66 protein-coding genes and 1 pseudogene (1 of these 67 running past the window's edge) are annotated in these 53,438 nt (G+C 64.1%); 37 read left to right on the top strand and 30 right to left on the bottom strand.

The window, feature by feature from the left end; translation table 11 throughout:
* The 8 genes from AU465_RS20885 to AU465_RS20850 all read left to right on the top strand — a co-directional run.
* Positions 1–589 carry the 3' portion of an IclR family transcriptional regulator gene (locus AU465_RS20885; RefSeq protein ID WP_246506294.1) on the top strand. 269 nt of this gene lie to the left of the window's left edge, so 589 of the gene's 858 nt are visible here — the last part of the coding sequence; the start codon falls outside the window, past its left edge; the stop codon is at positions 587–589.
* A gap of 71 nt (positions 590–660) precedes the next feature.
* Positions 661–1,131 (top strand): nucleoside deaminase, encoded by a 471-nt coding sequence (locus tag AU465_RS20880; protein ID WP_192252262.1) that lies wholly within the window; start codon positions 661–663, stop codon positions 1,129–1,131.
* Positions 1,132–1,306: 175 nt separating this feature from the next.
* Positions 1,307–1,630, top strand: a complete 324-nt coding sequence (locus AU465_RS20875; protein WP_192252259.1) for an ArsR/SmtB family transcription factor — start codon at positions 1,307–1,309, stop codon at positions 1,628–1,630.
* The gene (locus tag AU465_RS20870; RefSeq protein ID WP_192252256.1) at positions 1,627–2,037 is read left to right on the top strand and encodes an SRPBCC family protein; all 411 of its coding nucleotides are present in this window, start codon (positions 1,627–1,629) and stop codon (positions 2,035–2,037) included. The genes AU465_RS20875 and AU465_RS20870 overlap by 4 nt, the downstream gene beginning before the upstream one ends.
* Before the next feature lie 78 nt (positions 2,038–2,115).
* The gene (locus tag AU465_RS20865; RefSeq protein WP_192252253.1) at positions 2,116–2,508 is read left to right on the top strand and encodes a VOC family protein; all 393 of its coding nucleotides are present in this window, start codon (positions 2,116–2,118) and stop codon (positions 2,506–2,508) included.
* Between the two features lie 37 nt (positions 2,509–2,545).
* A complete protein-coding gene (locus tag AU465_RS20860; RefSeq protein ID WP_192252250.1) occupies positions 2,546–2,773 on the top strand; it encodes a hypothetical protein in 228 nt (75 codons plus the stop codon).
* Complete coding sequence (locus AU465_RS20855) at positions 2,773–2,982, top strand: hypothetical protein (RefSeq protein WP_192252247.1); 210 nt, start codon at positions 2,773–2,775, stop codon at positions 2,980–2,982. Before AU465_RS20860 ends, AU465_RS20855 begins: the two co-directional genes overlap by 1 nt.
* A gap of 74 nt (positions 2,983–3,056) precedes the next feature.
* Positions 3,057–3,455 (top strand): DUF1801 domain-containing protein, encoded by a 399-nt coding sequence (locus tag AU465_RS20850; protein WP_192252244.1) that lies wholly within the window; start codon positions 3,057–3,059, stop codon positions 3,453–3,455.
* Here AU465_RS20850 and AU465_RS20845 read toward each other — a convergent pair whose 3' ends face one another.
* Both AU465_RS20845 and AU465_RS20840 read right to left on the bottom strand, forming a co-directional pair.
* The gene (locus AU465_RS20845; protein ID WP_192252241.1) at positions 3,456–4,010 is read right to left on the bottom strand and encodes a GNAT family N-acetyltransferase; all 555 of its coding nucleotides are present in this window, start codon (positions 4,008–4,010) and stop codon (positions 3,456–3,458) included. It lies immediately after the preceding gene.
* A 127-nt stretch (positions 4,011–4,137) separates the two neighbouring features.
* Entirely contained in the window at positions 4,138–4,338 is a 201-nt protein-coding gene (locus tag AU465_RS20840) for a YdeI/OmpD-associated family protein (protein ID WP_281396798.1), read from the bottom strand.
* Between the two features lie 172 nt (positions 4,339–4,510).
* On the opposite strand from AU465_RS20840, the gene AU465_RS20835 reads away from it, so the two are divergent.
* Positions 4,511–4,966 (top strand): DUF2214 family protein, encoded by a 456-nt coding sequence (locus tag AU465_RS20835; RefSeq protein ID WP_192252235.1) that lies wholly within the window; start codon positions 4,511–4,513, stop codon positions 4,964–4,966.
* Positions 4,967–5,011: 45 nt separating this feature from the next.
* Here AU465_RS20835 and nth read toward each other — a convergent pair whose 3' ends face one another.
* A complete protein-coding gene (nth, locus tag AU465_RS20830) occupies positions 5,012–5,818 on the bottom strand; it encodes an endonuclease III (RefSeq protein WP_192252232.1) in 807 nt (268 codons plus the stop codon).
* A gap of 22 nt (positions 5,819–5,840) precedes the next feature.
* Here nth and AU465_RS20825 point away from each other — a divergent pair, with 22 nt between their 5' ends.
* Positions 5,841–6,335, top strand: a complete 495-nt coding sequence (locus AU465_RS20825) for a DUF2244 domain-containing protein (RefSeq protein WP_192252230.1) — start codon at positions 5,841–5,843, stop codon at positions 6,333–6,335.
* A gap of 11 nt (positions 6,336–6,346) precedes the next feature.
* Here AU465_RS20825 and AU465_RS20820 read toward each other — a convergent pair whose 3' ends face one another.
* Entirely contained in the window at positions 6,347–7,162 is an 816-nt protein-coding gene (locus tag AU465_RS20820; protein WP_192252226.1) for a class I SAM-dependent methyltransferase, read from the bottom strand.
* 114 nt (positions 7,163–7,276) lie between these two features.
* On the opposite strand from AU465_RS20820, the gene AU465_RS20815 reads away from it, so the two are divergent.
* From AU465_RS20815 to AU465_RS20775, 9 genes are all read left to right on the top strand, one after another.
* Entirely contained in the window at positions 7,277–8,182 is a 906-nt protein-coding gene (locus AU465_RS20815) for a methylated-DNA--[protein]-cysteine S-methyltransferase (protein WP_192252223.1), read from the top strand.
* 233 nt (positions 8,183–8,415) lie between these two features.
* Complete coding sequence (locus AU465_RS20810) at positions 8,416–8,886, top strand: hypothetical protein (protein WP_192252220.1); 471 nt, start codon at positions 8,416–8,418, stop codon at positions 8,884–8,886.
* A gap of 11 nt (positions 8,887–8,897) precedes the next feature.
* Positions 8,898–9,302 carry a PDZ domain-containing protein gene (locus AU465_RS20805; RefSeq protein ID WP_192252217.1) on the top strand — a complete coding sequence of 135 codons (405 nt, stop codon included), beginning with the start codon at positions 8,898–8,900 and terminating at the stop codon, positions 9,300–9,302.
* On the top strand, positions 9,269–9,778 hold the full coding sequence (locus tag AU465_RS20800) for a hypothetical protein (protein ID WP_192252214.1): 510 nt from the start codon (positions 9,269–9,271) through the stop codon (positions 9,776–9,778). The genes AU465_RS20805 and AU465_RS20800 overlap by 34 nt, the downstream gene beginning before the upstream one ends.
* Positions 9,768–10,250: a hypothetical protein gene (locus AU465_RS20795; protein ID WP_192252211.1), complete on the top strand. Its 483-nt coding sequence runs from the start codon at positions 9,768–9,770 to the stop codon at positions 10,248–10,250. The genes AU465_RS20800 and AU465_RS20795 overlap by 11 nt, the downstream gene beginning before the upstream one ends.
* A 151-nt stretch (positions 10,251–10,401) precedes the next feature.
* The gene (locus AU465_RS20790; RefSeq protein ID WP_192252208.1) at positions 10,402–11,304 is read left to right on the top strand and encodes a ribokinase; all 903 of its coding nucleotides are present in this window, start codon (positions 10,402–10,404) and stop codon (positions 11,302–11,304) included.
* A 5-nt stretch (positions 11,305–11,309) separates the two neighbouring features.
* On the top strand, positions 11,310–12,761 hold the full coding sequence (locus AU465_RS20785) for an amidase (RefSeq protein WP_192252205.1): 1,452 nt from the start codon (positions 11,310–11,312) through the stop codon (positions 12,759–12,761).
* A gap of 93 nt (positions 12,762–12,854) precedes the next feature.
* Positions 12,855–13,469, top strand: coding sequence for a LysE family translocator (locus AU465_RS20780; RefSeq protein ID WP_192252202.1), 615 nt, complete (start codon positions 12,855–12,857; stop codon positions 13,467–13,469).
* A 75-nt stretch (positions 13,470–13,544) separates the two neighbouring features.
* Positions 13,545–13,916 carry a hypothetical protein gene (locus AU465_RS20775; protein WP_192252199.1) on the top strand — a complete coding sequence of 124 codons (372 nt, stop codon included), beginning with the start codon at positions 13,545–13,547 and terminating at the stop codon, positions 13,914–13,916.
* A 28-nt stretch (positions 13,917–13,944) separates the two neighbouring features.
* On the opposite strand, the gene AU465_RS20770 is transcribed toward AU465_RS20775, so the two are convergent.
* On the bottom strand, positions 13,945–14,889 hold the full coding sequence (locus AU465_RS20770) for a nucleoside hydrolase (protein ID WP_192252196.1): 945 nt from the start codon (positions 14,887–14,889) through the stop codon (positions 13,945–13,947).
* 142 nt (positions 14,890–15,031) lie between these two features.
* Here AU465_RS20770 and AU465_RS20765 point away from each other — a divergent pair, with 142 nt between their 5' ends.
* Both AU465_RS20765 and AU465_RS20760 read left to right on the top strand, forming a co-directional pair.
* The gene (locus tag AU465_RS20765) at positions 15,032–15,457 is read left to right on the top strand and encodes an Hsp20 family protein (RefSeq protein ID WP_124995409.1); all 426 of its coding nucleotides are present in this window, start codon (positions 15,032–15,034) and stop codon (positions 15,455–15,457) included.
* Positions 15,458–15,521: 64 nt separating this feature from the next.
* On the top strand, positions 15,522–15,779 hold the full coding sequence (locus AU465_RS20760; protein WP_124995408.1) for a BQ00720 family protein: 258 nt from the start codon (positions 15,522–15,524) through the stop codon (positions 15,777–15,779).
* A 152-nt stretch (positions 15,780–15,931) separates the two neighbouring features.
* On the opposite strand, the gene ptsN is transcribed toward AU465_RS20760, so the two are convergent.
* From ptsN to lptC, 6 genes are all read right to left on the bottom strand, one after another.
* A complete protein-coding gene (gene ptsN / locus AU465_RS20755) occupies positions 15,932–16,396 on the bottom strand; it encodes a PTS IIA-like nitrogen regulatory protein PtsN (protein ID WP_042641064.1) in 465 nt (154 codons plus the stop codon).
* Positions 16,397–16,456: 60 nt separating this feature from the next.
* On the bottom strand, positions 16,457–17,044 hold the full coding sequence (gene hpf, locus AU465_RS20750; RefSeq protein ID WP_192252192.1) for a ribosome hibernation-promoting factor, HPF/YfiA family: 588 nt from the start codon (positions 17,042–17,044) through the stop codon (positions 16,457–16,459).
* A gap of 315 nt (positions 17,045–17,359) precedes the next feature.
* On the bottom strand, positions 17,360–18,889 hold the full coding sequence (gene rpoN, locus AU465_RS20745; RefSeq protein WP_192252315.1) for an RNA polymerase factor sigma-54: 1,530 nt from the start codon (positions 18,887–18,889) through the stop codon (positions 17,360–17,362).
* A gap of 189 nt (positions 18,890–19,078) precedes the next feature.
* The gene (gene lptB, locus AU465_RS20740; protein ID WP_192252190.1) at positions 19,079–19,897 is read right to left on the bottom strand and encodes an LPS export ABC transporter ATP-binding protein; all 819 of its coding nucleotides are present in this window, start codon (positions 19,895–19,897) and stop codon (positions 19,079–19,081) included.
* Positions 19,897–20,517, bottom strand: coding sequence for an LptA/OstA family protein (locus tag AU465_RS20735; RefSeq protein ID WP_192252186.1), 621 nt, complete (start codon positions 20,515–20,517; stop codon positions 19,897–19,899). Before AU465_RS20735 ends, lptB begins: the two co-directional genes overlap by 1 nt.
* Positions 20,504–21,217: an LPS export ABC transporter periplasmic protein LptC gene (gene lptC / locus AU465_RS20730; RefSeq protein ID WP_192252183.1), complete on the bottom strand. Its 714-nt coding sequence runs from the start codon at positions 21,215–21,217 to the stop codon at positions 20,504–20,506. Before lptC ends, AU465_RS20735 begins: the two co-directional genes overlap by 14 nt.
* A gap of 292 nt (positions 21,218–21,509) precedes the next feature.
* Here lptC and sppA point away from each other — a divergent pair, with 292 nt between their 5' ends.
* From sppA to lhpI, 4 genes are all read left to right on the top strand, one after another.
* The gene (gene sppA / locus AU465_RS20725) at positions 21,510–22,463 is read left to right on the top strand and encodes a signal peptide peptidase SppA (protein ID WP_192252180.1); all 954 of its coding nucleotides are present in this window, start codon (positions 21,510–21,512) and stop codon (positions 22,461–22,463) included.
* A gap of 78 nt (positions 22,464–22,541) precedes the next feature.
* Positions 22,542–22,826, top strand: coding sequence for an integration host factor subunit beta (locus tag AU465_RS20720; RefSeq protein WP_027165368.1), 285 nt, complete (start codon positions 22,542–22,544; stop codon positions 22,824–22,826).
* A 117-nt stretch (positions 22,827–22,943) separates the two neighbouring features.
* The gene (locus AU465_RS20715) at positions 22,944–23,276 is read left to right on the top strand and encodes a LapA family protein (protein ID WP_192252177.1); all 333 of its coding nucleotides are present in this window, start codon (positions 22,944–22,946) and stop codon (positions 23,274–23,276) included.
* A gap of 25 nt (positions 23,277–23,301) precedes the next feature.
* Positions 23,302–24,273, top strand: a complete 972-nt coding sequence (gene lhpI, locus AU465_RS20710) for a bifunctional Delta(1)-pyrroline-2-carboxylate/Delta(1)-piperideine-2-carboxylate reductase (RefSeq protein ID WP_192252172.1) — start codon at positions 23,302–23,304, stop codon at positions 24,271–24,273.
* A 32-nt stretch (positions 24,274–24,305) separates the two neighbouring features.
* Here lhpI and AU465_RS20705 read toward each other — a convergent pair whose 3' ends face one another.
* Together AU465_RS20705 and AU465_RS20700 are read right to left on the bottom strand one after the other, a co-directional pair.
* Positions 24,306–24,674 carry a VOC family protein gene (locus AU465_RS20705; RefSeq protein WP_192252169.1) on the bottom strand — a complete coding sequence of 123 codons (369 nt, stop codon included), beginning with the start codon at positions 24,672–24,674 and terminating at the stop codon, positions 24,306–24,308.
* Positions 24,675–24,744: 70 nt separating this feature from the next.
* Positions 24,745–25,455 carry a helix-turn-helix transcriptional regulator gene (locus AU465_RS20700; RefSeq protein ID WP_192252166.1) on the bottom strand — a complete coding sequence of 237 codons (711 nt, stop codon included), beginning with the start codon at positions 25,453–25,455 and terminating at the stop codon, positions 24,745–24,747.
* Positions 25,456–25,557: 102 nt separating this feature from the next.
* Here AU465_RS20700 and AU465_RS20695 point away from each other — a divergent pair, with 102 nt between their 5' ends.
* The 7 genes from AU465_RS20695 to olsB all read left to right on the top strand — a co-directional run bounded on the left by AU465_RS20695 (position 25,558) and on the right by olsB (position 33,165).
* Complete coding sequence (locus AU465_RS20695; RefSeq protein WP_192252163.1) at positions 25,558–26,037, top strand: DUF1772 domain-containing protein; 480 nt, start codon at positions 25,558–25,560, stop codon at positions 26,035–26,037.
* 90 nt (positions 26,038–26,127) lie between these two features.
* A complete protein-coding gene (locus tag AU465_RS20690) occupies positions 26,128–27,207 on the top strand; it encodes an RsmD family RNA methyltransferase (protein WP_192252160.1) in 1,080 nt (359 codons plus the stop codon).
* Entirely contained in the window at positions 27,208–28,068 is an 861-nt protein-coding gene (locus AU465_RS20685; protein WP_192252157.1) for a TrmH family RNA methyltransferase, read from the top strand. It begins immediately after the preceding gene.
* Between the two features lie 13 nt (positions 28,069–28,081).
* Complete coding sequence (gene lspA, locus AU465_RS20680; protein ID WP_192252154.1) at positions 28,082–28,561, top strand: signal peptidase II; 480 nt, start codon at positions 28,082–28,084, stop codon at positions 28,559–28,561.
* Between the two features lie 120 nt (positions 28,562–28,681).
* Complete coding sequence (acuI, locus tag AU465_RS20675) at positions 28,682–29,671, top strand: acrylyl-CoA reductase (NADPH) (protein WP_192252151.1); 990 nt, start codon at positions 28,682–28,684, stop codon at positions 29,669–29,671.
* A 143-nt stretch (positions 29,672–29,814) separates the two neighbouring features.
* The gene (locus AU465_RS20670; RefSeq protein WP_192252148.1) at positions 29,815–32,094 is read left to right on the top strand and encodes a PAS domain-containing sensor histidine kinase; all 2,280 of its coding nucleotides are present in this window, start codon (positions 29,815–29,817) and stop codon (positions 32,092–32,094) included.
* 186 nt (positions 32,095–32,280) lie between these two features.
* Positions 32,281–33,165, top strand: coding sequence for a l-ornithine N(alpha)-acyltransferase (gene olsB / locus AU465_RS20665; RefSeq protein ID WP_312891297.1), 885 nt, complete (start codon positions 32,281–32,283; stop codon positions 33,163–33,165).
* 130 nt (positions 33,166–33,295) lie between these two features.
* Here olsB and AU465_RS20660 read toward each other — a convergent pair whose 3' ends face one another.
* Together AU465_RS20660 and grpE are read right to left on the bottom strand one after the other, a co-directional pair.
* Positions 33,296–33,928 (bottom strand): trimeric intracellular cation channel family protein, encoded by a 633-nt coding sequence (locus AU465_RS20660; RefSeq protein WP_192252145.1) that lies wholly within the window; start codon positions 33,926–33,928, stop codon positions 33,296–33,298.
* Between the two features lie 108 nt (positions 33,929–34,036).
* Positions 34,037–34,672: a nucleotide exchange factor GrpE gene (gene grpE / locus AU465_RS20655; RefSeq protein WP_192252142.1), complete on the bottom strand. Its 636-nt coding sequence runs from the start codon at positions 34,670–34,672 to the stop codon at positions 34,037–34,039.
* A 217-nt stretch (positions 34,673–34,889) separates the two neighbouring features.
* Between grpE and AU465_RS20650 the strand changes: the two genes are divergently transcribed.
* Positions 34,890–35,090, top strand: a complete 201-nt coding sequence (locus AU465_RS20650) for a hypothetical protein (protein WP_192252139.1) — start codon at positions 34,890–34,892, stop codon at positions 35,088–35,090.
* Between the two features lie 42 nt (positions 35,091–35,132).
* Here AU465_RS20650 and AU465_RS37505 read toward each other — a convergent pair.
* From AU465_RS37505 to cysG, 6 genes and pseudogenes are all read right to left on the bottom strand, one after another.
* Positions 35,133–35,254 (bottom strand): annotated as a pseudogene (locus AU465_RS37505) (protease); the annotation flags it as partial.
* A 136-nt stretch (positions 35,255–35,390) separates the two neighbouring features.
* Entirely contained in the window at positions 35,391–35,924 is a 534-nt protein-coding gene (locus AU465_RS20640) for a DUF934 domain-containing protein (protein WP_192252136.1), read from the bottom strand.
* Positions 35,925–36,083: 159 nt separating this feature from the next.
* Positions 36,084–36,848 carry a phosphoadenylyl-sulfate reductase gene (locus tag AU465_RS20635; protein WP_192252133.1) on the bottom strand — a complete coding sequence of 255 codons (765 nt, stop codon included), beginning with the start codon at positions 36,846–36,848 and terminating at the stop codon, positions 36,084–36,086.
* The gene (locus AU465_RS20630; RefSeq protein WP_192252130.1) at positions 36,823–38,493 is read right to left on the bottom strand and encodes a nitrite/sulfite reductase; all 1,671 of its coding nucleotides are present in this window, start codon (positions 38,491–38,493) and stop codon (positions 36,823–36,825) included. Before AU465_RS20630 ends, AU465_RS20635 begins: the two co-directional genes overlap by 26 nt.
* Positions 38,494–38,533: 40 nt before the next feature.
* The gene (locus AU465_RS20625; RefSeq protein WP_192252127.1) at positions 38,534–38,839 is read right to left on the bottom strand and encodes a DUF2849 domain-containing protein; all 306 of its coding nucleotides are present in this window, start codon (positions 38,837–38,839) and stop codon (positions 38,534–38,536) included.
* The gene (gene cysG, locus AU465_RS20620) at positions 38,836–40,299 is read right to left on the bottom strand and encodes a siroheme synthase CysG (RefSeq protein WP_192252124.1); all 1,464 of its coding nucleotides are present in this window, start codon (positions 40,297–40,299) and stop codon (positions 38,836–38,838) included. Before cysG ends, AU465_RS20625 begins: the two co-directional genes overlap by 4 nt.
* Before the next feature lie 432 nt (positions 40,300–40,731).
* Between cysG and AU465_RS20615 the strand changes: the two genes are divergently transcribed.
* Positions 40,732–41,169, top strand: coding sequence for a baeRF12 domain-containing protein (locus AU465_RS20615; RefSeq protein WP_192252121.1), 438 nt, complete (start codon positions 40,732–40,734; stop codon positions 41,167–41,169).
* A 206-nt stretch (positions 41,170–41,375) separates the two neighbouring features.
* Positions 41,376–43,169 (top strand): YbaL family putative K(+) efflux transporter, encoded by a 1,794-nt coding sequence (gene ybaL / locus AU465_RS20610; RefSeq protein ID WP_246506291.1) that lies wholly within the window; start codon positions 41,376–41,378, stop codon positions 43,167–43,169.
* On the opposite strand, the gene AU465_RS20605 is transcribed toward ybaL, so the two are convergent.
* Positions 43,150–44,004, bottom strand: a complete 855-nt coding sequence (locus AU465_RS20605) for an AraC family transcriptional regulator (RefSeq protein WP_192252107.1) — start codon at positions 44,002–44,004, stop codon at positions 43,150–43,152. The genes ybaL and AU465_RS20605 overlap by 20 nt on opposite strands.
* A gap of 108 nt (positions 44,005–44,112) precedes the next feature.
* On the opposite strand from AU465_RS20605, the gene AU465_RS20600 reads away from it, so the two are divergent.
* Positions 44,113–45,033, top strand: coding sequence for a zinc-binding dehydrogenase (locus AU465_RS20600; protein WP_192252104.1), 921 nt, complete (start codon positions 44,113–44,115; stop codon positions 45,031–45,033).
* A gap of 24 nt (positions 45,034–45,057) precedes the next feature.
* Here AU465_RS20600 and AU465_RS20595 read toward each other — a convergent pair whose 3' ends face one another.
* The 8 genes from AU465_RS20595 to AU465_RS20560 form a co-directional block, all read right to left on the bottom strand.
* Positions 45,058–45,807, bottom strand: coding sequence for an SDR family NAD(P)-dependent oxidoreductase (locus AU465_RS20595; protein ID WP_095813579.1), 750 nt, complete (start codon positions 45,805–45,807; stop codon positions 45,058–45,060).
* Positions 45,808–45,969: 162 nt separating this feature from the next.
* Positions 45,970–48,222 carry a transglycosylase domain-containing protein gene (locus tag AU465_RS20590; protein WP_192252101.1) on the bottom strand — a complete coding sequence of 751 codons (2,253 nt, stop codon included), beginning with the start codon at positions 48,220–48,222 and terminating at the stop codon, positions 45,970–45,972.
* Positions 48,223–48,502: 280 nt separating this feature from the next.
* Positions 48,503–48,886, bottom strand: a complete 384-nt coding sequence (locus tag AU465_RS20585; protein WP_192252098.1) for a hypothetical protein — start codon at positions 48,884–48,886, stop codon at positions 48,503–48,505.
* A 165-nt stretch (positions 48,887–49,051) separates the two neighbouring features.
* Positions 49,052–49,198 (bottom strand): hypothetical protein, encoded by a 147-nt coding sequence (locus AU465_RS20580; RefSeq protein WP_082980768.1) that lies wholly within the window; start codon positions 49,196–49,198, stop codon positions 49,052–49,054.
* 25 nt (positions 49,199–49,223) lie between these two features.
* Positions 49,224–49,478, bottom strand: a complete 255-nt coding sequence (locus AU465_RS20575; RefSeq protein WP_192252094.1) for a GlsB/YeaQ/YmgE family stress response membrane protein — start codon at positions 49,476–49,478, stop codon at positions 49,224–49,226.
* Positions 49,479–49,577: 99 nt separating this feature from the next.
* A complete protein-coding gene (locus tag AU465_RS20570; RefSeq protein WP_192252091.1) occupies positions 49,578–49,784 on the bottom strand; it encodes a hypothetical protein in 207 nt (68 codons plus the stop codon).
* A gap of 63 nt (positions 49,785–49,847) precedes the next feature.
* Positions 49,848–50,468, bottom strand: coding sequence for a ribonuclease D (locus AU465_RS20565; protein ID WP_192252088.1), 621 nt, complete (start codon positions 50,466–50,468; stop codon positions 49,848–49,850).
* A gap of 139 nt (positions 50,469–50,607) precedes the next feature.
* Positions 50,608–51,993 carry a M20/M25/M40 family metallo-hydrolase gene (locus AU465_RS20560; RefSeq protein WP_192252085.1) on the bottom strand — a complete coding sequence of 462 codons (1,386 nt, stop codon included), beginning with the start codon at positions 51,991–51,993 and terminating at the stop codon, positions 50,608–50,610.
* A gap of 437 nt (positions 51,994–52,430) precedes the next feature.
* On the opposite strand from AU465_RS20560, the gene AU465_RS20555 reads away from it, so the two are divergent.
* A partial coding sequence (locus tag AU465_RS20555) for a 5'-3' exonuclease H3TH domain-containing protein (RefSeq protein ID WP_281396793.1) occupies positions 52,431–53,438 on the top strand: 1,008 nt, incomplete at its 3' end.

The raw sequence follows: 53,438 nt of genomic DNA, 5'->3' as shown, positions 1-53,438 counted from the left end.
CGTGGCGATGGATATCCTGTTGCCGATCATGCGCGATCTCTCCGAACGGAGCTGGGAAAGCGTTGCCTTCTACGTCCGCTCGGGCGACGTGCGCACCTGTCTCTACCGGGTCGAGTCCAAGCACCCGATCCGCTACACGATACGTGAAGGCGACGTGCTGCCTTTGCTGGTGGGCTCCGGCGGCCGGGTGCTTGCAGCCTTCTCGGGTGAGCAGGGCGAGCCTTACGAGACGATCCGGAAAACCTATAACTGCATTTCGATCGGCGACCGCGATCCGCAGACGGCCGGCATCTCCGCCCCTGTGTTCGGACCTGGGCAGACACTGCTCGGCGCGCTGACGCTCGCCGGGCCGAGCACGCGGGTCGACGCCGCCTTCCTCACGCGCATGAAGCGCCCGCTGCTCGAAGCAGCCGCCCGCGCCACCCGCGCCTTCGGCGAGGACGCATCCATGCTGGATGCGGCAAGCCTGGACACGCCGGCCAAAACCACGACAGAGGCGCGTCGTGGAGAAGACCGAAATGGAATATCCGGCACGCAACATGCCGATGTCGCCGCGCTTGGGGCGGGTGGACGCTCAAGCGACGGTTAGCTCTTGCCAATCGCGTCCCTTGGCAGCAATCTCGGCTCAAAGAGCCGCCCGTCGGCGCGATAGGGTTTGCCATGACCCGCGATCAGATGCTCGCCCATCTCCGATCCGCCGACGCCGCCGCGCGCGAGGCGGCCGCACACGGGCATCATCCGTTCGGTGCGGTGCTGGTCGGCCCCGACGACACGATCCTCATGCGCCAAGGCAATATCGACACCGTGCATCACGCCGAGACCGAACTTGCGCGACGCGCGGCGGCTGCCTATTCGCCGCAGTTTCTGTGGACCTGCACGCTGGTCTCAACCGGCGAGCCCTGCGCGATGTGCACCGGAACGCTCTATTGGGCGAATATCGGCCGGCTGGTCTACGGCTTCGAGGAGACCGAGCTTCTCGCGCTTACCGGGGATCACGCGGCGAATCCGACGATGAGCCTTTCTTCGCGCACCGTTCTCGACTCCGGCCAGAAAAAGATCGAGGTCTTTGGCCCCTTTCCCGAAATCGCGGGCGAGCTGCTCGCACCGCACCGCGATTTCTGGAAGCGCTGAGGCACGGGACGGCGTCCGCAACGATGCCGTGACGAGAACCGTCCTGCCGCTCCACGCTTCCGCCCGCTCCACTCTTCCGCCCGCTCCACTCTTCCGCCCGCTCCACTCTTCCGCTTGACTCACCCATATCTGAATGGTTATAGGTCAATCAATAGCCAACGGGTTATTGATTGGAATGACCGCCGCGCACGATATGCTCTTCCGAACGCTTGCCGATCCGACAAGGCGCGCCATTTTTGAGCGTCTGTGCCGTCAAGGCGAGCAGACGGTCGGCGCGCTGACGGCCGAGGCCGGTGTCTCGCAGCCGGCGGTGTCGAAGCATCTTGGCCTTCTCAAGGAAGCCGGGCTGGTGCGCGATCGCCATGAGGGCCGGCAGACCCACTACAGCGCGCAGCTTGGCGCGCTGGCGCCGCTGATGGACTGGACTCGCGAGATGGCAGGCTTCTGGGAGAGCCGGTTCGATGATCTCGAGGATCTGCTGAAGAGGATGGATCAATGAACGATATGCCGGCCGGAACGCGCTCCGTCGTCGTCGAGCGCGAGATTCCCTATCCGCCGGAAAAGATCTGGCGGGCGCTGACCCAACCGCATCTCATCGAGGAGTGGCTGATGAAGAACAACTTCAAGCCGGTCGTGGACCATCGTTTCGAGCTGAGCGCGGACTGGGGCGGCGTCGAGTGCCAGGTCCAGACCGTCGAGCCCAACAAGACGCTGTCCTACACCTGGGACACCAAGGATCTGGAGAGCGTCGTCACCTGGACGCTCACCGCGACAAGCACAGGCACGCATTTGCGCATGGAGCAGACGGGCTTCCGGACTGACCAGGAGCCGTACTACCGGGGCGCCATTGTGGGCTGGAAGAAGTTCCTTACAGCCCTGGAAGAGGTCCTGGCGCGGATCGACTGAGGTCCCGCCGAAGGGGTTCAAAAAAGCGGAAGCTGTTGGCGGGTGGCAACCTGCAGGCGCGAGCAATGGAGACATGCCATGAAGATCAAGCTGACGAGTATCTATGTCGATGACCAGGAGAAGGCTCTTGGCTTCTACACGGACGTGCTGGGCTTCACCAAGAAAGCCGATTTCACCAACGGACCGTTTCGCTGGCTCACAGTCGCCTCGCCGGAAGACCCGGACGGCGCCGAGCTGCAGCTGGCGCTGAACGACAATCCGGCGGCCAGGACCTACCAGCAGGCCATCTTCAAGCAGGGCCAGCCGGCGCTCATGCTGTTCACCGACGACATCAAGGGCGACCACGAGCGCATCGCGGCAAATGGCGGCAGCTTCGCCATGGCGCCGACCGAGGTGACCGGCTCGACCATCGCGCAGCTCAACGACACCTGCGGCAATCTCATCCAGATCACGCAGCTGGCGCGCTGGTAAGGCAGGCGTTTCATTCGTTCGTGCAGAGGAGGTAGCATTGGACTGGAGCAAGTGTATCAGGCAGTTGCATCGCTGGCTGTCGATCGTCTTTACCGTGACCGTCATCGCCAACTTCGTCGCCATGGCATTGGGCGAGCCTCCCGCCTTGGTGGTCTATTCGCCGCTCCTGCCGCTTTTCCTGCTGCTGTTCAGCGGCCTTTATATGTTCGTGCTGCCCTATGCCGCACGATGGCGTGGCGCGCGCGAGCGGGTGGAGTCGGCCTGATGGCGAAGGCGAAATCGCCGAAAGTTGCCGCCGGGCCCACGGACGCGAAACCCATCTTGCTTTCAGGCGGCAACCCGCAGATCGCCAAGGGCTATGGCGACGCTCCGGTCCAAGCCTATCTTCATATCCATGAGGATGACCGGCTCGATGAAGCGCAGTTCGTCTCGTGGGTGAAACAGGCAAGCCAATTGCCTGGCGAACGAACGTAGGCGCACTATCGATCGAGCGCGGTTCGCCTGAAAAGCCATCATGGCGATCGTGTCCAGCACTGGGGAGAACAGACATGGAGAAAAGCGGCATGCAGGAAAGCAAATCTCCTTCCGAGCTGATCGATGGGCGTATCGCGGAATTGGGCGATTGGCGGGGCGAGGTGCTCGGCCGCCTCCGCGCCCTGATCAGAGAGGCCGATCCGGAAGTCACCGAGGAGTGGAAGTGGCGCGGTGTGCCCGTCTGGGAGGACGCCGGGATGATCTGCACCGGCGAGACCTACAAGGCGGTCGTCAAGCTGACCTTCGCCAAGGGCGCGGCGCTGCCCGATCCCTCACGCCTCTTCAACTCCAGCCTCGAAGGCAACACAAGGCGCGCCATCGATTTTCGCGAAGGCGAGGAGATCGACGAGGGAGCGCTCAAGGCTCTCGTCCGCGCCGCCGCAGCCCTGAACAGGTCCAAGGCCAAGCGCTGATCAACCGAGATTGCCTCCGGCCTGCCGCTCCAGCAGAATCGTCGGCTTGTCGTGATAGGTTGTCCGCAGGATTTCGCGATAGCCGTTCTTCTCAGCCACCTTGAGCGAAGCGCCATTGTCGGGATCGATGATGCAGACGGTCCTGGCTCGCCCGAACACCGCGTCCCCCCAGGCGACGATGCGCCCGACGACTTCGCTCGCAAGTCCCTGGCCATGCGCGACCGAAGCCAGCGCCCAGCCGGCCTCCGGCACACCTTCGATCGAGGGCTCGATCTCGCGCTTCAGATCATGGAACCCGGCCTCGCCGATGAATCGGCCCGTCGCCTTGTCCTCGATCGCCCAGAATCCATAACCAAGCAGCGACCAGAGCCCGGCGTGGCGCAGGAAGCGCATCCAGCTTTCCTCGCGGGTGCGCGGCTTGCCGCCGATGAAACGGGTGACGCCGGGGTCCGCCCACATGGCGATATAGGTTTCGAAATCGTCGAGCCGGTGCGGCCGCAGGACGGTCCGCGCCGTCTCCAGGATCGGCACGCCGGCTTCCCTTCCAATGCTCATGGCATTCACCTCTGTTGAGGCGGAAGCGCTTAGCAAACCAGCATGTTCGAACAAGGGCCAGGATGACCGGAGCCATCTTCCAGAGGCAAACGAGGTGACAGACAGGCAAAACGCCGGAGGACCGGCTTCAGCCGTGCCAGGCCATGTTCATATAGACGCTGCCGAGCGCCAGTTCGTCGAGCATCTGGTTAAGCCGCTTCCGCCTCGTTTCAGGGCGTTTGGCGCGGACGATCCAGCCAAGATAGTCGTTCCGCTGATAGTCCGGCCGCGCATCATAGGCGGCCATCAGTCCCCGTTCCGCGAGTACGGCTCGAACGTCTTCAGGCATCGGATTGAGGGCACGCTTCAGTCGGCTCATGGTTCCAAGCAATAGACTGCCGGCAGGTGGCGTCAACGACGCTTATGGTTAGCTTGCGCATATGGGATTTTGCCTCGCGATGCTACTCTGCAACTGCTGAAAACTGATTCAACACTCGCGCTCTTCGATCGAAGGAAGAAACATGGACACCACCGACCTTCTGCTGGCGATCGCCCATCACCTTCTGGTGTTCTCGCTGGCCGGCATCATCGGCGCCGAGTTCGTGCTGGTGCGCGGCGACCTGGGGGCGGCGACGCTCAAGCGCCTTGCGGGCATCGACCGCCCCTACGGCATCATCGCCGCGCTGATCGTCATCATCGGCGTCTGCCGGGTGTTCCTCGGGCTGAAAGGCTGGGAATTCTACGTCTACAACTGGGTGTTCTGGGCAAAGATGGCGGCCTTCATCATCGTCGGCCTGCTGTCGATCATCCCCACGATGCGCTTCATCTCCTGGAGCAGGCAGGCGAGCGGCAATCCCTCTTTCTCGGTGCCGGCGGCTGAACTCGCCTCGGTGAGGAACTATGTCCGCGCCGAGGGCTTCATCTTCCTGCTCATCCCTGTCTTTGCCGCGGCGATGGCGCGGGGCTACGGTTACTGAGCAATTCCAGGAAAAGCGGTCCGGAATTGCGAAAAGACAAAGACTCTAGACCTCTGCGGGAAAGGCCTCCCTCAAGGGGGCGATGGGCACCAGCGGCGCCGGCACGTCGGTGGTCTTTTCCTTGGACTTGCAGATGTCGGCGATAACACAGGCCGGGCAGTCGGGCTTGCGCGCCTTGCAGACATATCGGCCGTGCAGGATCAGCCAGTGATGCGCGTGGCGCATATATTCGGCCGGGATGACCTTCAAGAGCCCCTGCTCGACCTGTTCCGGCGTTTTGCCGGGCGCCAGCCCGATCCGATTGCCGATGCGGAAGATATGCGTGTCGACCGCCATCGTATGCTGGCCGAAGGCGACGTTGAGCACGACATTGGCGGTCTTGCGCCCCACGCCCGGTAGCTTGACCAGTTCGTCGCGGTCCTCCGGCACCTTGCCGGCATGGTCGTCGATCAGCGCCTTGGAGAGCGCAATGACGTTCTTGGTCTTATTGCGCCAAAGCCCGATGGTGCGGATATAGTCGCCGATCTTGGTTTCGCCGAGCGCCAGCATGTTCTGCGGCGTGTCGGCCACCGCAAACAGCTGCTTCGTCGCCTTGTTGACGCCGGCGTCGGTCGCCTGCGCCGACAGCACCACCGCGATCAAGAGCGTGAAGGGATTGATGTAGTCGAGTTCGCCCTTCGGCTCGGGCCGTTGCACGGAAAAACGTCGGAAAATCTCATGCACCTCGGCGGGTGTGTAGAGCGAGCGCGATCCGCCCTGCCGGGAAGGCGTCCTTGCTTTCGCATCGCCGCCTGAGGCGGAGGCTGATGGCTTTTTGACGGGTGAGGAATTTTTGGACTTGGGCGGCGCCATTCCCTCCCTATAATATCTCCCCATGAGCGACACAAACGCCTCGTTCGAAGCCGACGAGCCATTTTTTCAAGCCCTGCTGACGCCGCATCGTTCCCTCGGCCGGACCGGCTTTCTGATATTGATGTGCGCGCTCATGTTCGGCTGGGCGGTCACCGGGGCGATCTTCCTGGCGCATGGTGCATGGCCGGTCTTCGGCTTCTTCGGGCTGGACGTGGTCGCCGTCTACATCGCCTTCCGCGTCAACTATCGGGCGGCCCGTGCGCGTGAAGAAATATCGGTTTCTCGCACCAGCCTCGACATCCGCAAGACGGCGCCGTCGGGCCGCTTCGAGGATCATCGCTTCAACCCGTTCTGGGCGCGGTTTTCGATCGCCCGGCATGCCGAGATAGGCATCACCAAAATGGCCGTCGAGGCGCAAGGCAGAAGCGTTTCGATCGGGTCTTTCCTGGACCCCGACTCCCGCGAAAGTTTTGCGACCGCCTTTTCGCGCGCACTGGCGACCGCCAGGGCGCGCTGAACCACCGCGCGTCAGAAGCGATAGCGCAACAGCCGGCCGATCTTGCGCAGCGCCGGAATGTGTTTCCAGAGGCGGACAAACAGTTTCGCGCGAAGGCGCATGCGCGCGCCATGCTCCGGCTTGTAGGCCGAAACCTCCTCGACGAACCGCAGCTTCGGAACGGCTCGCTCCAGTTCGCGCGGGTCCGCGATCGCCCAGTGAACTTCGGCGCCGGTCGCCTTGACGGCCGGATTGAGGCGAACCAGCGCCAGGCCGAAACGGCTGTAGGCGTCGAACATCAACTCGCCGGCGGCAAGATGCGAAACAAGCCGCGAAAACAGACGCGGCCCCTCGTCGGCCGCGAGATAAGGCGTCAGTCCTTCCGCCACGACGATCGCCGAGCGATTGCGGGGTACGTCAGCCAGCCAATCCGGTTCGGTCACCGATGAAGCGATGAGGTGATAGTGGTCCCTGGACGGGTATAGCTTGCGTCTCAACGCGATGACGTCCGGGTAGTCGACGTCGAACCAGTCCACGCCTTGTGGCGGATCGACACGAAAAACGCGCGTATCGAGCCCGCACCCCAGATGCAGCACGATCGCATCGGGATTTCTGGCGATGAAGTCCTGAACGGCGACATCCAGCGTCTTGGCCCTGATGGCAAAGCCGAGGCCGAGATTGCCGTCGACCATGAGCCTGGAAAAATCATAATCGATCTTGCGCACCGCCGCGTCGGCGAAGTGGTCCCTGAGCAGCGAATGAGGCAGCCTGCTCTCCAGCGCCTTGCCGTAGAGCGTCATCAGCAGGGTCTCCCTCGCCCCGGTCAGGCTTATCTTTTCGCCGGCCATGCTTGTCCCCTTCATATGAAGCCAGCTCTATCTGGGTATGGGCGGCGGGAAGGCAAGTTTCGGGTGGTGGCAAAGCACTGGAAGAACGATATTCGCGGTCAAGGAGATATTGCCATGAACGCCCAGATGACCATGAATACCCTGATGAAACCGTCCGCGATCCTGCAAAACGACGTCACTCCTGAGGGCAGCGACTACGAAGTGGTTCGCCGCGCCATCGAAAAGATCAGCCTCGACTATCGCGACCAGCCCTCGCTGGAGGTCCTGGCCGAGGCCGTCGGCGAGACGCCCACCGGCCTGCAGAAACTGTTCACGCGCTGGGCCGGCCTGTCGCCCAAGGCCTTCCTGCAGGCGGTCACGCTGGACCATGCCCGCAAGCTGCTCGATTCCGGCATGCCGCTGCTGGAAACCTCTTTCGAGCTCGGCATGTCTGGCCCAGGCCGGCTGCATGACCTCTTCGTCACCCACGAGGCGATGTCGCCCGGCGACTACAAAACCCGCGGCGCCGGCCTCACCATCCGCTACGGCTACCACATCTCGCCCTTCGGCATCGCCCTGGTCATGGTCACCGACCGCGGACTGGCCGGCCTCGCCTTCTGCGATGCCGGCGGCGAGCGGGCCGCCTTTGCCGACATGTCCGGCCGCTGGCCGAACGCCAACTATGTCGAGGACATGTCGGCCACCCAGCCCTATGCCGCGCGCGTCTTCGATCCGACGCTCTGGCGTGCCGACCAGCCGCTGCGCGTGGTGATGATCGGCACGGACTTCCAGTTGCGTGTCTGGGAGGCGCTGCTGCGCATCCCGATGGGCAGGGCCTGCACGTATTCCTCGATCGCGGCAAGCATCGGTGCGCCGAGCGCAAGCCGGGCTGTCGGCGCGGCGGTCGGCGCCAATCCGATGTCCTTCGTGGTTCCTTGCCACCGCGCGCTCGGCAAGTCCGGTGCCCTCACCGGCTACCATTGGGGGCTGACGCGCAAGCGCGCCATCCTCGGTTGGGAAGCGGGACAAGTGGCGTCCTGAACCTCGATTTTTCTGCGCGCCGTTGCAAAAAAGCGCGAGCCACAATATAAAAAAGTATAACTGAAACAAAATCTCCAAATATCTGCAAAATACAACCGGCGGCAACCTCTGGTTTCGCCGGTTGTATTACAAGTTGCTTTCCGTTGTTATTTCAGTTAACGCTAAATTTACCACGATAAAGGGATGATGCCCTCGAAACTGAGCCGGCCATTCGGCTCGAAAGAGGGGTCTCGATGAAATTCCTGCGCGCCGCAATGGCCGCAAGCCTGCTGGCCGCCTGCGCTGGCCAGACGGCATCGGCCGCCACTGGAAATGTCCTCTTCAACGGCACCATCACCGCCACCTGCACACTGACCGTCAATTCCAACGGCACCATGACCGTCAGCAGCAACCTGCAATCGCTGAGTTCCCACAATGCGGGCGGTTCGGCCGGCAGCGTCCAGGTCGACACGACGGGCGGCGTTTCGTTGAGCGTGGACCCGGTGACCGTCACCACCGTGCCGGCGAGCGACGTCACAGCCACCACCTGGACACCGACCTTCGCCACTTCCGGCGCGCAGACGATTGCCGAAACCGGCACGGCAACGCCGCTCACCGTGCCCGGCACGTCGACGGCCGCGATCAACCTTACCGGCACCAAGGGCGGCACCAATCGCTTCTCGGCCGGCGGCTACCAGGCGACCGTGACGGTGCGCTGCGAATAACTCTCTCGCGAATGGAGCGGTCGTTGACAAAGGTTCGGATCTTCGTGGCAGCGCTGGCGGCAAGCCTTGCTCCCCTTGCGGCGACGGCCCAGTCGATGACGCCCATGCGCGGCGAGGTGAGAGCCTTCGCCGACGCCTTCGCCGTGCGGATCTTTCCGGGCAACCCTTATGACCAACGCATCCGGGTCGAGGTTCATGTCTACGACCAGGACTTCCAGCCGATCGATGCCGAGATATCGCCGCGCGCCTTTCTCCTTGCCGGACAGGCATCACGTCCGGTTCTCGTGGTCGTCCCGTTCGACGGCGCGACCGATCGCAAAGTGCGTATCTGTACCGAGAGTATCCCCTTTCCAGGCGAGCAGACGCAGATAAGGGCACAGATATGCGGAAAGTTTTTCGGACATCGCAGGTTCTGACCCTTTCGTTGCTGACCACCCTGGCGGTCGTCAGTCATGGGTTTGCAGAGGATATCCTGAACCTGAACCAGAACCAGACGGGTTTCAGCTTGCCCGGTGTCGTCCTGCCCCAGGGGCAGGACGAGGTTCATGCCAGCGACGGCACGACCTGCCGCTCAGCCGTTTCCGGCAGCGGTGCCTATCTCGATGTCGGTGTCATCCGGGGCAACAACACCAGCAGCCAGTCGAACAGCGACATCGCCACATATGGGCGCGTGGTGATCCCAATCGGGCGGACGCCCAAGCGCCTGGACTGCAGCCGCCTCTACGAGCTCGAGGTCGAGCGCCTGCAGATGGAGTTGCGGCTCCTGAAGATGGGACTGGCCCCAGACGGCCAGATCACCGGGAGCGTGGCCGCCGCGGCTCCCTCGGGCACGCCACCGGCATGGGCCAACGAAGGCTGGAGCATCAGAGGCGGAACCGACGGTGCCAAGTGAAAGAAAAAGAACTAGCCGCGCGCTGCTTGTCGCAGCCGCGCTCGCCGCTTTCGGCGTGCCCGCGCAGGCCGCGATCGTCGGCACCTGCACGATCATGATCGGCAGTTCGGGAACGATGAAGGCGAACCCGGCGATCAACATATTCGGCTCCAGGCAGGCGGGCGGATCGAGCGCCACCGCCACCATCACCGCAAGTTCGCTGCTCTGCACCTTGCTCAACCTGCTCGACTGCTATTCGGTCTCGGCACCGGCGCCGATCGCCTTCACTTCCGCGCCGAGCGGCGGCGATACCAACGTCACTTTTGACACTGTCTTCCGCCTCGATGGCTCCGGGCTCGACATTCCCGGAAGTTCGCCGCAACGGGTGACCAACGGAACCCACTCCGTCCAGGTCGACCTCACCGCGACGAAATCGCCCGGCGTCTTCCCGGCGGGCAATTATCAAGGCACGGTCACCGTGCGCTGCGAATGATGCTGTGGGCCGCCGGCGCGAACAACCGACATGATCTGGCAACTGGCGGTCTTTGCGGCTAGCCTCTCGCGCAATCAATTGCGTAAAAGCAAGGACTTGGAGCGCATCGGCCTTCGATCGAAGGCTCACCCGCTCCGCCAGGAGGCGTTTCTTGATCATCATCGTCGGCTCGATCAATCTCGACCTGATCGCCAATGTAGACCGCTTGCCGGAGCCCGGCGAGACGGTCCGCGGCTCCGGCTTTGCCACCGCTCCCGGCGGCAAGGGCGCCAACCAGGCGCTGGCCGCCGCCCGCGCCGGCGCCCAAGTGCGCATGGTGGGGGCCGTCGGCAAGGATAGCTTTGCCGGGGATGCACTGGCGTTGCTCAAGGCCGGCAATGTCGATCTTTCCGGCGTCGGCGAGAGCTTCGCCTCGACCGGCACGGCGCTGATCCTGGTCGGCGCCGACGGCGAGAACGTGATCGCGGTGGTGCCGGGCGCCAATGATTCCGTGCTGCCCGGCGACATCGCCAAGGCCCATCTGAAGAAGGGTGATGTCGTGCTGCTGCAGCACGAGATCCCGCTGCAGACGGTCGAGGCCGCGCTCGATGGCGCGCGCGAGGCAGGCGCCGTCAGTGTGCTCAACACCGCGCCTTTCCGCGCCGAGGCCGCAGGCCTTGTCGGCAAGGCCGACTACGCCGTCGCCAACGAGACCGAGTTCGACCTCTATGGCGAAGCGCTGGCGCTGTCCGGGCGCGACCGGCAGGCGCGGATGCGCGACTATGCCCAAAAGACCGGCCGCGCCATCGTCGTCACGCTCGGCGGCGATGGCGTGCTGGCCGCCACTCCCGACGATTTCCTCACCGTCCCGGCGCTGAAGATCGTCCCGGTCGATACGGTCGGTGCCGGTGACACTTTTTGCGGCTATTTCGGCGCCGGCCTGTCGTCTGGCCTTTCGCTCGAACAGGCGCTCGCGCGCGCCGCCGCTGCGGGCTCGCTCGCCTGCCTGAAACCTGGCGCGCAGCCGGCGATCCCGCTGGCAAAGGACGTCGACGCCGCCTTGGCCGCGCGGTGACGGCGATGCGTCCTGTAACCAAGCATGCCGTGCCGCCGGCCGGCGACATCTGCCGCCTGTCCGCGATCGATCTTGCCCAAGCCATCCGGCAGCGGCGCCTTTCGGTGCGCGAAGTCGTCAATGCCTTTCTCGACCGCATCGAGGCCGTGAACCCGCTGGTCAACGCCATCGTATCGCTGCGCGAGCGCGCCGACATACTGGCCGAAGCCGACCGGGCCGATGCCCATCTGACGCAGGGCGACGCGACCGGATCGCTGTTCGGCCTGCCGATCGCCATCAAGGACCTGGCCCTGACCAAGGGCCTGAGGACGACCTTCGGCTCGCCGATCCTCGCCGATTTCGTCCCGCAGGAGGACGATTTCTTCGTCGAGCGCCTCCGCAAGGCCGGCGCCATCATCATCGGCAAGACCAATGTTCCGGAATTCGGCCTTGGCTCCAACACCTACAATCCTGTCTTCGGACCGACGCTCAACGCCTTCGATCCGGCGCTCACCGCCGGCGGCTCGAGCGGCGGCGCGGCGGTGGCGCTGGCGCTCGACTTGGTGCCTGTGGCCGACGGCAGCGACTTCGGCGGCTCGCTGCGCAATCCGGCGGCATACAACAACGTCTACGGCTTCCGCCCCTCGCAGGGGCTCGTGCCGGCCGGCCCCGACATCGATGTCTTCCACGCCCAGATGGGCGTCGAAGGGCCGATGGGCCGGAACGTCGCCGACATCGCGTTGCTGCTCGATGAGCAAGCCGGCTACCACCCGCACGCGCCGCTGTCGCATGACAAGCAGGGCTCATTTCTCGAAGGCTTGCGCATGAAGGCGACCGGCGGCCGGGTCGCCTGGCTCGGCAATCTCGGCGGCCACCTGCCGATGGAGCCTGGAATCCTCGAGCTGTGCGAGGCTGCCCTCGCCCGCTTTGCCGAGGCATCCTTCCATACCGAGGCTCTGGTGCCGGATTTCGACTTCGAAGCGCTGTGGCAGGCCTTCGCGACGCTGCGCCAGGCAAGCAGCGGCTGCGGGCTGAAGGTGCATTACGACGATCCGGAAAAGCACAAGCTGCTGAAGCCGGAAGCGGTTTGGGAAGTCGAGCAGGCGATGCGCCTCACGGCGCCGCAAGTCCATGCCGCCACGGTCCGGCGCTCCTCCTGGCACCGCGCGCTGCTGTCGCTGTTCGAGCGCTTCGACCTCATCGTGCTGCCAACCGCGCAGGTCTTTCCGTTCGACGTCGCCACCCACTGGCCGCGCGAGGTCGCGGGACGGCCCATGGACAGCTATCACCGCTGGATGCAGGTCTCCGCCTTTGCCACCTTGGGCGGTTGCCCGGCGCTCAATGTGCCGGTCGGCTTCGACGACAAGGGTCGGCCGATGGGCATGCAACTGATCGGCCGCCCGCGCGGCGACCTCGCGGTACTCAGAGCCGGCGCCGCTTATGAGGCGACGCTGCCCTGGCCAGCCGGGGCCGCCTGACGGGCCGCCCTGCCTTGCCAGCTTGCACCGACGCCAACTCCGTGCATTGATCGCGCTCCGCCCAAGTCGGCGCCATCCTGTTCGAGGAAGATCATGTCGCTGGAACTCTACGCCACCTATGTCGTCGCCTGCATCGTCATCATCCTGGTGCCCGGGCCCACGGTCACGCTGATCATCGCCAACAGCATGCGCCACGGCTCGCGCGCCGGACTTGCCAATGTTGCCGGCACCCAGGCCGGCCTCGCCATCATGATCGCCATTGTCGGCATCGGCCTCAACACGCTGATCGCCGGCATGGGCCACTGGTTCGAATGGGTCAGGCTGATCGGCGCCGTCTATCTGATCTGGATGGGCGTGCAGATGTTTCGCGCCAAGGGCACGCTGAACCCGGACGGCTCTGCGAGGAAGCCGCGCGGCGGCTTCTTCCTGCAGGGTTTCCTGATGGCGATCTCCAACCCGAAGACGCTTGTCTTCTTCGGCGCCTTCTTCCCGCAGTTCATCGCGCCGCAGGGCAATTACACGCTGCAGATCGTTGTCATGGGCCTTACCGCCATGATCTTCGCCGCCATGTCGGATTCGACCTACGCGCTTGCCGCCGGCCGCGCCGGTCGCATTCTGTCGGCCAGCCGCGTCAAGTTGATGTCGCGGATCAGCGGCAGCTTCCTGGTCGGTGGGGGGCTGTGGCTGGCGTTCTCGAAGGCGAAGTGATCGGCAACGCTCTAGACCCGTAATTCTTTTTAAGCACCCATTGAATAGTTGCGCTCTACCGCACAACTCTTCAGTATGAACAAGTCAAACGTTTCCTTCCGGAATCGCTTGCTTATTTGGCAATACGAGTACAGCGACGCCGTGATCGGCGCCGCTTTCTTCTGCGCATTTGCGCTGATGAAATCCATCGCGATCGTAGAGCTTCAAGCTAATCCGGTCATCGCCACTCAACGCGTGATGGGCGTGGTCGAATATGTCAGAGTGAAGCCTATCAATCCGTACGGCATGGTAGGTCATAATCTATACTACACCTACGATGTGCGCCTCGATGACGACAACACACGGATATCTGTCGACGACGATGTGAGGCGACCGCATCTGGTCGGCTCGGTCGTTCCCATTGAACGACAGCACGGCGCCGACACCTATCGACTACTCAACGGGTGACGGCGCGCGCTTGCCGGCGGTCTAAACGTCAGTTGAGTCGCCCCAGCCTCTCGACCAGCAGCGCAAAGAAAGCGTCATGGTCGATGTCGCGCATCACCATGGCGTTCTTTTCCCGCTTGGTGACGCCCCACCAGTCGATCACCGTCATGCCCATGGTGAGCTCCGACGTCGTCTCGACGCTGACATTGCAGCGGCGGCCTCTGAACAACTCGGGCTTGAGGAGATAGGCGATCACGCACGGATCGTGCAGCGGCCCGCCATCGGTGCCGTATTTCTCCTCGTCGAAGCGCTCGAAGAATTCCAGCATCTCGGCGGTTGCGGTGCCGACCTTGGTGCCGAGCCCGCGGAAGGATTTGGTACGCTTGGCGGTGGTCAGTGCCTTATGGGTGACGTCGAGCGGCATCATCACGATCGGAATGCCCGACTTGAACACCACGTCGCCCGCCTGCGGGTCGACATAGATGTTGAACTCGGCGGCAGGCGTGACGTTGCCGCCCTCGAAGAAACCGCCGCCCATCAGCACGATTTCCTTGATGCGCGGCGCAATCCGCGGCTCGCGGATCAGCGCCAGCGCGATATTGGTGAGCGGCCCGAGCGGGCAAAGCGTGATCGTGCCGCTCTCCTCGCGCATCAGCGTCTCGACAATGAAATCGACGGCGTACTGCTCCCGCAGCGGCATGGTCGGTTCGGGCAGCTGCGGCCCGTTGAGGCCGGTCTTGCCATGCACTTCCTCGGCGGTGACCAGCTCGCGCACCAGCGGCCGGATCGCGCCGGCATAGACCTTGATGTCCGGCCGTCCGGCGAGCTCGCAGATCTTGCGGGCATTCTTCTCGGTGAGTTTCAGTGGCACGTTGCCGGCAACGGCGGTGATGCCGACGACCTCGAGCTCGGAGCTGCCGAGCGCCAGTAATATGGCGACGGCATCGTCCTGGCCGGGGTCAGTGTCGATGATGATCTTTCGTGACTGGGGCATTTCAATTCCTTTTTGGGGAGTCTTTTTGGGCGGGGTTTTGATGGCTTGAACTTGATCGCGCGGCGGACCATATCAAGACCGTCGGGAAAAATGCCATCCGGGTTTTTCCAGTTTGTGTCGCTCTTAAGAGGACAGTGTAACAATGAGTCGAATGACGCCCTTCTCCAGCCCGCTTCTTCTGGGTTTCGACGCCATGGAAAAGACGCTCGAACGTCTGGCGAAGTCGGGCGACAGTTATCCTCCCTACAACATCGAGCGCCTGGGCGCCTCGGACGGCAAGGCCGAAAGGCTGCGCATCACGCTTGCCGTGGCGGGTTTCGCCGAGAGCGACCTCGATGTCACCACTGAGGAAAACCAGCTGATCGTGCGCGGCCGTCAGACCGACGACACCGAGCGCGAATTCCTCCACCGCGGCATCGCCGCGCGCCAGTTCCAGCGCTGTTTCGTGCTGGCCGACGGCATGCGGGTGGTCGGTGCGGAATTGAAGAACGGCCTTTTGTCGATCGATCTCGACCGACCGGAGGCCGAGCGGCTGGTACGGAAAATAAACATATCGGTGAAAGACTGATCTCTGCCGATGGCTCTAATGCGGGACGGCCGGAAGTGGCGTCCTCGCGCCAAGGAGGCTTGAAATGACCAGAACTGACGAAACCCTGACCATGACCAGCGGCGAATTCGCCCATCTCGGCGAAGGTTCGGTCGCATACCTGAGGAAAGTATCGAGCGACGATCTACGCGGCCGCTTCCCCGGTCTCGGCGAAATCGCGCCCGGCCTGGAACTGTGGGCCCTGTTTGCCGCCAATGGCCAGCCGATCCTGCTTTCCGATGCCCGTGACCGGGCGCTGGCGGGTGCGCTGGAGAACGATCTGACCACGGTCGCCATTCACTGACCCTGGTTATCGTCTGAATTGGAAAGGGCCGCTCCCGGCGGCCCTCTTACGGCTTTACCCCCGAAACGCTTCAGAGCAATTCCAGGAAAAGTGTGAAACGGTTAGGCTCGGCACCTTCGCCGTAGCCTTCCGCCCGAAATGCGTGAATTACGCTAGGCCGCGTGCGAGGCCTGCGTATCCGACAACAGCGCGTGGATTGCCACTGCGTCGCGCGTCCCCCTGATCTTGGCCACCGTATCGGCGTCGCGCAGCACGCGCGCGATGCGCGATAGCGCCTTGAGATGGTCGGCGCCGGCGCCTTCGGGCGCAAGCAGCAGAAACACCAGATCGACCGGCTGGTCGTCGAGCGCCTCGAAATCCACCGGTGTCTCCAGCCGGGCGAAGACGCCGGCGATCCGCTTTACGCCCGCCAGCTTGCCATGCGGAATGGCGATGCCGTTGCCGACGCCGGTGGAGCCCAGCCTCTCGCGCTGCAGGATGGTATCGAACACTTCCCGCTCCGGAATCCCTGAAATCGCCGCCGCCCTCTCCGACAGCAATTGCAGAAGCTGTTTTTTGGAATTCGCCTTCAACGCCGGCATGATAGCCGGAACGCTGATGAGATCGCTAAGATCCATGCTTGAAAAATCCCTTGCTCGCCTGCCGCGCCGGTCGTCCCCCTCGCGCGGCCGGCTTTCTTATCCCTGCGCGACTTTGGTCGTCGACGGATCGATCCAGCCGATGTTCCCATCCGGCCGGCGGTAGACGATGTTGAGATGGTCGTTTCCGGCGTTGCGGAAGACGAAAACCGGGCTGTCCTTGGTATCGAGCTCGATGACGGCCGATGCCACCGACATGGTGCGAAGCGTCATGGTCGATTCGGCGACGATGACCGGCGCAAAGTCCTCCGGAATGTCTTCTTCATCGTCGGCGAGCGGCGCCATCACCGTATAGGCGATGTCCGTAGGCTCCTCGCCATTGCCGTTACCGACATTGCGCGACTTCAGCCGGCGCTTGTAGCGCCTGAGCCGCGTTTCGAGGCGCTCGGCGGCCGCCTCGAAGGCAAGCGTGGGGTCCTGGGCGTCGCCGGTCGCCTGCAGCGACGCGCCGGAATCGAGCCGGATCATGCAATCGGCCGAGAAGCGCGACCCCGCCTTGATGACCGTGACATGTCCTGAAAAACCCCGATCGAAATACTTTTCGATCGCTTCGTTGACACGATCGTTGATGCGCGTACGGAACGCATCGCCGATGTCCATGTGTTTTCCCGAAATGCGCAGATTCATCTGAAAACTGACCTTCCTTGCTCAGGCTTCAAACTGTCCCGAGTTTATACCCGTGGTGCGCGCGCACAAGCTTTGCGGCGGCATGCGCGCCGATTTTAGACCCGAACTTTCCGGTTGATCACAAGTCGCCTTCTTGGCCGTCCGAGGCCTTCGCTTTGACGGACCCATTCGCGAGCGGGTATCACGGCCCGGCTCATGCGGGCGGGCTTCTAGACACTTCATTGCAGCTTGTCAATGAAGCACGAAAACTGTGGAAATCCGCCGTTCATCGAAGCCCGCACCAACTAGGTCAGGCCGGCTGATTGTCAACTGCCCTCAGCGTCCGGCGTTGGCCAACGCCCGCTTTTCGCGGCGGCGCTGCACCGATGAAGGGATGTTCATGCCTTCGCGGTACTTGGCGACGGTGCGGCGCGCAATGTCGACGCCACTTTCCCGCAGCATATCGACGATGGCGTCGTCGGAAAGCACGTCGGCGGGCTTCTCCTCGTCGATCAGCTGCTTGATGCGGTCGCGCACGGCTTCGGAGGAATGGGCTTCGCCGCCCTCCGCCGAGGCGATCGAAGCGGTGAAGAAATAGCGCAATTCGAAGACGCCGCGCGGCGTCAGCATGTATTTGTTGGCGGTGACGCGGCTCACGGTCGATTCATGCATGCCGATCGCGTCGGCCACCGTGCGCAGGTTGAGCGGTTTGAGATGCCGCACGCCATGGACGAGGAACGCATCCTGCTGGCGCACGATTTCCGAGGCCACCTTCAAGATCGTCTTCGCCCGCTGGTCGAGGCTGCGCGTGAGCCAGTTGGCGTTCTGCAGGCATTCGGCGAGAAACTCCTTTTCCGCCTGGTTCCTGACATGGCTTGAAACACGGGCAAAGTAGACATTGTCGACCAGAACGCGCGGCAGCGTGTCGGCGTTGAGTTCCACCGCCCAGCTGCCGTCGGCGGCCGCCCGCACCTCGACATCGGCGACGATCGCGTCGCTCGCCCCGCCCGAAAACGCGGTGCCGGGCCGCGGATCGAGCGCCCGGATCTCGGCCAGCATGTCGAGAAGGTCTTCCTCGTCGACGCCGCAGATGCGCTTCAGCGCCTGGAAATCCCGCCGCGCCAGAAGTTCGAGATTGGCCACCAGGGCCTTCATCGCCGGATCGAGCCGATCGCGCATGGCAAGCTGCAACGACAGGCATTCGGCGAGATCGCGGGCAAACAGGCCGGTTGGCTCGAAGGTCTGGCAGACCGTGAGCACGCGTGCCACGGTCGTCTTGTCCGCACCCAGGCGCGTACCGACCTCTTCCAGGTCGGTGCGCAGGTAACCTGCCTCGTCGAGCCCATCGGCGAGTTCGCCTGCAATCAGGCGTTCGGCAGGGTTCGGGAAGGCAAGCGCGATCTGCTCGCCGACATGCTCACGCAGCGTCACAACCGTCGCGGCCATCTCGCCGACATCGAAGCCTTCCGACGAAGCGCCGCCGGCGCTGCCCCCGGACGCCGACTTCCATTGTGCCGTGAGGTCCGGCCCCAGCCTTTCGCTCCTGCCGGGATCGTCGGGAAACAGGTTCTCCAGCGAAGAGTCGAGCTTTTCCGAGATCGCCTCGGCGCTCCATTCCGTCTCGCCTTCGAACCAGTCGTCCCCGGCCGTGGGTTCAGGCGACGCTTCGCTCTTCTGCGGCTGGTCGCCGCCGGTCTCATCCTGCGTCTCGGCCCGCTCCAAGAGCGGATTGCGCTCGATCTCCTCGTCGATGAAGCGTTCGAGCTCGACATGGGTGAGCTGCAGCAGCCGGATCGACTGCATCAGCTGGGGCGTCATCACCAGCGACTGGGACTGTCTGAGCTGCAGTTTGGCCGCCAGCGCCATGGTAAGATTCAAACGCCTCGTCTACGCATCGGACAATGATTTTTCGGTCGGGCATAGAAACTGGCCCGGCTTTTGCTTGTCAAGGCAAACGCTAGCAGTGACGGCTTACCGGAGCGTTATCCGGGGGCGGGACTGCCCAGAAACTGGAAAAAATCAGCGAGAAATTGCGGCGAACCGAAATTTTCGCGTCTAGAGCGTAAAACCCTCGCCGAGATAGAGCCGCCGCACATCGGCGTTGGCGACGATCTCGTCGGCCCGGCCATGCGTCAGCACCTGACCGGCATGGATGATATAGGCGCGGTCTATCAGGCCGAGCGTCTCGCGCACATTGTGGTCGGTGATCAGCACGCCGATGCCGCGCGCGGTCAGATGGCGAACGAGCTGCTGGATGTCGGCGACCGCGATCGGATCGATACCGGCGAAGGGCTCGTCGAGCAGCATGTAGGCTGGCCGCGTCGCCAGCGCCCGCGCGATCTCGAGACGGCGCCTTTCGCCACCCGACAGCGACATCGACGGCGCCTTGCGCAGATGGCTGATGTGGAACTCCTCAAGCAGCTCGTCGAGCGTGCGCTCGCGCTCCTTGCGGCTTTTTTCCACCACCTCCAGAACGGCGCGAATGTTCTGCTCGACGTTGAGGCCGCGGAAGATCGAGGCTTCCTGCGGCAGATAGCCGATGCCGAGACGGGCGCGGCGGTACATCGGCATCGAGGTGACGTCGAAGCCGTCGATCTCGATCGTGCCTTCGTCCACCGGCACGAGACCGGTGACCATGTAGAAACAGGTGGTCTTGCCGGCGCCGTTGGGGCCGAGCAGCCCGACGGCCTCGCCGGCGCGCACGCCGAGCGTCACGCCGCTGACGACCTTGCGGCCCTTGTAGCTCTTGGTCAGGCCCTTGGCGATCAGGGTGCCCTTGAACTTCGCCTCGTCGGCGCCGACCGTTGCCGGCGCAGACGGTTTTGCGGCCGCCCGCCCCGGGAGGCGGGCCAGCAGCGACGATACGCCGGCCATTAGTTGCTCGACGCTCCCTGCTGGGCGGTTCCCTGTTTCTGGGGCGCTCCCTGCTTCTGCGGCGTGATCGACATGATGACGCGACCGCCGGTGCCGCAACCGTCGACATTGGCAAGACCGCTCTTCATCTGAACGGTGAGCTTGCAGCCCTTGAGCACATTGTCGCCCTGCGAGAGCACCACTTCGTTGCCGGAAAGAACGAGCACCTGGGTCTTCATGTCGAACGTGCCCTTGTCGCCGGTGGCGATTTGGTCGTTCGATTTGATATAGACTTTGTTCTCGACCACCAGGTGGTCGATGTTGGCTGCACCGGTCATCGCCGATGCGCCGGCCGCCGCGCCCTTGGGGGCATTGGCGTCCTTGACGTAGTAGACCGTCATCTTGCCGGCCTTGAGCAGCGTCGGCCCTTGATTGACGGTGACGTTGCCGCTGAAGATCGCCGCGCTGTCGGCCTGACGGACCTCGAGCTTGTCGCTTTCGATCTGGATCGGCTGGTCGCCCGATAATTTCAGGCCGGACATCTGGCTGGTGCCGCCGGTCTGGGCAAGCGCCGGCGCCGCCCCGAGCAACATCAAGAGAGAGGCCGCCGCTGCAAGCCTTGCCAAACTACTGCGACGCATTCTGCTCTCCGCTCTTTGCCTCTGCCGCCTTCAGACTTGCCGCATCGATGTTGACGCGCACCCGGTTCTCGAAGACCACCACCTTGCCGTTCTCTTCCACCGACATGGAGTCGGCGGTGATGCGCGACCCGCCGCGGCTGACATCGACCGGATTGTCCGTCTTCATAGAGCCTTTGCCCATGTCTAGGAAGACCGATTTGAACTTGGCCACCATGCCATCAGTAGTGGTCACCGAGACATCGCCGGTCAGATCCATCGTGTTGGCGCCGCGATTATAGATGCCATGCGCGGCGTTGACCGCCACGACATTGTCGCTGGCGACGGGCAATTTGGCGTTGATGCCCTCGAGGTCGATGATGTCCTGCTTGCCGACATCCTGTGTCGCCCTGGTCGCCGTCAGCGAATAAGGCAGTTTCTGCTTGGTGAAGCCGTTGAGCTTGGGATTGGCCATCACCAGCTTGCCGTCCGAAAAGGCGGTGCCGTCGGCCTGCACCGAGACCGAAACCGGCGCGGCGAGATAGGAATACACCGGAAAGGCGATCGCGATTGCCGCCGCCAGCACCGGCACGGCGAATTTCAGCACCCGCACGCGGCGCGAATGCCGCTGCGCGCGGTCGAACGCGTCACCACGCGTGCCGCTTTCGCCAGCGGCAGCCGACACCGTTTCGGCATCGCTCGTTTCGTTAGATCGCGCCAACATGACTGTTTTCTAATGAGCCCTTGCCCCGCCAAACACCGCCTATAGGTGGTATGCCGGTCCCCGCAAGCAAGCACAAGCGGAGGAAAACTGCAAAAATGTGACGGTTACTACCGCACGACTAGGACGAATTCGGCTGAACTGCCAGCCCTTCATAGCAGATAGGGGCCGGCTGCGTTAATTTTTCGTGAGGTCGCCGTGACCGCCACGTTGCGCCAAGACCTGTCAGGAAACGGTAGCCCCGCGCGGGTGGTTGCTTTAAAAGCGTCCTTTCCCACCGATTGTGAGGCTGATGATGGCAATGAGAGCCGACGACTTGATCGACCGCCGCCGCTTGCGCCGCAAGCTGACCTTCTGGCGCGTGGCCGCGTTTGTGGTTCTGGCGGCGGCGCTGATCGCGTTTTCGGCATGGGTCTATGGCGGTGATTTCGCCGGCCAGGCCGTCGACCACATCGCCAAGGTCAAGATCGAAGGCACCATCACCGAGGACGAGGAACTGATCAAAAGGCTGGAGACGATCCGCAAATCGTCGACCGTGAAAGGCGTCATCCTGTCGATCGATTCGCCCGGAGGCACCACGGTCGGCGGCGAGTCGATCTACGAGGAAGTGCGCAAGCTTGCCGGCGACAAGCCGGTGGTGGCCGAGGTCGGCACGCTGGCCGCGTCTGCCGGCTACATGATCGCAAGCGCGGCCGACCATATCGTTGCCCGCAAGACCTCGATCGTCGGCTCGATCGGCGTGCTGATCCAATACCCCGACGTCAGCGGCCTGATGGACAGGCTCGGCATCAAGCTGGAAGAGGTGAAGTCGTCGCCGCTCAAAGCCTCGCCCTCGCCGTTCAAGCCGACCAACGACGACGAGCGCGCCATGGTACGCAAGCTCATCCTCGACAGCTATGACTGGTTCGTCGGCATCGTCGCAGAGCGGCGCAAGATGACCCGTGAACAGGCGCTGGCGCTGGCCGACGGCTCGATCTTCACCGGCCGCCAGGCGCTCGGCAACCACCTGGTCGACGCGGTCGGCGGCGAGACCGAGGCGATCGACTGGCTGGCGACCAAGGGCGTCGACAGCAAGCTCAAGGTCGTCGAGTGGAAGAACACGGAACGGCGCGGTTTCCTGTTTTCGAGGAGCATGACCAAAGCCATCGCCAGCGCGCTCGGCCTGCCGGACGCCGGCGGCGACATCATTCACGAACTTGGCGCCGACCGCTTGTTCCTTGACGGTCTCGTTTCGGTCTGGCACCCTTGACAATCGTCGGGACGAGCCAAATAAAGCAATAAAATCATCCTGATAATTTGACCGCAGTGGTTTACGGGGAACGTTCTCATGATCAAGTCCGAGCTTGTGCAGATCATTGCCGCGCGCAACCCGCATCTTTTCCTGCGCGACGTTGAAAACATCGTCGGCGCGATCTTTGATGAGATCACCGACGCGCTCGCCGAGGGCAACAGGGTCGAGCTGCGCGGTTTCGGCGCCTTTTCGGTGAAAAACCGTCCTGCCCGCACCGGCCGCAACCCGCGCACCGGCGAATCCGTCGAGGTCGAGGAGAAGTGGGTGCCGTTCTTCAAGACCGGCAAGGAGTTGCGCGAAAGGCTGAACGGCGGCAAATAAGCGCCGCGCCGGCAGGTCGAAACGACGTCTCGGCGCTTCAAGCATGTCTCCCGAAAGTGGAGACCGGTTTCGGGACAAAGACTTGCGCGCTTTTAGACGCCTCTCCACGGAGATTAGATGTTCAATCGCTTCATGCTCGTCGTGGTCTTTGTGCCGCTGGCCATCATCCTGATCGCGCTTGCCGTCGCCAACCGCGGACCGGTCGCCTTCACGCTCGACCCCTTCCATCCGGGCAATCCGGCGCTGACGCTGAATTTGCCGCTCTTCATCTTCCTGTTCCTGGCTTTAGCCATCGGCATGATCGTCGGCAGCTTGGCGACCTGGGTGAAGCAGGGCCGCTACCGCAAACTCGCGCGCCAGCGCGGCCTGGAGGCCGAGACCCTGCGCCAAGCAGTGAGCCGCGCGCCCACGGCGCCGAAAGGGCCGGCGCTGCCCAAGCCGACGAACTGAACAGCGTACCGTTACGGAGCGTTCCATGCTGACCATTTCGGCCGCCGAGGTCGATCACGCGCTGACCTTTCCAGGGCTGGTCGAGACGCTGCGAACCGCCTTCCGCGACGGCGCCGTGCAGCCGGTGCGCCATCACCACTCGGTCGAACGGCCGGACGGCGCCGCCTCGACGTTGCTGTTGATGCCGGCCTGGACGGACTTCAACGCCGCGGGCAGCTCGGCCGGCGGCCATATCGGCGTCAAGATCGTCACCGTCTCGCCGGACAACAACGCTATCGCGAAGCCGGCGGTGATGGGCCTCTATCTGCTGCTCGACGGCGTGACCGGCGAACCTGAGGCCCTGATCGACGGCCAGCGGCTGACGCAGTGGCGAACCGCTTGCGCCTCTGCGCTCGCCGCATCCTACCTCGCCCGCCAGGACGCCTCGCGGCTGCTGGTGATCGGCGCCGGCGCCTTGTCGTCCTTCCTCGCCAAGGCACATTCGGCGTTGAGGCCGATCAAGTCGATCCACATCTGGAACCGCACGCCGGCCAATGCCGAAAAAGTCGCGGCGGCACTGCGCGCCGAAGGCCTTCCCGCCAGTGCGGCCGGCGATCTCGAAGCCGAGCTTGGCGAAGCCGATATCGTCTCGTCGGCGACGATTTCCACGACGCCGCTGGTCAAAGGCGCGCTGCTGAAGCCGGGCACCCATGTCGACCTGGTCGGCGGCTTCACGCCGCAGATGCGCGAAAGCGACGATGAGGCGATTTCCCGCGCCCGCGTCTATGTCGACACCCGCGCCGGCGCCACCAAGGAGGCCGGCGACATCGTCCAGCCGCTGGCTTCCGGCGTGCTGAAGCCGGAAGCGATCGTCGCCGACCTGTACGAATTGGCGCGCGGTGAGAAACAGGGCCGGCGGAGCGATAGCGAGATCACGCTGTTCAAGTCGGTCGGCGCCGCACTCGAGGACCTCGCCGCCGGCATCGCCGTCTACAAGGCGCTCAAGGGCAGGCAGTAGGGAATAAGAAGTAGCACCCTTCTGCCTACTGCCTACTCACTCGGCCAGTAGACGCGCAGCCGATGAGCATCGGGATCGAGCGCGACGAAGGTGCGGCCGAAATCCATGTCGGTCGGGGTCTGCAGGATTCTCAGGCCGCGCTTGGCCCAATCGGAATGCGTGGCGTCGACCGCAGCCGAATTCTCTACCGCAAGCACGAGCTCGCCACCTCCGCCCGCCGCGGCGGCTGCCGGCTCCACGGTGTGACGCGACCAAAGTCCGAGCTTGAAGCCCTTGTCGAGCACGAACATGACGAAGGTCGGCGAGGACTCGACCGGCTCGCGTCCAAGCAGTGAGGCGTAGAAGGCGCCGCTCTTCTCGGGACTGTCGACGTAAAGAATGACGAAATTGGGCGTGGTCATGTCTTATCTCCAAGGTGTCTGAACCTTGGTGAACGTAGATCAACCAACTGTCAGATTCTGGCAGCAGCCGTCACCCAGTCGCGTCTTTCGGTGGGTTCTGACCCGGCTTATCGAGGGTCGCTTTCCATTCCTTCAACATTGCCTGGCGGCGGCGCGGATAGCGAATATCAGTGGCGGCGAGATGAGATATGCGATCGGCGCGGAAATGCCGGAAATCCTGACGCATCTCGCACCACGCCACCACTATCCGCACCTTGTCGAAGAAACCGAGCGCGAACGGCCAGACCATGCGCTCCGATGTGGCGCCCCCAGCGTCGCGGTAGAGAAAACCGAGCTTGCGCTCGTTGCGTATCGCCTGCCGCACAACGCCAAGATCGATCGCCTCGACGCTCGCTGAGCTCGGCCCGACCAGCAGCGTCGTGGCGTCGAGATCCTCGCGCAGATCGTCCGGCAGCACCGCCGCGATCTTGGACAGAGCGTCCGTCGCCGCTGCGGCCAGCCGCTTGTCCGGCTGTTTCGCCACCCAGCGCGAACCGAGCACGATCGCCTCGATCTCCTCGTCGGTGAACATCAGCGGCGGCAGCATGAAGCCGGGCTTCAGCACATAGCCCAGCCCCGCCTCGCCTTCGATCGGCGCGCCCTGGCCCTGCAGCGTCGCGATGTCGCGATAGAGCGTGCGGATCGAGATGCCCATTTCACCGGCGAGCGTGCGGCCACTGACCGGCCGGCGGTGGCGGCGCAGGATCTGGACAAGGTCGAGCAGGCGTTCGGAACGGGACATCGGTTTGCTGTTTGCTTGACCGGACGATAAGTCCGCGACGCACACCGCGGCAAGGCAGCGTCGGAACAGCTGCGCTGCGGCACCGTTGTCCTTCAATGGGAGATGCGCGGATTCCTGTTTTTCTGGTCGGTCCTGACTATCACGATAGCGGCGCTCAGCCTTGGGCCCTCCTTTGCCCATGTGCTCGAATCGCTGCCCAGGTTGACGAAATGGTCGCCCGCGCTTTGGCGCGAGGCGACCGTCTTCAATGGTCAGTTTCTACTCTTTGCCGTGATCGGAGCGCCGCTCGACATCGCGGCGATCATCTGTCCGGCGTGGCTCGCATGGATGCTGCGTGACGATCGGCCCGCATTCCGGTTCGTGCTGGCCGCGGCCTTGCTTTATGCGCTGGCGCTCGTGCTTTGGACTGTTCTCGTCAAACCGGCCAACGACATCCTTGCAACCTGGACACCCGGACCGATCCCCGGGAATTTCGACGCCATCCGGTTGCGCTGGGAGACCGGCCACATGGCGGTGACGGCAGCCAAGGCTCTCGGCTTCATTTCGCTTGTTCTTGGCTCGCTGTCGATCCCGCGCGACTGAGCTTCCTGCTGTCGCAATGATACGCGCTTTTGTTGCGCCGACCCGTTGAGCTGTGGCAGAAGCGGGCCGAACCGCCGGAGATAATCCTTCTTGAAATCCTTTCGCGACAAACGCCGCGACAATCGTCCGCACTCTGCGAGGGCGGAGCCGTCCCGCCAGCGCGACGCGTTCGCGCCGGCGCGGCCACAGGCGAAGGCTGAGCGTCATGAAACGAAATCCCCGGATCGGCAGGAGGCGAAACCTGCGCCGCGCATTCTTTTGCGCCGCGAAGGTCCGTTGCCCGCCGAGCGCCTGCCGCTGATCCTCGAAGTCGCGCCCAACGCCGACTATGCGCTGCTGGACAGCGGCGCCAGCGAAAAACTGGAGCAGTACGGCCCCTACCGCATCGTGCGCCCCGAGGGCCAGGCGATCTGGCAGCGGGCGCTTCCGGCGAAGGAATGGGAGCGCGCCGACGCCATCTTCACCGGCGACACCGACGAGGAGGGCATCGGCCGCTGGCGCTTCCCGAAGGCACCGCTCGGCGAGACCTGGCCGATGAAGCACGACGGCATCGACTATCTCGGCCGCTTCACCTCGTTCCGCCATGTCGGCGTCTTTCCCGAACAGGCCTCGCACTGGGACCACATGGCCGGGCTGATCGCGGCGGCCAGGCGTCCGGTCAAGGTGCTGAATCTTTTTGGCTATACCGGGCTTGCCTCGCTGGTCGCCGCACGCGCGGGCGCCGAAGTCACCCATGTCGATGCCTCGAAGAAGGCGATCGGCTGGGCGCGCGAGAACCAGGAGATGGCCGGCCTCGCCAACAAGCCGATCCGCTGGATCGTCGAGGATGCGGTGAAGTTCGCCGAGCGCGAGGAGCGCCGCGGCAGCCGCTACGATATCGTGCTCTTCGACCCTCCCGCCTATGGCCGCGGCCCGAAGGGCGAAGTGTGGCAATTGTTCGAGGATCTGCCGGGGCTCACCGACCTCTGCCGCTCGATCCTGACGCCGAAGCCGCTCGCCGTGGTTCTGACCGCCTACTCGATCCGCGCCTCCTTCTTCGCCATCCATGCCCTGATGCGCGATACCTTCGCCGGCATGGGCGGCACGGTCGAATCCGGTGAGTTGATCATCCGCGAGAAGTCCGCCGGCCGCGCGCTGTCGACCTCGCTGTTCTCGCGCTGGGTGGCTTGAATGGCACCACATGACGGACATCGCCCGGTCGGGCAGGTCAAGGAAGTCACCAGCCTCGCCAATCCGCTGGTCAAGGACATCAAGGCGCTGGCGCTGAAGAAATTCCGCGACCAGCAGAACGCCTTCATGGCCGAAGGCCTGAAGCTGGTCATCGACGCGCTCGACCTCGGCTGGTTGATCAGGACGCTGGTCTTCGCCAAGGCCGGGCGCGGCAACGCGGCGATAGAAAAGGTCGCGGCGCGCACGGTCGCTGCCGGCGGCACCGTGCTCGAAGTCTCGGAAAAAGTGCTCACAGCAATCACCCGCCGCGAAAATCCGCAAATGGTCGTCGGCGTCTTCGCGCAGCAGACGCTGCCGCTCAAGGACATCCGCGCCAAAGACGGCGACGTCTGGGTTGCGCTCGACCGCGTGCGCGACCCTGGCAATCTCGGCACCGTCATCCGCACCGTCGATGCCGTCGGCGCCAAAGGCATCATCCTGGTCGGCGACACCACCGATCCGTTTTCGCTGGAAACGGTGCGCGCCACCATGGGCTCGATCTTCGCCGTGCCGGTCGCAAGGGCGACGGAGCAGGCCTTCCTCGCCTGGCGGCGCGACTTTCCGGGCCTGGTCGCAGGAACGCATCTGAAGGGCGCCGTCGACTATCGCTCGGTCGACTTCTCCAGGGGCCCGGTCCTGCTTCTGATGGGCAACGAGCAGCAGGGCCTGCCCGACAGTCTCGCTGAAAGCTGCGATCGGCTGCTCAGGATCCCGCAGGCCGGCCGCGCCGATTCGCTCAATCTGGCGGTTGCCACCGGCGTGATGCTGTTCGAGATCCGGCGCGGCGCGTTGAAGCTCGACCCCGCCACCGACACGCGATAGGACTTGCGAAATCGTGAAATCCTGGTCCCCTTACGCCCTTCTGGTCGTCGTTGCCATCGCGCTCGACCAGTGGATCAAGCAGCTGGTCGAGAATGGCCTCGCCTTCCAGGAAAAGGTCGATCTCCTGCCCTTCCTGGCGCTGTTTCGCACCTACAACACCGGCATCGCCTTCTCGATGTTCTCCTCCTTCGGCGACACCGGCCTCGTGGTCATCGCCGCGCTCGTCGTCGCCTTCGTGCTCTATCTGGCAGTGCGCACGCCCGCCCGCCACGTCGTTGCCCGGATCGGCTTCGCCCTCATTGTCGGCGGCGCGCTCGGCAATCTGATCGACCGCGCGGTCTACGGCCACGTCATCGACTACATCCTGTTCCACACGCCGGTCTGGTCCTTCGCGGTGTTCAATCTCGCCGACGCCTTCATTTCCATCGGCGCAGCCCTAGTTGTCTTCGACGAGCTGATCGGCTGGCGCCGGGAAACCAGGCCCCAGGACTGAGCCGATTGACCTGACGCTGCCACCGCCGCAAAGTCGGCTCCTGAGCAATTCGAGGCAAAATCTGCACCGGTTTTCCGCCCGCAACTGCGTAGACAAATCGCCACAGACGAGGAGACAAGAGTGTCCGATACCTTCAAAGCCATCCTCGTTTCGCGCGACGCCGAGAAGAAGCAGTCGGTCGACGTCGTCGACCTCACCGAAGCCGACCTGATGGAAGGCGACGTCACCGTCGCCGTCGAGGCGACGACGGTGAATTACAAGGACGGGCTCGCCATCACCGGCAAGGCCCCGGTCGTGCGCCGCTGGCCGCTGGTGCCCGGCATCGATTTCGCCGGCACCGTCATTTCCTCCTCCCATGCCGACTGGCGCAAGGGCGATCGCGTGATCCTCAACGGCTGGGGCGTCGGCGAGACGCATTACGGCGCTTATGCCGGGCGCGCCCGCGTCAAAGGCGACTGGCTGGTGCCGCTGCCCGACGGCATGAGCCCGCATGATGCGATGGCCGTCGGCACCGCCGGCTATACCGCAATGCTCGCCGTCATGGCGCTGGAGCGGCACGGCATCGTGCCGGATCGCGGGCCGGTGGTGGTGACGGGGGCCGCCGGCGGCGTCGGCTCGGTCGTCATCTCGATCCTCTCCACCCTCGGCTACCACGTGATCGCCTCGACCGGGCGCAATGCCGAAAGCCCCTATCTGATCGACCTCGGCGCGGCCGAGGCGATCTCGCGCGACGAGCTCAGCCAGCCGGCAAAGCCGCTCGCCAAGGAACGCTGGGCCGGCGGCGTCGACTCGGTCGGCACCCATACGCTCGCCAATGTGCTTTCGATGACGTCCTATGGCGGCGCGGTCGCCGCTTGCGGCCTGGCCGGCGGCATGGACCTTCCGACAAGCGTCGCTCCTTTCATCTTGCGTGGCGTCTCGCTGCTCGGCATCGATTCCGTCATGGCGCCGAAACCGGTCCGCCTCGAGGCATGGCGCCGCATCGGCATCGATCTCGACCTCAAGAAGCTGTCGACCCTGTCGCGCTCGATCGGCTTCGACGGCATCATCGACGCAGCGCGCGACATCGTCCACGGCAAGATCAGGGGCCGCGTGGTCGTCGATATGTAGTGCAATTCCAGGAAAAGTGTTTGGCGGTTTTCCGTCCGGAATTGCATCAAAACGAGCGAAAACCGCCGAAATCGGCGTGGAAGACTAAAATTCGAACGATCCGCCGCAATCTTCCATAATGTCTGTCTGGCAGGGTTTCCCGCATGTTCGCGGACTCCGACCTCAGACAGGACAGCAAAGCCGCAGGCGATGACGGACTGGGTCCGGGCGCGCCGAAGCGGCAGGTGCTTATCGCGCCGCCGCTGGCTCCCGAACTGCCGACGGCCAGCCGCGAAGGCCTGCCGTTCCTGACGATCGTCGCGATCGTCGTGCTGGCCGGGCTGGCGCATCTCACCGGGGCGCCGATCTTCATCACTATCGGCCTCCTGGCGACGAGTCTGTGCGGCCTGGTGATGCATCTGCGCAACCAGCACATTGAGCGCCGCACCGCTGCACTTCTCGACGAGACCGCCGCCCGCAGCCGCGCCGAGATCGAGACGCTCGCCGACCGCATGTGGGAGATGCAGGAGAGCGAGGAGCGCTTTCGCGGCCTGATCGATGCGCTCGGCGATCTCGTCGTCCATCGCGACCGCGACGGGCATATCGTCCACGCCAACAAGGTGTTCGCCTCGCTCGTCGACACCGACCAGCGCGATCTCGCCGGCAAGACGCTTTCCGAGCTCGGCATAGACGTGGGCGTCGTGCCCGACGCCGCCTTCTCGGACCATGAATGCCTGAGTTCCACCGACGTCGCCATCCGCACGCCGAACGGGCCTCGCTGGTTCTCCTGGATCGAGCTCTCGGTGCGCGACAGGGATACCGGCGCTGTTTCGCACCGGGCGATCGCCCGCGACATCACCGCCCGGAAGCGCGCTGAATCCTCGCTGATCACCGCCCGCGAGCGAGCCGAATACGCCAGCCAGGCCAAGTCGCGCTTCCTTGCCACCGTCAGCCACGAGATCCGCACGCCGATGAACGGCATCATGGGCATGGCGAAGCTGCTTGCCGACACCGACCTCTCGCCCGAGCAGCGCACCTATGTCGGCGCCGTCTCGACGTCCGCAAGCTCGCTGCTTGCGCTGATCGAGGACCTGCTCGACTATTCCAAGATCGAGGCCGGCCGCTTCGATCCCGAGCCGCAGCCGACGTCGCTGCGCGAGATCGCCGACAACATCATCGAGCTGCTGGCGGCGAAGGCCTTCTCCAAGAACATCGGCCTCGGCTGCCATGTCGAGCCCGACGTGCCGCAGATGATCACCGCCGACCCCGGCCGCGTGCGCCAGGTGCTGCTCAACCTCATCGGCAATGCCGTCAAGTTCACCGACGCAGGCGGCGTGCTGCTTACCGTCGCGCGCGCCCGCACCGAGAGCACCGACCGCATCTGCTTCACCATCGCCGACACCGGTCCGGGGCTGCGCGAGGAGGATGTGGAGCGCATCTTCGAGGAATTCGAGCAATCCGACGGCACTTCGACCAGGGTGCATGGCGGCGCGGGTCTCGGCCTTGCCATCTCCAAGCGGCTGGTGATCGCCATGGGCGGCACGATCTCGGTTTCGAGCCGGCTCGGCGAAGGATCCGAATTCGTCTTCGACATCCCGGCGACCGCGGCAACGGAGCCGCCGCAATATCGCCACAGCATCCTCTCCGACCGGCGCGCGGTGATCGTATCCAAGAACGCCGTCGAGGCCGATGCCATCGCCCGCACCATCCGCGCGCATGGCGGTGGCGTCGAGATTGCGGCTACGCCGGACCAGGCCGCTGCCCTGGCGGCCGGCTGCAACGTGCTTCTGGTCGACGCCGCGCTCGAAAACGGCGACGGCCGCCTGCTCAAGCGGCTGCGTCAGAGCGGTTTTGTCGACTGCGAGGCCGTCACCCTGATTGCACCCGCCGATCGCGGCATGCTCGGCGAATTCCGCGCCAACGGCTACGCGACGTTCCTCGCCCGGCCGGTGCGCGGCGAAACGCTGCTGCGCGTGCTGTTGACCAGCCATGTGCCGGCACCCGCCGAGCCGCAGCCGCAACCGCGTGGCGCCGTGTCCGTCCGCCGCCGCGACCAGGGCCTGTCCGTGCTGATCGCCGAGGACAATGACATCAACGCGATGCTTGCCCGCGCCACGCTTCTCAAGGCCGGACATCGCGTCAAGATCGTCGGCAACGGCAAGGCCGCGGTCGAAGCCGTCACCGATGCCGGCCTCAAGCATCGTTTCGACGTCGTCCTGATGGACCTGCACATGCCGGTGATGGACGGGTTGGACGCGATCGCCGCCATCCGCCGCCATGAGGAAGCGCTTGCCGTGCCGCCGATCCCGATCATGGTGCTTTCGGCCGACAGCCAGGAAAAGACGCGCCACACCGTGCTGGCCCATGGCGCCAGCGGCTTCGTCACCAAGCCTCTCGACCCCGATGCGCTCGTCCAGGCGGTCGAGAGCCAAGCTGCTGCGTAACGAATTTTTTAAGCTTTCCCGAACGCCTTGGATTGCTTGGCTTTCGCAGCGATAAGATAGCCGGTTGAGGGTATTGCCCAGCCGACGAAGTATTGCCGGGCTCGCCGTATCACGGTACTGTCACAATCCTGTTGCACCTACACCGTATCCCCGTGCCAAGAGGGATGGCTCGAAGGAGAATCACTCGTGCATACAGTCATGCCTGAATGCGATACTCGGCCGAACGCCAGCGCCCTGCTCGGCGCGCGTGCTGTCGACGCCGTCGCAAGCGGCGCACCGCTGGGCCGTATCGGCAACCTTGAAGTGCGGCTCGCCCGCAACGAGGCCGAGATCGCCGCCGCCCAGGAAGTGCGCTATCGGGTATTCTATGACGAGCTTGGCGCGAGGAAGGATCTGTTTCAGGCGCAGGACCGCCGCGATGCCGACCGTTTCGACCCGCTCTGCGACCATCTCCTGGTGCTCGACACCTCGCTTCCCGGCCCGGAGCATCGCCGCATCGTAGGCACCTATCGCCTGCTGCGGCAGGAGATCGCCACGGCCGCGGGCGGCTTCTACTCCGAGGGCGAATTCGAGCTGACCAAGCTGGTCGCGCGCCATCCGGGCCAGCGCTTCCTCGAGCTCGGCCGCTCCTGCGTGCTGCCGGAATACCGCTCCAAGCGGACCATCGAGGCGCTCTGGCAAGGCATCTGGGCCTATATCAACCACTATGGCATCGGCGTGATGACCGGTTGCGCCTCCTTCCACGGCACCGTGCCGGCCGCGCATGCCGAGGCGCTTACCTATCTCGCCCATCATTGCCGCACCGACAAGGCCTGGGATGTCCGGGCGGTGGCCGGCCGCTACTGCTCGATGGACCTGATGCCGATCGAGGCGGTCAACGCCAAGGCGGCGATCGCCGCCATGCCGCCGCTGGTCAAGGGCTATCTGCGCGTCGGCGCCCGCATCGGCGACGGCTGCGTCATCGACCGCGAATTTTCCACGGTCGATGTCTTCGTCGTCATGCCGGTCAAGGAAATCGGTGCCCGCTACGTCAACTACTATGGCGGCGAGGGACAGCGTTTCGCGGCGTGATTTCAGTGAATGGTGAATGGTAGTAGCCAGCGGAGCTGATTCACCGCACCGAGATCTTCTCACTATTCACTATTCACTATTCACTACTCACTACTCACTATTCACTATTCACTATTCACTATTCACTCCCTCACGGAATATCCTCCGGCCTTCGCCCGGGCCGGCTCTTATAGGCCGGGAACGACCAGCCGAATTTGAGCGCTCCGCCGCGCACCAGGAAAGCCGCCGCGAAGCCGAGCAGGCTGGAGACGAGCGCCGGCAGTCCGGCAAGATCGCAAAGCGTGAAGAGAGCGGCACCCGCGAGCGCCGCCGTGACATAGATTTCGGGTCTCAGCAGCACGGAGGGCTCGCCGGCGAGCAGGTCGCGCAATATGCCGCCGAAGGTCGCGGTGAGCACCCCGGTGATGACGGACACGACCGGCGAGCCGGTGATCGCCAGGCCCTTTGCGGCCCCCATCACCGCGAAAGCGGCAAGCCCGATCGCATCGAGCCAGAGCAGCAGTTTGTAGCGGGATTCGACGCGATGGGCGCTGAAGAAGACAAGCACCGCGACAACGGTGCAGATCAGCACATAGCCGCTGTTGGCGACCCAGAACACCGGCAGGTTGAGGATGACGTCGCGCAACGTCCCGCCGCCGATGCCGGTGACGCTGGCCAGAAACAGGAAGCCGATGATGTCGAGCTCTTTGCGCGACGCGGCAAGCGCGCCCGTCGCCGCGAAGACGGCGACGCCGGCATAGTCGAGCAGCTCGATGGGATTCATGGTGAGCGAATAGTGAGTAGCGAATAGTGAGTAGCAGTGAATAACACGAAGCCGTGCGATTGGTACCGGCTTCCCTACTCCCTACTCGCTATTCCCTACTCACTCCACTTACGCATCCTTCTCGGCCTGCTCGTTCACCGGGCCCGGCTCGACCGGCGCCTCGGCCGCGGCGGCCTTCGGGCCGCCCTTGGAGACGCCGACCATCGCCGGTCGCAGCACGCGCTCGCCGATCGAGTAGCCGGGCTGCACGACCTGGACGACGGTGCCGGCCGGAACGTCGGGGTTGGGCACCTCGAACATCGCCTGGTGGAAGTTCGGGTCGAACTTCTCGCCTTCCGGCGCAAGCTTCTTCACGCCGTGCCGCTCAAGCGCCGACAGCATGGCGCGCTCGGTGAGGTCGACGCCCTCGATCAGCGCCTTGAAGCCGGCATCGCCGGAGGCCTTGGCCTCTGCCGGAATGGCATCGAGCGCGCGGCGCAGATTGTCCGACACCGACAGCATGTCGCGCGCGAAATTGGCCACCGCGTAAGTGCGCGCGTCATGCACGTCGCGCGCCGTGCGGCGACGCAGATTCTCCATTTCGGCTGCTATGCGAAGCGCCCGGTCCTTCAGTTCCTCGTTTTCCTTCAGCAGCCGCACAAGCGCTTCATAGTCGCCGTCGACGCCGCCTTCCGCACGCTCGCCGGAAGCCTGATCGGCTTCAATTTCCTCGGGCGCGCGTTCGTCTTTTGCCTGGTCGCTCATCGCCGTTTCCCGTCATTCGGATTGGTTTGGATTTGCGCCCGATATCGAGGTTTGAGGGCCAAAAATCAAGGGGCAAGCACCGATGGCGGCCTTCCCCAATCATTCCAAATTAATTCAAATTTTACCGTACCGGACAGCTTTGCTTGCTTCCGAAGGCCGACGCGGGAACCATTGCCGGCCTGCAGGAGTTTCGAAGCCGACACAGGATTTTGGGACAATGACCGGCAACAAGAACCATAAGCGCGCCGAGTTGGCCGCCGATATCAGGCGGCAGGTGGGCACGGAAGCGACGAAACGCTTTCTGCGTACGCTGCCGGCGTTTCGCCTGGAGAAAGAAATGCCCAAGCACTTCAGGGAATTGCTCGACCGCCTCGAAGGGGCCGAGGCGGAAAAGGTGGGCGGCGAGCGGCATCGATAGCCGCATGCCGCCCTTGTGACGTTCGCGCTGAGGCGGAGCCGGCTAGGCCGCCTTGCGTTCGTCGCGCATAAGCGCTTCGCCATGGCGGATTTCGGTTCCGAGCACCTTCAGGCACTCCCGCATGAAGGCGGCAAGGCCGGCCATCCCCTTGCCGACACCAGATCGCTGCAAACAGGCGCATGGAAGCGTTTCTGGCTTCCGCCTGGTTTCCGAAAACGAGATTCTTGGTCCGACCAAATCTGCAGGCCCGCTTCGTTTCTATCAGACGAGGGCCTGTCGACTGCGTTCAGGGGGGCGGCGTCAGCCCGGACGCTTGCGCCGCCAGGAATATTTCGGGCCCTTGGCTTCCGGCTCCACCGCCGGCTGATAATAGACCGGCAAGCCGCCGGTGCGTCCTTCCTCAAGCCGCTTCAGGAGCACCGGATTGGAGACCTCGAACTCGTCGAAGCCGAGCCGCAGCATATGCGGCAGCTGGTCGACCAGCACCTGACCTGTAGCGCGGACCGCGCCCTTGAAGTTATGCCGGGCGCGCAGCAGCTCGCCCTTGGAGAAAGAGCGGCCGTCGTTGAATGCCGGGAAGGCGAGCGCCACCAGCGACAGCTGGTCGAGCAGGCCGATGATCTTGTCGAGCTCGTCGCCGGGCAGCAAGAGCACGCCGATGCGTTCCCTGGCCGACTTGCGGGTTTCGTCATCGAGCCCGAGGAAAGCCTGCAGCGGCAGGATGAAGCGGCCGTTGCCGGCCAGCGCCTCGGCGCTCTCGGCGTGGGTCCATTCATCCTCGCGGAAACCCTTCGGGGTCCAGAGGCGGGTCGCCGATGTCGTCGGTTCAGTCATTAAAATTCCTAAAGCCCTTAAAGAGTCCAAGGGTATGTCGCTATTCAGGTCAGGCCGGTCGAGAAACCGTGGCTCCCGAAAACCGGAGCGGAGCGTACTTGAAGTACGTGAGCACCGGAAGCCGCCGTTCGCAGGCCGGCCTCACCCTAGCGACATACCCTAAAGAGATGCGTCGGTCAGCGACTTTTCCAGCCCCGACAGGTGGATGCCGCACTCGGTCTTGGCGTGACCTGCCCAGCGGCCGCTGCGCGCGTCCTCGCCAGGCTGTACCGGTTGCGTGCAGGGGAAGCAGCCGATCGAGAGATAGCCATAGGCCACCAGCGGATTTTCGCGCAGTGCATGGGCGCGCATATAATCGGCCTGATCGGACGTCGTCCAATGCGCCAGCGGATTGATGCGGATGCGCGAGCCGACCGCCTCGAAGACCGGGAGTGCCGCGCGCGTCGAAGCCTGGAAGCGCTTGCGCCCGGTGAACCAGGCGCGGAACGGCTCGACGCCGCGCGCCAGCGGCTCGACCTTGCGCACGTTGCAGCAGGCATCGGTATCGGTTTCGTGGAGCCTGCCGGTCGGATCGATGCGTTCAAGCGCCGCTTCCTCTGGCTTGATCACCCGGATATCGGTCAGGCCGAAATCGGCGACGAGCGCGTCACGGTAGCCGAGCGTCTCCTCGAAATGCTTGCCGGTGTCGAGGAAGATCACCGGCAGCGAGCGGTCGATCTCCGAGATCATGTGCAAGAGCACCGCCGAATCCGCGCCGAAGGACGACACGGCGGCGACCTCGCCGCGGAAGAATTCGCGCGCCGAGCGCTCGATGATCTCGATCGGCTTCAGATGGCCGAGCAGCGCGTCGAGCCCCGCCGCTTCCGCGGCAACGCCGGCCTCGACGTCGACTATACGGTCAAGCGGCCTTGGTTTCGCCAGCATACAGCGCCTCCTTGAACGGCGCGGGACCGACACGGCGGTAGGCGTCGATAAAACGTTCATCGGGACTGAGCCGAAGGCCGAGATACGTGTCGACGATCTGCTCGATGGCGTCGGTGATCTCTTCCGACGAAAAGCCGCGGCCGATGATCTCGCCGACCGACGTGTTCTCGTCCGCCGAGCCGCCGAGCGTCACCTGGTAGAGCTCGGAGCCTTTCTTCTCGACGCCGAGAATGCCGATGTGGCCGACATGGTGGTGGCCGCAGGCATTGATGCAGCCGGAGATCTTTAGCTTCACCTCGCCGATCTCGCGCTGCCGCTCCAGCGAGGCGAAGCGGCGCGAGATTTCCTGGGCCACCGGGATTGAACGCGCCGTTGCCAGCGCGCAATAGTCAAGGCCCGGGCAGGAGATGATGTCGCTGATCAGGTTGGAATTGGCCGTCGCCAGCCCGATCTCGACCAGCGCGTCATAGACCGCCTTGAGGTCGGCGCGCGCCACATGCGGCAGGATCAGGTTCTGCTCGTGGCTGACACGCAACTCGTCGAAAGCGTATTTCTCTGCGATGTCTGCAACCGCTTCCATCTGGCTGTCGGTAGCGTCGCCAGGCACCTCGCCGATGCCCTTCAGCGAAATGGTCACCGCCGCATAATCTGGATGACGGTGGGTCACGACATTCTGGTCGAGCCATTCCGAAAAGCTCTTGGAATCGAGCCGCGCCTGCTTCACGAGATCGTCGCCTTCCGGCCGGTCAGGCAGTGCCGGCGGCGCGAAATAGGTGTTGATCGCCTTGATATCGGCTTCCGGCAACTTCAGCTCGGCATCCTTCAACTCCTGCCATTCGGCCTCGATCTGGCGGGTGATTTCCTCCACGCCGGTCTCGTGGACCAGGATCTTGATGCGCGCCTTGTACTTGTTGTCGCGGCGGCCATAGAGGTTGTAAACGCGCAGGATCGCCGTGCAGTAGGAGAGAAGATCGGCTTCCGGCAGGAAGTCGCGGATCTTCTTCGCGACCATCGGCGTGCGGCCCTGGCCGCCGCCGACATAGACGGCGAAGCCGAGCTCGCCGGCCGCGTTCTTCTTCAGGTGCAGGCCGATGTCGTGCGTCTGGATGGCAGCACGGTCGCGCTCCGCGCCCGTCACCGCGATCTTGAACTTGCGCGGCAGGTAAGAGAATTCCGGATGCACCGAAGACCACTGGCGCAGGATTTCCGCATAGGGGCGCGGATCGGCGACCTCGTCGGCGGCGGCCCCGGCAAAATGGTCCGCGGTGACGTTGCGGATGCAGTTGCCGCTGGTCTGGATGGCGTGCATCTCGACGCTCGCCAGATCGGCGAGGATCGCGGGAATATCGGACAGCGCCGGCCAGTTGAACTGGATGTTCTGGCGCGTGGTGAAGTGGCCGTAACCCTTGTCGTATTTGCGGGCGATGTGGCCGAGCATGCGCAACTGCCTGCTGTTCAGCGTGCCGTAGGGCACGGCGATGCGAAGCATATAGGCATGCAATTGCAGATAGACGCCGTTCATCAGCCGGAGCGGCCGGAACTGGTCCTCCGTGATCTCGCCGGCAAGCCGGCGCTGCACCTGGTCGCTGAACTCGGCGACCCGGGCGTGAACGAAATCTTGGTCGAACTCGTCGTAACGGTACATGCTTCGTCTTTCAGGGCGCGTCCGCCCGCCTTCCCATGTTCTATGCCGCCCGGGCAGCTTCCGGGCTCGCCTGCTTGCCAAGGTCGGTTCGAATGGTCGGACCCGCGGCACGGATTTTTTCGCGCAGCCGAACCGGCTCGGCCACACCGTCGATCACGGTCACGTCGATCAGGTTGACGTCGACCACTTCATTGTTGGCGGCGGCCGCGGCGCCGATGGCCTCCAGCCGGGCCTCCGCCGCCTTGTCATGGGCGATGTCGGCATGGCCGACCGTCTCCGCCCAGCCGCCATCGGCATACCAGACGGCGATGCCGTCGGAGAGCCTGTTCGCGGTCAGAACCTTCATTGCTGAACTCCTTCGGCCGTAATCTTGGCCGCTTCTTCTTGCCCTACATCGTAATGTCTACGTGCCGCGAGCGGCTCGGATCGTTCGAAATTGGCGCCGGCGACCGCATCGCCGATGATGGTCATGACCGGGCCGGTGAGATCCGCGCGCGCTTCGAGCGACGGCAGGTCGGCCAGCGTGCCGTGAAACCGGCGGCGATTGCTCAGGCTTGCATTCTCGACGACGGCGACAGCAGTGTCGGGCGACAATCCGGCTTCGATCAGGCGGCCGGCGACTTCGGCGGCGACCGAGCGGCCCATATAGACCGCGACGGTGGCGCCCGAGATGGCGAGCTTGGCCCAGTCGGGCAGCGAGTTGCCCTTGAGGTCATGGCCGGTGGTGAACACCATCGAGGACGTGACCCCGCGCAGCGTCAGCGGCAATTCGAAATCGGCAGCGGCGGCGAAGGCTGCGGTGACGCCCGGAACCACCTCATAGGCGACGCCGGCTTCGCGCAGCGCGGCCATCTCCTCGCCGGCCCGGCCGAACACCAGCGGATCGCCGGACTTCAGCCGCACCACGCGCTTGCCGGCGCGGCCAAGCTCGATGAGCAGCGCGTTGATCTCTTCCTGGCTCTTGGAATGGCAGCCCTTGCGCTTGCCGACCGGCAGGCGCTCGGCGTCGCGGCGGCCCATGGCGATGATCGCCTCCGGCACCAGCGCGTCATAGACGATCGCGTCGGCCTCCATCAGCAGGCGGTGGGCGCGCAGTGTCAAAAGGTCTTCCGCGCCCGGACCGGCGCCGACCAGCGCGATATGGCCCGCCGCCGGCGCATCCGAAGCCAGAAGGTCGAGCGCAGCCCTATGCGCCTTGTCGAACTCTCCGGCTTCAACCGCCCTGGCCGGAGCGCCGGCAAAGAAATCGCTCCAGAAGCGGCGGCGGCGATTGCCCTTCGGCAGCCGCTCAGCAGCAGTGCGGAACGACGCCGCCAGGGCGGCCAGCCGGCCGAGCGAAGGCGACAGCAAGCGATCTATGCGGGCGCGCAGCAGTTGCGCGAGCACCGGGCCGGCGCCCTCGGTGCCGATGGCGATGGCGACCGGCGCGCGGTTGACCAGCGCCGGAGTGAAGAAATCGCAGAGTTCCGGCCGATCGACGGCGTTGACCGGGATGCCCAACCTGCGCGCATCTTCGGCGACACGGCGGTCGAGCGCCTCGTCGCCGCTGGCGGCAAATACCATGGCTGCGCCTTCGATCTGCGCGGCATCATAGGCGGCGGCGATATGGACGGCGCCGGCGGTGGCGATGAAACTCAGAAGTTCGGGATCGGCGTTCTCCGCGATGACGCGCAGCACAGCGCTCGACTGCGCAAGCAGCCGGGCCTTGGCCAGCGCCTCCTCGCCGTTGCCGACGATGGCCACGGCTTCGCCGTCGACCCGCAGGAAGACGGGAAAGGCATTGAGCTTGGCGTTGGTTGGCGACATAGCGATAAGCGTTACAGGAACAGTCTGGCAGTTTTATGCGAGCGCGGCAAAAACCAGAAGGCAAGCACTCGCGCATCCCCCGATGACAGGCAATCGCTTTTTCGCAACCGCGAAAGGCAGGAGAAAAAAATTCTACGCCGCAGCTTGAGGTGGGCCAGACACCTCGCGCGGCGCCCATTGATCCAGGGTAATTTTTAGCGTCGCCCACTCAGCACGGCAAAATAGTTTTTTCTAATTTCTACTAAGTTAGTAGATTAAAAGCCATACGCTCGCCAGGCAGCCGATGATGCGCTTTGCAAGAGATGATCGGGCAGTCTTCGCTGGCTGGAACAATCACGCTCGGCGGCACGTTTGGCTAATGATCTTATCCCGCCGACAGGCCGCATTTTGAAGCCTGATCGACAGATTTGGAAGCTGAAAAGGAGGAGCGCGATGGGCATCAAGCTGAAACACGGTCTTTGGGTCATCGTGGCTGACGGCGAGAAAGCGCTTTTTCTCCGCAACGAGGGCGACACCAAATATCCAAACCTGCAGGTCGTGCACGAGATGGAGCAGGAAAATCCTGCCACTCGTGAGCAAGGCACCGACAAACCGGGCCGATACGCCGAAGGGCCTCGCAGCGCGATTGAAGAAACCGACTGGCATCGCCTCGGCAAGGAGCGTTTTGCTGACGATATTGCAGAGCAGCTCTACAAGCTTGCGCACCGGGGTGAGTTCGAAGAGATTGTGCTGATTGCGCCGCCGCAGGTGCTCGGTGAGATGCGCCAGAAACTGCACAAGGAAGTCAGCGAAAAAGTGCAGGCCGAGATCCCCAAGACGCTCACCAACCACACCGTCTTCGACATCGAGAATCTGCTCAAAGCGGCCTGAAAGCCACATGGCGTGAGCTATCGAACGCGTGCCGGGTTGATGCCGCGCGGCAGGCTCACATCGGTTGAGTCTTTTCTGCCCTCGGTGCGCTGATTTCCGCGCGCCGAGGTTGCATCAAGGCTGTACTCCCCACCATATTGCAAAGGGCGGCGGCCTCGGGCGGCGCTTATCCGACATTGCAGTTTCTGAAAGGCGCTCCATCGACAATGCCGCATGACACGCCCCTTATCGCCACCATCGTCGCCGGTTTGGGGCTTGCCTTCGTCTTCGGAGCACTAGCCAACCGCTTCCGCATCCCGCCGCTCGTCGGCTATCTGGTAGCCGGCGTCCTGGTCGGGCCGAACACGCCGGGTTTCGTCGCCGACGCCGGGCTCGCCAACGAACTCGCCGAAATCGGCGTCATCCTGCTGATGTTCGGGGTCGGCCTGCATTTCTCGCTGAAGGACCTTCTGTCGGTCCGCGCGATTGCCGTGCCCGGCGCCGTCGTGCAGATCGGCTTCGCCACGTTGCTCGGCGTTGGGCTGGCCTGGCTGCTCGGCTGGTCCTGGGGAGCCGGCCTTGTCTTCGGCCTGGCGCTCTCGGTCGCATCGACCGTCGTGCTGCTGCGCGCCATGCAGGAGCGGCGGCTGATCGAGACCGAACGTGGCCGCATCGCTGTGGGCTGGCTGATCGTCGAGGATCTGGCCATGGTGCTGGCGCTGGTGCTGCTGCCGGCGCTCGCCGGCGTGCTCGGCGGTCAGCCGCAGGCAGACGACCATGCGAGCCTGCTCTCGCTGCCCGCTAGCTACGGCATATCGGGCGTGGTCGGCATGACGCTCGCCAAGGTCGCCGCCTTCGTCGTCGTCATGCTGGTCGTCGGCCGCAGGGTCATCCCCTGGATCCTGCACTATGTCGCCCATACCGGCTCGCGCGAGCTGTTTCGGCTCTCGGTGCTCGCCATCGCACTCGGCGTCGCCTTCGGCGCGGCGAAACTGTTCGGCGTCTCGCTGGCGCTTGGTGCCTTCTTTGCCGGCATGATCATGAGCGAGTCCGAGCTCAGCCACCGGGCGGCCGAGGAATCGCTGCCGCTGCGCGACGCCTTTTCCGTGCTGTTCTTCGTCTCGGTCGGCATGTTGTTCGACCCGTTCAGCCTGGTCAGCAACGGCCTGCCGATCCTGGCGACGCTCGCCATCATCGTCATCGGTAAATCGCTCGCCGCCTTCGTCATCGTCATCGCCTTCCGCTATCCGATCGCGACAGCGCTGATGATTTCGGCCAGCCTCGCCCAGATCGGCGAATTCTCCTTCATCCTGGCCGAGCTCGGCGTCGGGCTGAAGCTGTTGCCGGAGCAGGGCCGTGACCTGATTCTGGCCGGCGCCATCTTGTCGATCCTGCTCAACCCGCTGATGTTCCTCATCGTCGACTGGATGAAGCCGTGGCTGGAAAAGCGCGCAAGCAAAGCTCCCGAAGAGGCAAAGCCGATCGGCCCGGCGACCGAACTAGGCCAGGTGGCTTCGGCGGCGGCTCCGGAAAAGGTGGACGGCCCGCCGCCGCGGACGGCGCAGACCGGCCATTCCATCCTGATCGGCTACGGCCGTGTCGGCAGCCTCGTCGGGGCGGCACTGAAAGAAGCCGCCCTGCCCTTCCTGGTCATCGAGGATGCCGACAAGACGCTGGCCAAGCTCAAGGCGGATGGCGTCGAAGCGGTGGCCGGCAATGCCGCCAATGCGGACGTCTTCGCGGCCGCCAATCCCGAGGGTGCCGAACGGCTGATCCTCGCCATCCCCAATGCCTTCGAGGCCGGGCAGGTCGTGCTCAGGGCCCGCGCCGCCAATCCCGGCATCAGCGTCATCGCGCGCGCCCATTCCGATGCCGAGGTCGAGCATTTCAAAGGTCTCGGCGCCGACACGGTGATCATGGGCGAGCGTGAAATAGCACGCGGCATCGTCGAGGTGGTGACGGGCATGGCACCCATTCGGCCGGATGAGGTCGCTGCCGAGATCAAGCCGCGGCCTGCTTGATGTGCGCGTCCGCGCGCGGGCTGGTCGGACAAGCGATAAATGCGGAACCGCCGTTTTGGGCGATATCGCTGAGGTATTTTGCTGGCGGCTTGCCCAGAGCCTTCTTGAACATGGTGATAAAGGCCGTGACGGATTCATATCCGAGGTCGCCCGAGACCTGCTGCACGCTGGCGCCCGAGGCCAGTTCTCTCAGCGCAACGATCAGATGCAGCTGCTGGCGCCAGCGTCCGAAGGTCAGCCCTGTTTCCTTGACGACGAGGCGCGCCAGGCTGCTCTCGCTGAGCGCCACGCGGTTTGCCCATTCCGCCAGGGTGCTGCGATCGGCCGGATCCTCGGCCAACGCTTCAGCGATCCGTCCCAAGCGTGGCTCGGACGAGATCGGCAGATGCAATTGCTGCACAGGCATACGCGGCAGCTCAGCGAGCAAAACCTTGCCCAGGAAACCGCCTCTTGGCTCGTCCGGCGCGCATTCCGACAATTCGATGATCAGTTCGCGCAGCAGGGGCGAGATCGAAAGCGTGCAGCACCGGTCCGGCAGATCGGCAGCTCCGGGCTCGATGTAGACGAAGAAAATTCGTGCGTTGGCCGTCGCGATATTGCTGTGCTTCATGGTGCTCGGCACCCACACACCGCAATGCGGCGGCACCATCCATAGGCCGCTCGGAACACGGCATGTGACACCACCTCCCAGCGCGAAGACGAGTTGTCCCTTGCGGTGCCAGTGGTCGGGCACCTCTGCCCTGGTCTCGCTCACGTCGACGCGCACGGCGATCGCCGGCGCAAGCACGTCATCGACATCGAAATCTGGCCACGGCCAGCGGAGAGGTTGTCTCATCATTGCCGGTTTTTAGCGATTGAATGCCATAATAGCTGAATTCTTGAAAAGGGGAAATCGTTTAGGCTCAGATTGCGCACGACAATCAGCCAAGAAGGTACGGTCCCCATGCTCGCTCTGGTCACGTCTCACGACAGCGCCGCCGGACTGAGGCTCGCCGAAGTCGAGGAACCTCAGCCTCACGCGAACGAGGCGCTTGTCTCGGCCCACGCAACCTCGTTGAACCGCGGCGAACTGCGCCTGCTCGCCATACGCCCGGACGGTTGGATACCCGGCCAGGACATCGTTGGGGTGGTCGAACGGGCGGCTGCTGATGGCTCCGGGCCAGCCGCAGGCACCCGGGTCGCGGCTTTGGTCGACCAGGCCGGCTGGGCTGAACGTGTCGCCGTTTCAACCGACCGTCTCGCCATCCTGCCGGATGACGTCAGCTTGGTTTCCGCCGCCACGCTTCCGGTCGCGGGCACGACGGCGCTGAGGACTTTGCGCCACGGCGGCGACCTGGCCGGTCAGCGGGTCCTGATCACCGGCGCAAGCGGCGCGGTCGGTCGTTTCCAGATCCAGATCGCCCGCGAGCAGGGCGCGTCGGTGACCGCGATCGCCGCCTCCCGTCATGTCGAGGATCTCCGTGGGCTGGGAGCCGAGCAGGTTGTCGAGTCGATCGATCTGGCTAAGGGGCCGTTCTCGCTGATCACCGAGTCGGTCGGCGGCGAAAGCCTTGCACACGCGATCGAACGTGTCGCATCCGGCGGGATCATCGTCATGTTCGGTTCGAGCAGTGGCGAACTTACGCCGATTGGCTTCCGCCAATTCGTTCCGGGCCACGAGGGAGCGAGGCTTCAGACTTTCGCGTACTATACGTCCGGCTCGGGCATTGGCGCCGACATCGCCTCGCTGCTCGCTCTGGTCGCGGCTGGCCGGCTGGAAACCCGCGTGGCATTGACCCTGCCGTGGACGGACATCGCCCAAGCCCTGGACGCGCTGCGGCAGCGCAGCTTCAGCGGCAAAGCTGTTCTCATCGTAGCCGGATGAGGCCCTAGCCTGAAGTCGGCCGTCTCACACGTGCTGGCCGCCATTGATGTGGATTTCCGAGCCGGTCACGTAAGACGCCTGGCCCGAACACAGGAAGAAGATGATGTCGGCGACTTCCGAGGTGGCGCCGAGGCGCCTGAGCGGGATCGTCTCGACGATCTTGTCGGTGCCGGGCGAAAGAATCGCCGTGTCGATCTCGCCCGGCGCGATCGCGTTGACGCGAATGCCGTGCGGTCCGAAATCATGCGCCATCTCGCGCGTCAGCGAGCCCAGTGCCGCTTTCGATGTCGCGTAGGCCGTTCCGGCGAACGGATGCACGCGCGTGCCGGCTATCGAGGTGACGTTGACGATCGAGCCCTTGGCCGCGGCCAGTTCCTTGAACAGGCCTCTCGCCAGCATGATCGGCGCGAAGAAATTGACCTGGAACACATCGCGCCAGACATGCATCGGCGTCTCGATCGAATTCATCCGGCCGCCGTCCTTGAGCTTCGGCGAGATGCCGGCATTGTTGACCAGCGCGTTGAGCTGGCCGCCATGCGCCTCCAGCCGATGGCGGATTTCCGAGACTGCAATGCCGACATCCTCCTGGTCGGCAAGATCGACCTTGATGTGGTCCTCGGGGCCGGCCGGCCACGGACAATCCTCGGCGAAGGCCTGTCGCGAGCAGGTGATGACGCGCCAGCCCTCGCGTGAAAAGCGTTTCACCGTCGCATGGCCGATGCCGCGGCTGGCGCCGGTGAGCACGATGGTTTTTCTGCTGTCGATTTCGGCCATGGCTTGATCTCCGGCCGGACATGTAGCCGAAGGCGCCAGCCATTGCGAGAGGCGAAGTTGCCGTGGACCATGATCCCGAGAAGTGGATCCGGTTTTCGGACAGGATCATGGTCGAACAAGAAACGAGAGCCCCATCCCGATCCCATCGGGATGGATCAGGCTCTAACCGCCGCTCAGGATGTCGAGTATCGAGGTCTGCCGCCGCTTCTTCGGGCCGCCGACATCGCCAGGCGGCACCGGATGCCCGACCGACGCGGTGGTGCCGCCGTCGCTGGGCATATCGAAACCGTCGGCATCGACCGTCTGGGCCGGACGCGCCTGGCGGGCAGGCGCCTGGGCGACAGGCGCCGACTGGCCGACGGCTGCCGGCGGCGTCGGAGGCGGCTGCGAGGCATCCGCCGAGGGTATCTCGTCCGGCACGATCGTATCGGACGGCGTCGACTTCCACGTGCCGGGCAGCGGCCTGACGGGCACGCCCTCATGCGCGGCAACCATGAATTCGTGCCAGGCCTGCGCCGGCAAGGCGCCGCCGGTCACCTTCTTCATCGGGCTGCCGTCGTCATTGCCGAACCACACACCGGTGGTGAGGTTCGCGGTGTATCCGACGAACCATGCATCGCGCGAATTCTGGCTGGTGCCGGTCTTGCCGGCCGAGGGCCAGTTGAAGGCCGCCTTCTTGGCGGTGCCGACTTCGACCGTGCCGGTCATCATCGAGTTCATCATGCCGACGATGTCGGCTTTGATGACGCGCGGCGCGCCGCCGCCATTGTTCTCGTAGAGCACCTTGCCGCCGGCCGTGGTGATGCGCTGAATGAAATGGATGTCCGGCTTGTACCCGCCATTGGCGAAAGGCACATAGGCGGCGGTCAGCTCCAGCGGCGTCACTTCCGATGTGCCGAGCGCGATCGAGGTGTTCGACTGCAGATCGGACTGGATGCCCATGCGATGCGCCGCCTCGACCACCGCGTCGGGCCCAACTTCCATGGTGAGCTGCGCGGCGACCGAGTTCAGCGACTTGGCAAGCGCCGTCGCCAGTGTCACCTTGCCATAATATTTGCCGCCGTAATTGTCGGGCGTCCACTTGCCTATTCTGATCGGCGCGTCGTTGCGCACGCTGTCCGGCGTGCGGCCGGCTTCCAGCGCCGCCATATAGACGAACGGCTTGAAGGCTGAGCCCGGCTGGCGCCGCGCTTCCGAGGCGCGGTCGAACTGGCTGGTCGAATAGTCGTAGCCGCCGACCATGGCGCGCACGGCGCCGGAATCATCGATCGACACCAGCGTCCCTTGCGTGACGTTGAGCTTCTTGCCGCTCTCGTCGATCAGCCGGCGGATCGACTGCTCGGCAAGCTTCTGCAACGTGAGGTCGACGGTGGTGTCGATGACGATGTCGCCGCGCACGTCGCCGATCAGGTCCGGAAGCTCTTCCATGACCGTGTCGGCGACATAGTTCTCCGAGCCGGTCCAGTAGGACGGCGCGCGCGTCGCCGGCGCGCTCAGCGCCACCTTGTATTCCTTTTCGCTGATCTTGCCTTCCCCGCGCATGGCCGCGAGCACGAGCTGCGCGCGCTCTTCCGCCGCCTTGGGATCGCGCGCCGGCGAGAGCCGCGACGGCGCCTTGAGCAGGCCGGCGAGAAGTGCTGCCTCCGAGAGCGAGACATCGCGGGCGCTCTTGCCGAAATAACGCCGTGAGGCGGCCTCTACACCATAGGCGCCGGATCCGAAATAGACCCGGTTGAGGTACATTTCGAGGATCTGGTCCTTGCTGTGCTTGTGCTCCAGCCAGAGCGCCAAAAGCACTTCCTGCACCTTGCGTTCCAGCGTCCGGTCCGGCGTCAGGAACAGGTTCTTGGCCAGCTGCTGCGTCAGCGTCGAGCCGCCTTGCGAGAAATGGCCGCCGACGACGTTGGTGACCATGGCGCGCGAAAGCCCGATCGGGTCGATGCCGAAATGCGAATAGAAGCGCCGGTCCTCGATGGCGACGACGGCTTCGGGGATATAGGGCGACATTTCATGCAGGCCGACGGCCTCGCCGCCGCTCATGCCTCTGTTGGCGATGAGCTGCCCGTCGACCGAGACGATCTTGATGTTGGGTGCGCGGTCGGGGATCGACCATGTGGTCGCCGCCGGCATCTTGGCGCCGTAATAGACCACGATGCCGGCCACCGCGATGCCGCCCCAAATGCAGAGCACGAAGCACCAGTAGAGCAGGCGGCCGAAAATGGAAAACAGCCCGCGCCGGCTTCCGCTCCGGCCGCGGCCGCGCGACTTCGCCTTGGCGGATTTGCGTTTTGCTGCGGATTTGCGATTTGCCGGCACGACGCGATCCTCCTCGCTGACCGAAAAGCCGTCGGAGGATTTCGCCCGCGGCGAGCCCTCGAAGCTCGGTTCGATGCGACTGTCTCTGCGGTTCGCCATGCGCTGCGCTTGTCTGTCCCCGGTGCCGATGGCGCTCGAGTTGCAGAGTAGATGCGGCGGTTTAAAGGCGCGTTAAGTTGGGAAAAATCGAAGCGATTGAAAATCAAATGCTTGGCAAGCACCCAATCCGGCTCGGTTCCGTAGGGCGAAGCTCCCGGCCGCCGTGACCGGACCGCCGGGGCGAGACCGCCGTTATTCGAGCCTTGTCGGAGCGCGATCGGCTTGAGGATCCGGCCGCGCTCCTTGCCAGATTGCATCCGGCGTGCAAGTCGGCCGTGGACTAGTCGAGAACGGCACGGACCGACAGCGCCGCTCTCGATGCCTGCATCACGTCGCCGACGTGGCAGTAGCAGACGATCTCGTGCAACTGATAATCGGTCAGCTCGAAGAAGCGCTTTGCTTCCCCGTAGCTGTCGTCCTTCAAACCCTCACCGTGCAAAATCGGGTCTTCGAGGGCGACCGATATCGGCGAGCCGTCGCCACGCATGATATCGCGTTCGGCGCGGGCACGGTATTCGGTGCCGGTAAGCGCGGTCAGCAGCCGGCTGGGCTCACGTTCGAGAAGCTCCGCCCAACGTGCGAGGCGCTGGGTTCGGCTCATGACGGGTTTGGCGGTGTTGACCTCGGCAACTGCGTGCAGCTGGTCCAGTGTTTGGTGCTTCATGGCAACCTCCTAGTGGCTAGGTTGGCTGGCCCCAAACTCCCTATGCCATGATGATACCGCCGAACTGCCGGGACGTCATCTTCTTTGCCGTCCCGCTCCGCAAGATTGATGGAAGCTGTTATCCGGAGCAGGCCGGTCAAGCCGCGAGATGCGCCAGCGATCGGATCAATTCTGTTGGATCGAGATGCCCTTGTCGTCGATCTTGAGCTCCACGCCTTTCGGCCTGGTCTGCTCACGATAGATGTAGATGCCGAGCGCGATGACCACGACGACCAATGCGCCGATGATGAGATAGAGCATGTTCTGTCTCATCGCGCCCCTTTCCGGTGATTGAGTCTCACGCTCGTTTCAAGACCCGGACCACCAGCAGCAAGATGATGGCGCCGATCGTGGCATGGATGATCGACGCCAGGATGCCGCCGCCGATGGCGAAGCCCAGCCTCGGGAAGAGCCAGCCGGCTATGAAGGCGCCGATGATGCCGACGATGATGTTGCCGATCAGGCCGAAGCCAAAGCCCGACACGATCAGGCCGGCAAGCCAGCCAGCGATGGCGCCGATGATGATGAAGACGAGAAGACTTTCGATACCCATGCAGGTCCCTCCGGGCAAGCGATGAAAGCGAAGGCTCCGAATCGCCTTCGAGATCAACGGCTTCAAGCTATGCGAAAGTGATTGCCCGCGCCAGCGAGGTCACTGCTGGTCTTCGTTATCGCCCGATGCTGGCCGCCAACTCGTCGGATCGACCTTCTTTTGCGTGTTGCTGTCGATGTAGACCCACCAGCCACCGTCACGATACTGACCGACGGATTCGTTGATGACGCCGTCGTTGTCCGTCCACATGATGGTGACCTTGGAGCCGTCCTTCGGCGCGCTCGCGATCGGTTTGCGCTCTGCCATTTCATTCCCTCCCCATCTCATTCAGTGGACCGGCAGGAACGTCGCTCGACGCGCCGGGTTCCGTCAGCTGTGCGCGAAGATATCTTCCTCCGCCCAGCCCATCAGGTCGAGCTTCGCCCGTGTCGGCAGGAAACGGAAGCAGGCTTCTGCCTCCTTGGTGCGATCCTCGCGCGCCAGCCGCGCGGCCAGAACCTCGCGCAGCCGGTGCAGGTAGAGCACGTCGGATGCGGCATATTCGAGCTGCTCGGGCGACAGCGTTTCCGCCGCCCAGTCCGACGACTGCTGCGCCTTGGAGAGGCCGATGCCGAGCAGTTCGTTGCAGAGATCCTTCAGCCCGTGGCGGTCGGTGTAGGTACGGGTCAGCCGCGAGGCGATCTTGGTGCAGAAAACCGGCTCGGCCATGACGCCGAAAGCGTGATAAAGGACGGCAATGTCGAAACGGCCGAAGTGAAACAACTTCGTCACGGCGTCGTTCCTGAGAAGGCTGACGAGGTTGGGCGCCTCCTTTTGGCCCGGCGCGATCTGGATAACGTCGGCGCTGCCGTCGCCTGGCGAGATCTGCACCACGCAGAGCCGGTCGCGATGTGGATTGAGCCCCAGCGTTTCCGTGTCGATGGCCACCGCCCCGACATTGTAGCGGGACAGATCCGGCAGATCGTTCTTGTGGAAACGGATATCGGTCATTTTCTTCTCCGGATCGCACCTGCAGCGCCGCACATCCTTCACATGCGCAAAGGACGCTGCAGCACCTTGCAGTAGACAAACCCGTCCTTGCCGCGATCCGGAAAAAAATCAACAGAAAGTTGATTTTCCTGCGTTCGCCTCAGCGCGTCAGCGCATCGAGAATGCGTGCCCAGGAACGCTGCCCCTTGTGGAAGGAGGTGAGCTCGTATTTCTCGTTGGGCGAATGGATGCGGTCGTCGTCGAGGCCGAAGCCGACCAGCAGCGATTCCATGCCGAGATAGGTCTGGAAATCGCCGACCACGGGAATGGAGCCGCCGCCGCCGGTGGTGACGGCCTGCTTCTCCCATTCGTCGGAGAGCGCGTCCTTGGCCTTGGCCAGGAACGGCGAGTCGTAGGAAAGCTGGATCGCTGGCGAGCCGCCATGCGGATGGAACTCGACCGAGCAGTCGGCCGGGATCCGCTCGCGCACGAAAGCCTGGAAGGCGGCGCGGATTTTTTTCGGGTCCTGCTTGTGGACGAGCCGGAACGACACTTTCGCCGACGCTTCCGCAGCAATCACCGTTTTGAAGCCCTTGCCGGTATAGCCGCCGATGATGCCGTTGAATTCGGCCGTCGGCCGCGCCCAGGTGAGTTCGAGCAGCGAGCGGCCCTTTTCGCCGGCGGGATTGGAAAGCCCGACCGGGCCGAGGAAGGTTTCGGCCGTTTCGCCGAGCCCCTCCCAGGATTTCAGCACCTGCGACGGCGTCTCCTCGACACCGTCATAGAAGCCCGGGATGGTGACGCGGCCGTCCTTGTCATGGACGTCGGCGAGGATCTTGGCCAGGATCCGGATCGGATTGGCGGCCGGGCCGCCATAGAGGCCTGAATGCAGGTCGCGGCTGGCGGCCTTGACGGTGACCTCCTCGCCGACCATGCCGCGCAGCGACACGCAGATCGACGGCGTCTCGCGGTTCCACATGCTGGTGTCGCAAACCAGCGCGAAATCCGCCTTCAGCTCGGCGGCGTTGGCCTCGAGGAACGGCTTCAGCGACGGCGAGCCGGATTCTTCCTCGCCCTCGAACAGGATGGTGACGCGGCACGGCAGATTGCCATGCACCTGCTTCCAGGCGCGGCAGGCCTCGACGAAGGTCATCAGCTGTCCCTTGTCGTCGGCCGAGCCACGCCCGGTGATCACCTTGCGGCCGGGCTCGATCTCCTTGATCGACGGCGCGAACGGATCGGTTCCCCACAGCTCGATCGGATCGACCGGCTGCACGTCGTAGTGGCCGTAGAACAGCACATGCGGCGCGCCGGCCGGCCCTTCGTGATGCGCCACCACCATTGGATGTCCGGGCGTGTCGCGCACGCTGGCCTCGAAGCCGATCAGCTTGAGCTCGGTCACCAGCCATTCGGCGCCCTTGCGGCAGTCGGCGCGGTAGGCGGGATCGGTGGAGATCGACTTGATGCCGAGCAAGCCGAAAAGCCGCTCCAGGCTCTGGTCGAGATTCTGGTCGAGACGGTCGAGGACGGGGGAGATTCTGGACATTTTTTTCAGCCTTTCGATTCTGGCCCGACCCTAAAGGGACGAGCAGAAAACGCAAAGCCGCGATCGTTGGACCAAGGGCTCCGGCGCCGGTGACACGCAGGCTGCAGGGCAAAAAAGAACCGCCGTGGTGGAGGGGGAACCACGGCGGTCTTTACTCGAAACGTTGCGGCAGCCCGGAGAGGGGGGATAGGCTGCCGCAGGTTGCCCGGGATAGGCGGGGGACGGGCCTTACTCCGGACTTCGGCGAAAAATGCCGATGACAGGTATTTGGGTCTGTGAACATGGCGATTCAAGGGCACGAAGATTACACTTTTGTAACATGGCCGTGAGCGGCGAGATTTGCCCGAGACAGTGTCTGTCAGGGGTGTTGCCGGAACCGGTGGTTTGCACAGCCTTTGGCATGGACCGCGCAGCCTGGCCGCGCTATCCCTGCCGGCATGAAAAAAGGCGATCATCTCTTTCTTGTCGACGGCTCCGGCTACATTTTCCGCGCCTACCACGCGCTGCCGCCGCTCAACCGCAAATCCGACGGCCTGCCGACCAGCGCCGTGCTCGGCTTCTGCAACATGGTGTGGAAGCTGATGCAGGACGCCCGCAACACCGATGTCGGCGTGGTGCCGACGCATTTCGCCGTCATCTTCGACTATTCCTCGAAGACCTTCCGCAGCGATCTCTACCCCGAATACAAGGCCAACCGCTCGGCGCCGCCGGAAGACCTCATCCCGCAATTCGGCCTAATCCGCCAGGCGACCGCAGCGTTCAATGTTCCCTGTATCGAGACGGAGGGTTTTGAGGCCGACGACATCATCGCCACCTATTGCCGGCTGGCCTGCGAGGTCGGCGCCGACACCACCATCATCTCCTCCGACAAGGACCTGATGCAATTGGTTGGCCCGACGGTCGGCATGTACGACCCGATGAAGGACCGCCAGATCGGCATTCCCGAAGTGATCGAGAAATGGGGCGTGCCGCCGGAAAAGATGATCGATCTGCAGGCGCTGACCGGCGACTCGGTCGACAATGTTCCGGGCGTGCCCGGCATCGGCCCGAAGACCGCGGCGCAGCTTTTGGAACAGTTCGGCGACCTGGACGGGTTGCTCGCACGTGCCTCCGAGATCAAGCAGGACAAGCGACGCGAAACCATCATCGCCAATGCCGACAAGGCGCGCATCTCGCGTGAGCTGGTGACGTTGAAGAACGATGTGCCGCTGAAGGAGGGGCTGGACGATCTGGTTCTGCATGCGCCGGACGGGCCGAAGCTGATCGGCTTCCTGAAGACGATGGAGTTCACCACGCTGACCCGCCGCGTCGCCGAGGCGACCGCAACCGAGATCGGCGACGTCCAGGCTTCCGCCGTTACCATCGAGCGCGCCGACACGGCGCATGGTCCCGATGTCGGCGCCGGCGCGCCGCGGGCCGCGGCGACGCCGAACGGCGCCGCGAAG

Source organism: Mesorhizobium silamurunense, from assembly GCF_014843905.1.
GTDB classification, from domain to species: Bacteria; Pseudomonadota; Alphaproteobacteria; order Rhizobiales; family Rhizobiaceae; genus Mesorhizobium; species Mesorhizobium silamurunense.
This window is presented reverse-complemented; position numbering and strand designations above follow the sequence as displayed.

Coding starts and splice junctions, on each gene's coding strand:
- AU465_RS20660 (WP_192252145.1), bottom strand. CDS start 33,928: ATGAATCCCATCGAGCTGCTCGACTATGCCGGCGTCGCCGTCTTCGCG.
- AU465_RS20575 (WP_192252094.1), bottom strand. CDS start 49,478: ATGGGTATCGAAAGTCTTCTCGTCTTCATCATCATCGGCGCCATCGCT.
- AU465_RS20585 (WP_192252098.1), bottom strand. CDS start 48,886: ATGAAGCACCAAACACTGGACCAGCTGCACGCAGTTGCCGAGGTCAAC.
- AU465_RS20840 (WP_281396798.1), bottom strand. CDS start 4,338: ATGCCTGAAGACGTTCGAGCCGTACTCGCGGAACGGGGACTGATGGCC.
- AU465_RS20685 (WP_192252157.1), top strand. CDS start 27,208: ATGGCACCACATGACGGACATCGCCCGGTCGGGCAGGTCAAGGAAGTC.
- AU465_RS20770 (WP_192252196.1), bottom strand. CDS start 14,889: ATGCCCCAGTCACGAAAGATCATCATCGACACTGACCCCGGCCAGGAC.
- AU465_RS20565 (WP_192252088.1), bottom strand. CDS start 50,468: ATGACCGATATCCGTTTCCACAAGAACGATCTGCCGGATCTGTCCCGC.
- AU465_RS20800 (WP_192252214.1), top strand. CDS start 9,269: ATGCGGAAAGTTTTTCGGACATCGCAGGTTCTGACCCTTTCGTTGCTG.
- AU465_RS20715 (WP_192252177.1), top strand. CDS start 22,944: ATGTTCAATCGCTTCATGCTCGTCGTGGTCTTTGTGCCGCTGGCCATC.
- AU465_RS20580 (WP_082980768.1), bottom strand. CDS start 49,198: ATGAGACAGAACATGCTCTATCTCATCATCGGCGCATTGGTCGTCGTG.
- AU465_RS20775 (WP_192252199.1), top strand. CDS start 13,545: ATGAACAAGTCAAACGTTTCCTTCCGGAATCGCTTGCTTATTTGGCAA.
- AU465_RS20570 (WP_192252091.1), bottom strand. CDS start 49,784: ATGGCAGAGCGCAAACCGATCGCGAGCGCGCCGAAGGACGGCTCCAAG.
- AU465_RS20635 (WP_192252133.1), bottom strand. CDS start 36,848: ATGCTGGCGAAACCAAGGCCGCTTGACCGTATAGTCGACGTCGAGGCC.
- AU465_RS20650 (WP_192252139.1), top strand. CDS start 34,890: ATGACCGGCAACAAGAACCATAAGCGCGCCGAGTTGGCCGCCGATATC.
- AU465_RS20625 (WP_192252127.1), bottom strand. CDS start 38,839: ATGAAGGTTCTGACCGCGAACAGGCTCTCCGACGGCATCGCCGTCTGG.
- AU465_RS20720 (WP_027165368.1), top strand. CDS start 22,542: ATGATCAAGTCCGAGCTTGTGCAGATCATTGCCGCGCGCAACCCGCAT.
- AU465_RS20835 (WP_192252235.1), top strand. CDS start 4,511: ATGGACACCACCGACCTTCTGCTGGCGATCGCCCATCACCTTCTGGTG.
- ptsN (WP_042641064.1), bottom strand. CDS start 16,396: ATGGATCTTAGCGATCTCATCAGCGTTCCGGCTATCATGCCGGCGTTG.
- lptB (WP_192252190.1), bottom strand. CDS start 19,897: ATGGCCGGCGTATCGTCGCTGCTGGCCCGCCTCCCGGGGCGGGCGGCC.
- AU465_RS20605 (WP_192252107.1), bottom strand. CDS start 44,004: ATGAGACAACCTCTCCGCTGGCCGTGGCCAGATTTCGATGTCGATGAC.
- ybaL (WP_246506291.1), top strand. CDS start 41,376: ATGCCGCATGACACGCCCCTTATCGCCACCATCGTCGCCGGTTTGGGG.
- AU465_RS20780 (WP_192252202.1), top strand. CDS start 12,855: ATGTCGCTGGAACTCTACGCCACCTATGTCGTCGCCTGCATCGTCATC.
- AU465_RS20760 (WP_124995408.1), top strand. CDS start 15,522: ATGACCAGAACTGACGAAACCCTGACCATGACCAGCGGCGAATTCGCC.
- AU465_RS20845 (WP_192252241.1), bottom strand. CDS start 4,010: ATGAGCATTGGAAGGGAAGCCGGCGTGCCGATCCTGGAGACGGCGCGG.
- AU465_RS20705 (WP_192252169.1), bottom strand. CDS start 24,674: ATGACCACGCCCAATTTCGTCATTCTTTACGTCGACAGTCCCGAGAAG.
- AU465_RS20870 (WP_192252256.1), top strand. CDS start 1,627: ATGAACGATATGCCGGCCGGAACGCGCTCCGTCGTCGTCGAGCGCGAG.
- AU465_RS20735 (WP_192252186.1), bottom strand. CDS start 20,517: ATGCGTCGCAGTAGTTTGGCAAGGCTTGCAGCGGCGGCCTCTCTCTTG.
- AU465_RS20880 (WP_192252262.1), top strand. CDS start 661: ATGACCCGCGATCAGATGCTCGCCCATCTCCGATCCGCCGACGCCGCC.
- AU465_RS20825 (WP_192252230.1), top strand. CDS start 5,841: ATGAGCGACACAAACGCCTCGTTCGAAGCCGACGAGCCATTTTTTCAA.
- AU465_RS20810 (WP_192252220.1), top strand. CDS start 8,416: ATGAAATTCCTGCGCGCCGCAATGGCCGCAAGCCTGCTGGCCGCCTGC.
- AU465_RS20805 (WP_192252217.1), top strand. CDS start 8,898: ATGGAGCGGTCGTTGACAAAGGTTCGGATCTTCGTGGCAGCGCTGGCG.
- AU465_RS20695 (WP_192252163.1), top strand. CDS start 25,558: ATGCGCGGATTCCTGTTTTTCTGGTCGGTCCTGACTATCACGATAGCG.
- AU465_RS20865 (WP_192252253.1), top strand. CDS start 2,116: ATGAAGATCAAGCTGACGAGTATCTATGTCGATGACCAGGAGAAGGCT.
- AU465_RS20560 (WP_192252085.1), bottom strand. CDS start 51,993: ATGTCCAGAATCTCCCCCGTCCTCGACCGTCTCGACCAGAATCTCGAC.
- AU465_RS20600 (WP_192252104.1), top strand. CDS start 44,113: ATGCTCGCTCTGGTCACGTCTCACGACAGCGCCGCCGGACTGAGGCTC.
- rpoN (WP_192252315.1), bottom strand. CDS start 18,889: ATGGCGCTGGCGGCCAAACTGCAGCTCAGACAGTCCCAGTCGCTGGTG.
- hpf (WP_192252192.1), bottom strand. CDS start 17,044: ATGAATCTGCGCATTTCGGGAAAACACATGGACATCGGCGATGCGTTC.
- AU465_RS20670 (WP_192252148.1), top strand. CDS start 29,815: ATGTTCGCGGACTCCGACCTCAGACAGGACAGCAAAGCCGCAGGCGAT.
- nth (WP_192252232.1), bottom strand. CDS start 5,818: ATGGCGCCGCCCAAGTCCAAAAATTCCTCACCCGTCAAAAAGCCATCA.
- AU465_RS20785 (WP_192252205.1), top strand. CDS start 11,310: ATGCGTCCTGTAACCAAGCATGCCGTGCCGCCGGCCGGCGACATCTGC.
- AU465_RS20615 (WP_192252121.1), top strand. CDS start 40,732: ATGGGCATCAAGCTGAAACACGGTCTTTGGGTCATCGTGGCTGACGGC.
- AU465_RS20875 (WP_192252259.1), top strand. CDS start 1,307: ATGACCGCCGCGCACGATATGCTCTTCCGAACGCTTGCCGATCCGACA.
- cysG (WP_192252124.1), bottom strand. CDS start 40,299: ATGTCGCCAACCAACGCCAAGCTCAATGCCTTTCCCGTCTTCCTGCGG.
- AU465_RS20640 (WP_192252136.1), bottom strand. CDS start 35,924: ATGACTGAACCGACGACATCGGCGACCCGCCTCTGGACCCCGAAGGGT.
- lptC (WP_192252183.1), bottom strand. CDS start 21,217: ATGTTGGCGCGATCTAACGAAACGAGCGATGCCGAAACGGTGTCGGCT.
- AU465_RS20815 (WP_192252223.1), top strand. CDS start 7,277: ATGAACGCCCAGATGACCATGAATACCCTGATGAAACCGTCCGCGATC.
- AU465_RS20700 (WP_192252166.1), bottom strand. CDS start 25,455: ATGTCCCGTTCCGAACGCCTGCTCGACCTTGTCCAGATCCTGCGCCGC.
- AU465_RS20590 (WP_192252101.1), bottom strand. CDS start 48,222: ATGGCGAACCGCAGAGACAGTCGCATCGAACCGAGCTTCGAGGGCTCG.
- AU465_RS20765 (WP_124995409.1), top strand. CDS start 15,032: ATGAGTCGAATGACGCCCTTCTCCAGCCCGCTTCTTCTGGGTTTCGAC.
- AU465_RS20595 (WP_095813579.1), bottom strand. CDS start 45,807: ATGGCCGAAATCGACAGCAGAAAAACCATCGTGCTCACCGGCGCCAGC.
- AU465_RS20630 (WP_192252130.1), bottom strand. CDS start 38,493: ATGTACCGTTACGACGAGTTCGACCAAGATTTCGTTCACGCCCGGGTC.
- AU465_RS20850 (WP_192252244.1), top strand. CDS start 3,057: ATGGAGAAAAGCGGCATGCAGGAAAGCAAATCTCCTTCCGAGCTGATC.
- lhpI (WP_192252172.1), top strand. CDS start 23,302: ATGCTGACCATTTCGGCCGCCGAGGTCGATCACGCGCTGACCTTTCCA.
- AU465_RS20820 (WP_192252226.1), bottom strand. CDS start 7,162: ATGGCCGGCGAAAAGATAAGCCTGACCGGGGCGAGGGAGACCCTGCTG.
- grpE (WP_192252142.1), bottom strand. CDS start 34,672: ATGAGCGACCAGGCAAAAGACGAACGCGCGCCCGAGGAAATTGAAGCC.
- sppA (WP_192252180.1), top strand. CDS start 21,510: ATGGCAATGAGAGCCGACGACTTGATCGACCGCCGCCGCTTGCGCCGC.
- AU465_RS20855 (WP_192252247.1), top strand. CDS start 2,773: ATGGCGAAGGCGAAATCGCCGAAAGTTGCCGCCGGGCCCACGGACGCG.